51 protein-coding genes and 1 pseudogene (1 of these 52 running past the window's edge) are annotated in these 57671 nt (G+C 60.4%); 31 read left to right on the top strand and 21 right to left on the bottom strand.

The window, feature by feature from the left end; genetic code table 11:
* Positions 1–434: 434 nt before the first annotated feature.
* Complete coding sequence (locus tag AB4Z13_RS28500; protein ID WP_113324334.1) at positions 435–719, top strand: type II toxin-antitoxin system TacA family antitoxin; 285 nt, start codon at positions 435–437, stop codon at positions 717–719.
* Entirely contained in the window at positions 719–1195 is a 477-nt protein-coding gene (locus AB4Z13_RS28505; RefSeq protein ID WP_442207376.1) for a GNAT family N-acetyltransferase, read from the top strand. Before AB4Z13_RS28500 ends, AB4Z13_RS28505 begins: the two co-directional genes overlap by 1 nt.
* A 47-nt stretch (positions 1196–1242) precedes the next feature.
* On the opposite strand, the gene AB4Z13_RS28510 is transcribed toward AB4Z13_RS28505, so the two are convergent.
* The 7 genes from AB4Z13_RS28510 to AB4Z13_RS28540 all read right to left on the bottom strand — a co-directional run bounded on the left by AB4Z13_RS28510 (position 1243) and on the right by AB4Z13_RS28540 (position 7402).
* Positions 1243–1506: a hypothetical protein gene (locus AB4Z13_RS28510; RefSeq protein WP_162748087.1), complete on the bottom strand. Its 264-nt coding sequence runs from the start codon at positions 1504–1506 to the stop codon at positions 1243–1245.
* A 75-nt stretch (positions 1507–1581) separates the two neighbouring features.
* Positions 1582–2712 carry an N-methyl-L-tryptophan oxidase gene (gene solA, locus AB4Z13_RS28515; protein ID WP_442207377.1) on the bottom strand — a complete coding sequence of 377 codons (1131 nt, stop codon included), beginning with the start codon at positions 2710–2712 and terminating at the stop codon, positions 1582–1584.
* A 9-nt stretch (positions 2713–2721) separates the two neighbouring features.
* Positions 2722–4215, bottom strand: coding sequence for an HAL/PAL/TAL family ammonia-lyase (locus tag AB4Z13_RS28520; protein ID WP_113324338.1), 1494 nt, complete (start codon positions 4213–4215; stop codon positions 2722–2724).
* A complete protein-coding gene (locus AB4Z13_RS28525; RefSeq protein WP_037108536.1) occupies positions 4212–4988 on the bottom strand; it encodes an ATP-binding cassette domain-containing protein in 777 nt (258 codons plus the stop codon). Before AB4Z13_RS28525 ends, AB4Z13_RS28520 begins: the two co-directional genes overlap by 4 nt.
* Before the next feature lie 27 nt (positions 4989–5015).
* On the bottom strand, positions 5016–5720 hold the full coding sequence (locus tag AB4Z13_RS28530) for an ABC transporter permease subunit (RefSeq protein ID WP_113324339.1): 705 nt from the start codon (positions 5718–5720) through the stop codon (positions 5016–5018).
* Between the two features lie 10 nt (positions 5721–5730).
* Complete coding sequence (locus tag AB4Z13_RS28535; RefSeq protein ID WP_113324340.1) at positions 5731–6456, bottom strand: ABC transporter permease subunit; 726 nt, start codon at positions 6454–6456, stop codon at positions 5731–5733.
* Positions 6457–6559: 103 nt separating this feature from the next.
* Positions 6560–7402 carry a transporter substrate-binding domain-containing protein gene (locus AB4Z13_RS28540; RefSeq protein ID WP_007817211.1) on the bottom strand — a complete coding sequence of 281 codons (843 nt, stop codon included), beginning with the start codon at positions 7400–7402 and terminating at the stop codon, positions 6560–6562.
* Between the two features lie 191 nt (positions 7403–7593).
* Between AB4Z13_RS28540 and hutC (AB4Z13_RS28545) the strand changes: the two genes are divergently transcribed.
* Positions 7594–8349, top strand: coding sequence for a histidine utilization repressor (hutC, locus tag AB4Z13_RS28545; protein WP_113324342.1), 756 nt, complete (start codon positions 7594–7596; stop codon positions 8347–8349).
* Between the two features lie 58 nt (positions 8350–8407).
* Here hutC (AB4Z13_RS28545) and AB4Z13_RS28550 read toward each other — a convergent pair whose 3' ends face one another.
* From AB4Z13_RS28550 to hutI, 5 genes are read right to left on the bottom strand one after another with little or no spacing between them, the layout of a single operon-like run.
* A complete protein-coding gene (locus AB4Z13_RS28550; protein ID WP_442207378.1) occupies positions 8408–8983 on the bottom strand; it encodes a HutD/Ves family protein in 576 nt (191 codons plus the stop codon).
* A 3-nt stretch (positions 8984–8986) separates the two neighbouring features.
* Positions 8987–10675, bottom strand: a complete 1689-nt coding sequence (hutU, locus tag AB4Z13_RS28555; protein WP_113324344.1) for a urocanate hydratase — start codon at positions 10673–10675, stop codon at positions 8987–8989.
* A gap of 15 nt (positions 10676–10690) precedes the next feature.
* A complete protein-coding gene (hutG, locus tag AB4Z13_RS28560; protein WP_113324345.1) occupies positions 10691–11491 on the bottom strand; it encodes an N-formylglutamate deformylase in 801 nt (266 codons plus the stop codon).
* 1 nt (position 11492) lies between these two features.
* Positions 11493–13028 (bottom strand): histidine ammonia-lyase, encoded by a 1536-nt coding sequence (hutH, locus tag AB4Z13_RS28565; protein WP_442207379.1) that lies wholly within the window; start codon positions 13026–13028, stop codon positions 11493–11495.
* Positions 13025–14284, bottom strand: a complete 1260-nt coding sequence (gene hutI, locus AB4Z13_RS28570; RefSeq protein WP_442207380.1) for an imidazolonepropionase — start codon at positions 14282–14284, stop codon at positions 13025–13027. The genes hutH and hutI overlap by 4 nt, the downstream gene beginning before the upstream one ends.
* A gap of 123 nt (positions 14285–14407) precedes the next feature.
* Between hutI and AB4Z13_RS28575 the strand changes: the two genes are divergently transcribed.
* The 3 genes from AB4Z13_RS28575 (at position 14408) to AB4Z13_RS28585 (ending at position 18718) form a co-directional block, all read left to right on the top strand.
* Positions 14408–15754, top strand: a complete 1347-nt coding sequence (locus AB4Z13_RS28575) for a formimidoylglutamate deiminase (RefSeq protein WP_442207381.1) — start codon at positions 14408–14410, stop codon at positions 15752–15754.
* A 57-nt stretch (positions 15755–15811) separates the two neighbouring features.
* Complete coding sequence (gene hutC / locus AB4Z13_RS28580) at positions 15812–16537, top strand: histidine utilization repressor (protein ID WP_113324354.1); 726 nt, start codon at positions 15812–15814, stop codon at positions 16535–16537.
* A 561-nt stretch (positions 16538–17098) separates the two neighbouring features.
* A complete protein-coding gene (locus AB4Z13_RS28585) occupies positions 17099–18718 on the top strand; it encodes a SulP family inorganic anion transporter (protein WP_442207382.1) in 1620 nt (539 codons plus the stop codon).
* 398 nt (positions 18719–19116) lie between these two features.
* On the opposite strand, the gene AB4Z13_RS28590 is transcribed toward AB4Z13_RS28585, so the two are convergent.
* Both AB4Z13_RS28590 and AB4Z13_RS28595 read right to left on the bottom strand, forming a co-directional pair.
* The gene (locus AB4Z13_RS28590) at positions 19117–20226 is read right to left on the bottom strand and encodes an IS110 family transposase (protein ID WP_442207383.1); all 1110 of its coding nucleotides are present in this window, start codon (positions 20224–20226) and stop codon (positions 19117–19119) included.
* Positions 20227–20325: 99 nt separating this feature from the next.
* Entirely contained in the window at positions 20326–21351 is a 1026-nt protein-coding gene (locus AB4Z13_RS28595) for a LacI family DNA-binding transcriptional regulator (protein WP_310380597.1), read from the bottom strand.
* 273 nt (positions 21352–21624) lie between these two features.
* Between AB4Z13_RS28595 and AB4Z13_RS28600 the strand changes: the two genes are divergently transcribed.
* The 5 genes from AB4Z13_RS28600 (at position 21625) to AB4Z13_RS28620 (ending at position 27373) form a co-directional block, all read left to right on the top strand.
* Complete coding sequence (locus AB4Z13_RS28600) at positions 21625–22671, top strand: ABC transporter substrate-binding protein (RefSeq protein WP_113321118.1); 1047 nt, start codon at positions 21625–21627, stop codon at positions 22669–22671.
* Between the two features lie 68 nt (positions 22672–22739).
* Positions 22740–23561: an ATP-binding cassette domain-containing protein gene (locus AB4Z13_RS28605; protein ID WP_442207384.1), complete on the top strand. Its 822-nt coding sequence runs from the start codon at positions 22740–22742 to the stop codon at positions 23559–23561.
* Entirely contained in the window at positions 23558–24817 is a 1260-nt protein-coding gene (locus AB4Z13_RS28610) for a sugar ABC transporter permease (protein WP_442207385.1), read from the top strand. Before AB4Z13_RS28605 ends, AB4Z13_RS28610 begins: the two co-directional genes overlap by 4 nt.
* 25 nt (positions 24818–24842) lie before the next feature.
* Positions 24843–25571 (top strand): SDR family oxidoreductase, encoded by a 729-nt coding sequence (locus AB4Z13_RS28615; RefSeq protein WP_113321115.1) that lies wholly within the window; start codon positions 24843–24845, stop codon positions 25569–25571.
* A gap of 167 nt (positions 25572–25738) precedes the next feature.
* On the top strand, positions 25739–27373 hold the full coding sequence (locus tag AB4Z13_RS28620; protein ID WP_442207386.1) for an FGGY-family carbohydrate kinase: 1635 nt from the start codon (positions 25739–25741) through the stop codon (positions 27371–27373).
* A 27-nt stretch (positions 27374–27400) separates the two neighbouring features.
* Here AB4Z13_RS28620 and AB4Z13_RS28625 read toward each other — a convergent pair whose 3' ends face one another.
* Positions 27401–28300 (bottom strand): helix-turn-helix domain-containing protein, encoded by a 900-nt coding sequence (locus AB4Z13_RS28625; RefSeq protein ID WP_442207387.1) that lies wholly within the window; start codon positions 28298–28300, stop codon positions 27401–27403.
* Positions 28301–28600: 300 nt separating this feature from the next.
* On the opposite strand from AB4Z13_RS28625, the gene AB4Z13_RS28630 reads away from it, so the two are divergent.
* Complete coding sequence (locus AB4Z13_RS28630) at positions 28601–30052, top strand: aldehyde dehydrogenase (protein ID WP_442207388.1); 1452 nt, start codon at positions 28601–28603, stop codon at positions 30050–30052.
* A gap of 25 nt (positions 30053–30077) precedes the next feature.
* Here the strand turns inward: AB4Z13_RS28630 and AB4Z13_RS28635 are convergent, their stop codons facing one another.
* Both AB4Z13_RS28635 and AB4Z13_RS28640 read right to left on the bottom strand, forming a co-directional pair.
* Complete coding sequence (locus AB4Z13_RS28635; protein ID WP_113321112.1) at positions 30078–30314, bottom strand: hypothetical protein; 237 nt, start codon at positions 30312–30314, stop codon at positions 30078–30080.
* A 59-nt stretch (positions 30315–30373) separates the two neighbouring features.
* Complete coding sequence (locus tag AB4Z13_RS28640) at positions 30374–30616, bottom strand: DUF982 domain-containing protein (protein WP_113321111.1); 243 nt, start codon at positions 30614–30616, stop codon at positions 30374–30376.
* 260 nt (positions 30617–30876) lie between these two features.
* On the opposite strand from AB4Z13_RS28640, the gene arfA reads away from it, so the two are divergent.
* From arfA to AB4Z13_RS28680, 8 genes are all read left to right on the top strand, one after another.
* Positions 30877–32397 carry an arabinosylfuranosidase ArfA gene (gene arfA, locus AB4Z13_RS28645; RefSeq protein WP_113321110.1) on the top strand — a complete coding sequence of 507 codons (1521 nt, stop codon included), beginning with the start codon at positions 30877–30879 and terminating at the stop codon, positions 32395–32397.
* Between the two features lie 62 nt (positions 32398–32459).
* Positions 32460–33545 carry an ABC transporter ATP-binding protein gene (locus AB4Z13_RS28650; RefSeq protein WP_113321109.1) on the top strand — a complete coding sequence of 362 codons (1086 nt, stop codon included), beginning with the start codon at positions 32460–32462 and terminating at the stop codon, positions 33543–33545.
* Between the two features lie 142 nt (positions 33546–33687).
* Positions 33688–34956 (top strand): ABC transporter substrate-binding protein, encoded by a 1269-nt coding sequence (locus AB4Z13_RS28655; protein ID WP_113321108.1) that lies wholly within the window; start codon positions 33688–33690, stop codon positions 34954–34956.
* A gap of 100 nt (positions 34957–35056) precedes the next feature.
* A complete protein-coding gene (locus AB4Z13_RS28660) occupies positions 35057–35890 on the top strand; it encodes a carbohydrate ABC transporter permease (RefSeq protein ID WP_442207429.1) in 834 nt (277 codons plus the stop codon).
* A 1-nt stretch (position 35891) separates the two neighbouring features.
* On the top strand, positions 35892–36716 hold the full coding sequence (locus AB4Z13_RS28665) for a carbohydrate ABC transporter permease (protein ID WP_113321107.1): 825 nt from the start codon (positions 35892–35894) through the stop codon (positions 36714–36716).
* A gap of 165 nt (positions 36717–36881) precedes the next feature.
* On the top strand, positions 36882–37805 hold the full coding sequence (locus AB4Z13_RS28670; RefSeq protein ID WP_113321106.1) for an ArsR/SmtB family transcription factor: 924 nt from the start codon (positions 36882–36884) through the stop codon (positions 37803–37805).
* A 264-nt stretch (positions 37806–38069) separates the two neighbouring features.
* Positions 38070–38834, top strand: coding sequence for a GNAT family N-acetyltransferase (locus AB4Z13_RS28675; protein ID WP_442207389.1), 765 nt, complete (start codon positions 38070–38072; stop codon positions 38832–38834).
* A 96-nt stretch (positions 38835–38930) separates the two neighbouring features.
* Entirely contained in the window at positions 38931–39398 is a 468-nt protein-coding gene (locus AB4Z13_RS28680; protein ID WP_113321104.1) for an MEKHLA domain-containing protein, read from the top strand.
* 100 nt (positions 39399–39498) lie between these two features.
* Here AB4Z13_RS28680 and AB4Z13_RS28685 read toward each other — a convergent pair whose 3' ends face one another.
* On the bottom strand, positions 39499–40647 hold the full coding sequence (locus AB4Z13_RS28685; RefSeq protein ID WP_442207390.1) for a helix-turn-helix domain-containing protein: 1149 nt from the start codon (positions 40645–40647) through the stop codon (positions 39499–39501).
* Positions 40648–40998: 351 nt separating this feature from the next.
* On the opposite strand from AB4Z13_RS28685, the gene AB4Z13_RS28690 reads away from it, so the two are divergent.
* From AB4Z13_RS28690 to AB4Z13_RS28710, 5 genes and pseudogenes are all read left to right on the top strand, one after another.
* On the top strand, positions 40999–42045 hold the full coding sequence (locus AB4Z13_RS28690; RefSeq protein WP_439018578.1) for a UDP-glucuronic acid decarboxylase family protein: 1047 nt from the start codon (positions 40999–41001) through the stop codon (positions 42043–42045).
* Positions 42045–42986, top strand: a pseudogene (gene galE / locus AB4Z13_RS28695) (UDP-glucose 4-epimerase GalE); the annotation flags it as partial. The gene AB4Z13_RS28690 and the pseudogene galE, both read left to right, overlap by 1 nt.
* Positions 42987–43025: 39 nt before the next feature.
* A complete protein-coding gene (locus AB4Z13_RS28700; RefSeq protein ID WP_442207430.1) occupies positions 43026–44933 on the top strand; it encodes a glycosyltransferase family 2 protein in 1908 nt (635 codons plus the stop codon).
* A gap of 19 nt (positions 44934–44952) precedes the next feature.
* Complete coding sequence (locus AB4Z13_RS28705) at positions 44953–45891, top strand: glycoside hydrolase family 26 protein (protein WP_113321100.1); 939 nt, start codon at positions 44953–44955, stop codon at positions 45889–45891.
* An 18-nt stretch (positions 45892–45909) separates the two neighbouring features.
* Positions 45910–46419: a DUF995 domain-containing protein gene (locus AB4Z13_RS28710; protein WP_113321099.1), complete on the top strand. Its 510-nt coding sequence runs from the start codon at positions 45910–45912 to the stop codon at positions 46417–46419.
* Between the two features lie 541 nt (positions 46420–46960).
* Here AB4Z13_RS28710 and AB4Z13_RS28715 read toward each other — a convergent pair.
* Positions 46961–48733: an adenylate/guanylate cyclase domain-containing protein gene (locus tag AB4Z13_RS28715; RefSeq protein WP_442207391.1), complete on the bottom strand. Its 1773-nt coding sequence runs from the start codon at positions 48731–48733 to the stop codon at positions 46961–46963.
* A gap of 438 nt (positions 48734–49171) precedes the next feature.
* Here AB4Z13_RS28715 and AB4Z13_RS28720 point away from each other — a divergent pair, with 438 nt between their 5' ends.
* Positions 49172–49426 carry a type II toxin-antitoxin system Phd/YefM family antitoxin gene (locus tag AB4Z13_RS28720; RefSeq protein ID WP_442207392.1) on the top strand — a complete coding sequence of 85 codons (255 nt, stop codon included), beginning with the start codon at positions 49172–49174 and terminating at the stop codon, positions 49424–49426.
* Positions 49423–49845 carry a type II toxin-antitoxin system VapC family toxin gene (locus AB4Z13_RS28725; RefSeq protein WP_442207393.1) on the top strand — a complete coding sequence of 141 codons (423 nt, stop codon included), beginning with the start codon at positions 49423–49425 and terminating at the stop codon, positions 49843–49845. Before AB4Z13_RS28720 ends, AB4Z13_RS28725 begins: the two co-directional genes overlap by 4 nt.
* A gap of 229 nt (positions 49846–50074) precedes the next feature.
* On the opposite strand, the gene AB4Z13_RS28730 is transcribed toward AB4Z13_RS28725, so the two are convergent.
* Positions 50075–51868 carry a GMC oxidoreductase gene (locus AB4Z13_RS28730; RefSeq protein ID WP_442207394.1) on the bottom strand — a complete coding sequence of 598 codons (1794 nt, stop codon included), beginning with the start codon at positions 51866–51868 and terminating at the stop codon, positions 50075–50077.
* A gap of 288 nt (positions 51869–52156) precedes the next feature.
* Positions 52157–52969: a reprolysin-like metallopeptidase gene (locus AB4Z13_RS28735; RefSeq protein WP_113321094.1), complete on the bottom strand. Its 813-nt coding sequence runs from the start codon at positions 52967–52969 to the stop codon at positions 52157–52159.
* Positions 52970–53456: 487 nt separating this feature from the next.
* Between AB4Z13_RS28735 and AB4Z13_RS28740 the strand changes: the two genes are divergently transcribed.
* The 4 genes from AB4Z13_RS28740 to AB4Z13_RS28755 all read left to right on the top strand — a co-directional run.
* Complete coding sequence (locus AB4Z13_RS28740) at positions 53457–54953, top strand: S8 family serine peptidase (protein WP_442207395.1); 1497 nt, start codon at positions 53457–53459, stop codon at positions 54951–54953.
* 7 nt (positions 54954–54960) lie between these two features.
* The gene (locus AB4Z13_RS28745) at positions 54961–55206 is read left to right on the top strand and encodes a hypothetical protein (RefSeq protein ID WP_162747940.1); all 246 of its coding nucleotides are present in this window, start codon (positions 54961–54963) and stop codon (positions 55204–55206) included.
* A 199-nt stretch (positions 55207–55405) separates the two neighbouring features.
* Complete coding sequence (locus AB4Z13_RS28750; RefSeq protein ID WP_442207396.1) at positions 55406–57001, top strand: tyrosinase family protein; 1596 nt, start codon at positions 55406–55408, stop codon at positions 56999–57001.
* A 1-nt stretch (position 57002) separates the two neighbouring features.
* On the top strand, positions 57003–57671 hold the 5' portion of the coding sequence (locus tag AB4Z13_RS28755) for a copper chaperone (protein WP_442207397.1). 63 nt of this gene lie beyond the right edge of the window; the window shows 669 of its 732 coding nt (coding positions 1–669); its start codon is at positions 57003–57005; the stop codon falls past the right edge of the window.

Here is a 57671-nt window from a genome sequence, read left to right on the forward strand (position 1 = left end):
TATACGGATACCGAGACGATCCGCTTGAAATATACATCTTTCGATGAAATGCCGAAACTTGCTCTCCTTACCCAATGCAGCTTCTGTTCCCGAACATCGGTCAACCCAGTTTGCCTCAGTAGTCCGCTTCGGGCCGCCTGCTCATTGGCTTCCGCCCCTTTGCTCGAACATCCAACCGCAGTTTCATCATCGAGGTTCAGGACATGAGCGTGAACATCGAGATGGATGCAACGAACCGGCTATCGCAGCTTCCTAAGATTGAGGGCGAGCTTGCTACTGGGAGTGATGCCGGACCCGTTCGCCATGGAAGCCATCGACGCTCATGTCGGGAGAGCTGAAATGGCGGCTTAAGGCCATCGAACCGCGATGCCGCAAGAAATAGATACACATTGTGTATCCGTTTGTGCTATATTGACCTTGAAGGAAAAAATGCCATGACCAGCAAAAACGCAACCGGCAGCCATAAACGCCCCGTCAATTTGAAGGTTCGTGAGGACGTCCGCGTCCTGATCGACCGTGCCGCCAAGGCCCACGGGAAAACCCGCTCGGATTTCATGATCGATGCCGCGCGCCGCGCCGCCGAAGACGCGCTTCTCGACCAGACATTGGTGCAGGTCGATCCCGACAGCTATAAACACTATCTGGCCGTGCTCGACCAGCCGCCGGGCGGCGAAGGCTTCGAACGGCTGATGAACGCACCCAAACCCTGGCAGCCGTAATGTTGTCAGCACCGGTGCTTCTCGGCGAAGCGCACGATCTCCAGCTCTTTGACAGCGGGCACGACAGCCTCGATGAATGGCTGCGCCGCCGGGCGCGGGCCAATCAGGTCAGCGGCGCCTCGCGAACGTATGTGGTGTGCGAAGGCGAGCGCGTTGTAGGTTATTATTGCCTGTCATCGGGGGCGCTCGCGGTCGCAGATGCGCCGGGAACAATCCGGCGCAACATGCCCGATCCCGTTCCCATGGCGGTGCTTGGCCGTCTGGCCATTGACCGCAACTGGCAGGGAAAAGGTATCGGATCCGCACTGTTGCAGGACGCCGTGCTGCGCACCGGACAGGCAGCGCATATCATGGGTATTCGCGGTCTCGTCGTTCACGCAATCTCCAACGAAGCCAAGGCCTTCTATGAGCATTATGGGTTTATGGCCTCGCCGGCGAACCCCATGACCTTGGTATTGTCGTTGAAAGCTCGATAAGGCCTGAGTCATGGCGGGTTTATCGACGTTGGAGACTTCGGCTCCTTTCACCCATCAAGCGGAAATGGCTCGATAGCCACCCCTCGGCCGGTCTCCACGCCATCGTCGACGCTACCGTGCTGAGGTCTCTCGGCCACCCCACGGGGCAGTTCGGCAAGAACCATCTTGGCGATCTCAACGAGTTTCTGCCAACGGTTCATGAACGTTGCTTTTTCTCCTGCCCTTCCGATCTGCTTGGCGGTACTGTCCGCCCGAACAAGAGACAGATCAGTGAATTTGGCGTTCTGCGGTTCGATGAGATCGACGATCATGAGATCATCCACGAGTTCTTCCCGCATAGGCGACTTACTCAGCCGCCGATGCCCTCCGGGCTGCCGCCCGCGGTTCTAGACCTTGGTAAAGGAAAAGGCATTGATCGGCAGGGCGGTCTGCCCATCAATGGCAAGATCCGCCAGGATTTCGCCGACGACGCTCGTGAACTTGAAGCCGTGGCCGGAGCAGGGCGAAGCGACGACAATGTTCTTTTCGCCTGGCACATGGTCGAGAAGAAAGTCCTCGCTCGGCAGCATTGTATAGCGGCAGGTCGTTTCCTTCATGCGAGGACCGGCAGCAGCCGGAACACGCTTCCTGATGAAGCTGTCAAGCAAATCCCGGTCGGCATCGTTGACGGGCGGGTTTGGCTTGTTAGGATCGATCGGCTCGCGGAAATGTGCGTGCTTGCCGACCTTCACCCCGTCGACGCCGATGGCGGGAAAACCGAAATAGGTGCCTTGCGCACCTTCGTCCCGCAGGAAACAGGGCATGCGCTGCGGCTGCGTGGCGACATCATCCTGCGGCTGATACCAGGCAACCACCTGACGGATTGGCACCGCCGCCTGCTTCAGCTGGGGTATCAGTTCGGCAATCCACGATCCGGTCGCCACGACGATTTTCCCTGCCCGATACCGCCCGGTTTCAGAGATGATCGTCACACCGGCATCATCGGGCTCGATTGCGGTCACTTTCTCGCCGAAGTGGAGGATGGCGCCGTCTTCGACAGCGAGCCTCAGGTAGCCCAGCACAGCCGTCTCGGGACGAAGATAACCGCCCTGCGGGTCAAACAGCGCCATCTCATGATCGTCGAGCTGGAAGGCCGGAAAGCGGCGCGCCATCTCTTCCTTGTCCAGCGCCTCATAGGCCAGTCCGTGGAGTTCGGAGGACGCGCGTGTACCGGCAACGATCTTGCTGTCCGGTGCGCCGATCTGCAACACGCCGGTTATCGTCAGGATCTCAGTGCGCAGGCGTGCCTCCAGCGACCGCCAGTTCTGATAGGCGCGCTTGAGCAGCGGAACATAGGACGGGTCCTCGAAATAGCCAAGCCGGATCAGGCGGCTGTCGCCATGCGAGGAACCCAGCGCATGGGCCGGAAAATAGGCATCGAAGCCGATCGCCCTGACACCGCGGGCTGCCAGAAAGGCGAGTGCAGCGCTCCCTATGGCACCGAGGCCGATAACGGCGACGTCGAAGCTGGCGGTCATGAAGTCTCCTCAGGGAATTGCTGGTGCTGCGGCCTTACGGATCAGTCCGCGTAAGGCTTCGATGTCGCGCGAAAGCGGCCGGTCGTCGGCATAGGCAGGCACGATCGTGCGAACGGCTTTGTAGATAGCATCCGTACCCGTCGCCCTCGACGCGGTACCGACGAGGAATTCGTGGGCCTGCGCAGCCGCCATCAATTCGATTGCCAGGATGTATTCGGCATTATCGATCAGCGCGAGAAGCTTGTTGGCGGCGGCCGTCGGGTGCGCCAGAAAATCCTCCTGCAGGCCGGATGTGATACCGCCATCGGTGGAGGCCGGTGCGGCAAGTCGCCGGTTCTCGTTGGCAAGGGCTGCTGCCGTATATTGCGCGATCATGAGGCCGGAATTGCTGCCGGCATCGCTTGCCAGGAATGGCGGCAGGCCGCTCACGAGCGGATTGACGAGGCGGTCCATGCGCCGTTCGCTCATGGCGGAAATCTGAGCGAGGGCCGTCGCAAGACTATCGGCAGCCTGCGCAAGGGAAGGGGCTACGGCATGTGCTTCGGAGGATATGATCGGCTCCTCGGGCGTGCCTGACACGGCGGGATTGTCGGTGACGGAGGCAAGCTCCTGATCGACGACGAAGGCCGAAATATCAAAGACATCGCGCGCGGCGCCATGGGCATGCGGGATTGAACGCAGGCTGAGCGCGTCCTGCGTCCGTTTGCCTGTCGCAGCTGATATCAGCCCGCTGCCGGCAAGCGTGGCGCGCAGCGAGGCGCCGACGCTGGCGATGCCCTTGGAGGGACGCAGTGCCAGAACAGCCGCATCGAAGGCCGCCATCTGGCAGCCGGCCGCTTCAAGCGTGAGTGCCGCGATCGCATCGGCCCAGTCTAGAAGCCGCTCGGCGCGGGCCAGGGCAACACTTGCGAGCCCGGTCGCGCAGGCTGTGCCGTTGACGAGGCTGAGACCCTCCTTGGCACCGAGCACCAAGGGTTCGAGGCCGATGGCGGCAAGCGCGTCGCGGCCGCTCATATGGCCGCCCTTAACGCGGGCGCTGCCTTCGCCGATCAGCACCAGCGCATTATGGGCGTTATGGGTGAGGTAGCCCGCCGAACCCTTGGAGGGAACGTCGGGAATACAGCCCCTTTCGAGAAAAATGGCGAGATAGCGGACGATCTCGGGACGCACTCCGGAATGTCCGTGGGCAAAATTGGCGATCTGCGCGGCGATGATGGCGCGCACCTCGCGCGGTGCCAGCAATTCGCCGACGCCAACCGCATGGCTGAGAATGATGTTGCGTGACAGTCTGCTCTGCGAGGCCCTGTCGACGACGGTATCAGAAAGCGCACCAACACCGGTATTGATGCCATAGGCCCGCACGCCGGTCTCGACGATCCGCTCGACGATGCGGCTTGCATGCGTGACACGATCCCAAGCCGCTTGCGATAGGCCAAGCGCTTCCCCCTCGGCCACGCGCGCGATATCGCGCCAGCCGGCAACCCTGTCGATGGTGATGGTCATTGGCCGCTTCCGAAATGGCCGATGAACTGGCGGAAAGCCGGCGATGCGCCGCCGCCGAACATTTCGTTCGGCGTGCCGCTGCTTTCGACCAGCCCTTCGCGCATGAAGACGACGCGGTTCGACACATTGCGGGCAAAGCTCATTTCGTGGGTGACGACGAGCATGGTCATGCCCTCTTCGGCGAGCGCGCGCATGACGCGCAACACTTCGCCGACCAGTTCCGGATCGAGCGCGGAGGTCGGCTCATCGAAGAGCATGACCTTCGGCTTCATGGCGAGCGAACGGGCAATGGCCGCGCGCTGCTGCTGGCCGCCTGAAAGATGCGCCGGGTAGGCGTGGCGCTTGTCGGCAATACCGACCTTTTCGAGCAGCGCTTCGGCTTCTGCGATGCATTCGGCCCGCGGCCGCTTCAAGACATGGACCGGCCCTTCGATGACATTCTGCAGGATGGTCATGTGGGACCACAGATTAAAGGACTGGAAGACCATGCCAAGTTCCGAGCGGATATGGTCGACCTGCTTCTGGCTCGCCGGTTTCGTCTTGCCGTTCTTGTGGATCATCTGGATGTGTTCGCCGTCGACCCAGATTTCGCCATCGCTCGCCACTTCAAGAAGGTTGATACAGCGCAGGAAAGTAGATTTGCCGGAGCCCGACGCGCCGAGCAGCGAGATCACGTCGCCATCTTCGGCATCGAGCGATATGCCGCGCAGCACTTCATGGGTGCCGAAGCTCTTTCTGATATTGCGGACCGAAAGTCGGGTTACGCCGGGCATGGAAGCTCCAATCACGTTCAGTCGGGTTCAAGCCTTCAGCGCCGCCGGAATGGCGCGGCGATGTCGGGACAGCCAGTATTCCAGCAGGGACATGGCCTGCAGGATGATGAAGTTCAAAACGAGGTAGATGATGGCCGCACAGAGAAAGACTTCCATCGTGCGGTAGGTCTGCGAAATCAGCCGCTGTGCAACGCCCGTCACTTCCCAGACCGTCACGAGGCTTGCGAGTGCGGTCGATTTCATCATCAGCACGATTTCGGTCGAATAGGCCGGCAGCGCATGCCGGAAGGCGATCGGCGCCAGGATGCGGCGCACCATCAGGAGGCCGGACATGCCGATCGCGCGCGCGGCCTCGATTTCCTTCGGCGAGACGGCGCGAATGCCGCCGCGGAAGATCTCGGCCGAGTAGCCGGCAGTGCAGAGTGCGAGCGAGAGAACCGCGCAGACCATCGGCTCGCGCAGGAAGGGCCAGAGGAAAGAATAGCGGATGACGCCGAACTGGCCGAGCCCGTAAAAGACCAGGAACATCTGGATCAGCAGCGGCGAGCCGCGGAAGACGAAGATGTAGCCCTTGGCGAAGCCGGAGAGGATCGGATTGCCGCTGACACGCATGGCGACGATGACGAGCGCCAGCAATCCGCCAAAGAAGATCGACAGGAAGAACAGGATCAGCGTCGTCGGCACCGCCTTCAAGAGCGTGACCATGGTGCTGAAGAGGAAGGCAATGTCCATCTGTTTCCCCCTATGCTTGGCCCATGGCCGAAGCCGGCATGCTGCGATTGGCCTTACGCTCGGCGCCGTTGAAGACGCGGTCGGACAGGCTGGTGAGGATCAGATAGAGCGCACCGCCGACGATATAGAAGAGGAAATATTGCCGGGTCGAACCCGCGGCGACCTGGCTCGAACGCATCAATTCGGCAAGGCCGGTTACCGAAATCAGCGCCGAGTCCTTCAGGCTGAGTTGCCAGACATTGCCGAGGCCGGGAATGGCAAGGCGCAGGACCTGGGGAACGATGATGCGGCGAAACCGCAGGCCGCGATGCATGCCGATCGCCGAAGCCGCCTCAAGCTCGCCCTTGGAAATGGCGTTGTAGGCGCCACGATAGACCTCCGCCTGATAGGCGCCCGAGATGATACCGACGGCAAGCGCGCCGGCGGCAAAGGATGGCAGGCCGAGAAAGCCTTCATATCCCATGGACTGGCCGATCGCGGTAATGGCCGAAGAACCGCCGAAATAGATCAGATAGATGATCAGCAGTTCCGGAACACCGCGGAAGACGGTGGTGTAGATATGGCCGATCGTGATGAGCACGAAATTGCTGGAGAGCTTCGCGGCTGCGATGATCGCGCCGAGCACGGCGCCGATCGCAAGTGCGGTGGCGGTCACGCAGAGCGTCAGCAATGTGCCGAGGAGGAGGAACGCTCCCCACCCGGTTGAGCCGAATCCAATCAGTTCGAGTATCGCCATGGGCCTTCCCAGCGCTGTCTTCGTCGTGATGACGGGCGGTCAGAATAGCACGTGGTCTCCGATCGCAAAGCGGAGACCACGGAACGCGGATTCCCTCGAACGCTTAGTTCTGCGGGCTGACGTCGACCTTGAACCACTTCATGGAAAGCGTCTTGACCGTGCCGTCGGCGAGCGCCGACTTGATCGCCTCGCTGAACTTGTCGCGCAGGTCCGTATCGGCCTTGCGGATGCCAAGCCCTTCGCCCTCGCCCCAGATCGAGCCGACGATTTCCGGACCGGTAAAGGCAAGCGCGCCATTGGCAGCTTCAAACGCATTGTTGAAGTAGACGGCATCGTCGAAGCCGAGGTCGATGCGACCGTTCTGCAGGTCGAGGTCGCGGTCGGCACCCGTCTTGTATTCGCGGATCTCGGCGATGCTGCCGAAATTGTCATAGACGAACTTGGCATAGACGGTTGCTGCCTGAATGCCGATCGTCTTGCCCTTGAAGGCTTCCTTCAAGGCTTCGATTTCCTTCACGCCAGTCTGGCCGGGCGTCATCTTGATGGTTGCGCCGGTGCCGGAAGCGTTGGCAAGCGGGCTGTCCTTGGCGGTGGCGAAGGCTGCCGGCGTTGCAGCATAGGGAATGGTGAAGTCGATGACCTGCTTGCGCTCGTCGGTGATCGACAGCGCGTCCATGATGACGTCGAACTTGCCGGCATTCAGCGCCGGGATCATGCCATCCCAGTCGGATGCGACCAGGGTGCATTCGATCTTGGCGCGTTCGCACAGGACCTTGGCAAGCTCCGGTTCGAAGCCGCCGAGCGACCCGTCGGCATTGGTGAGGTTCCAGGGAGCGTAGGCGCCTTCGAGCGTGATGGTCGCCTTCGTCCAGTCCTTGGCAGATGCAGGAGCCGCAAAGGCTGCTGCCGTCATCGCGCAGGAAAGAAGAATCGTGCTGAGCTTCATTGATGTGATCTCCTCTGAGATTGGACAGACCTTGCGGTATGAATGCCGATCTTCGCCGGCTTGCCCGTCCTGATCCTTTGTTTCATTTTTGGATCGGCAGGTTGTATAGGGTACCATATGAGATATTTTGTGATATGCAAGTGGAAAGTCGATTTAAAAGGCAGATTCCATTCATGCAAAGGGAATAGGCAATGAAGCGTTCCGGCGAGATGAAGCGCGAACTGGCGGAAAATGACGGCGGCCCGCTTTATGCTGGCGTCAAGCAGGTCATTCTCGACCGGATCCGCAGCGGCGAATGGCCGCCGCGACATCGCGTGCCCTCCGAAAACGAGCTGGTGGTGGAGCTCGGCGTCAGCAAGATGACCGCCAACCGGGCGCTTCGGGAACTGGCGAACGAGGGCGAACTCCTCCGCATTCAGGGCGTCGGTTCCTTTGTTGCGGAACGCAAGGGCTATTCGGCGCTCTTCGAGGTGCGCAATATCGCCGACGAGATCGCCGAGCGTGGCCATATCCATGAGGCGACAGTCATCGTTCTGGCCGAGGAGCCGGCCTCTCCGGAGGTTGCCGATGCGCTGGAGCTTGAGATCGGCGCGCCGGTTTTCCACTCGCTGATCGTCCACAACGAGAACGGCGTGCCTGTGCAGATCGAGGACCGCTTCGTCAATCCGGGGGCGGTGCCCGACTATCTGGCGCAGGACTTTTCGACGCTGACGCCGAATGCCTATCTGACGGCGGCCGCACCCCTCAGCGCATCGGAGCATATCGTCGAGGCGGTGGTGCCACGCGCCTGGGAATGCAAGCTGCTGACAATCCTGCAGAATGAGCCATGCCTTGCCATCCGCCGCCGCACCTGGTCGGCCCGCCATGTGGTCTCGACGGCGCGTCTTGTCTATCCCGGACATCGCTACAGGCTGGAAACGCGAAGCGGCAAGATCTTCGAGGAATAGGCTAGTTGTATATGGAACTTTCCTCGAAAAAGCGATTTCCCTAGCCCATTCCATGATTTTACGCCTTGTCGATCGAGATGGCGTAGCAGAGCGCCTGGCCGGAAAGATCGGGCCTGCCGCCATCGCTTTCTTCAAGCAGCATTGCATCGCCGGCGTCGAGTTCGATGCTCTGCGCACCTGTTCGCGCCGCCAGAGTCCCATTGGCGCAAAAGAGCAGGAAAATCCCTTTCGCAAACGCCAGGCTCTTCTTTCCATCGATGAAATGCCGCGCGACTGCGTGCCTCACGGTACCCCGCCTGCTCATCACGTTCAGGTCGGTGATTGTGCCATCCGGCAGCGTTGCCGAGACGGCGATATCGGCGGCAAAGGCGAGGGGTTTACTCTCCTGCGTCAGGAGCACCGGCTCACGCCCCTCAATGAACAGCCGCATACCCTCGCCTTCCAGGATCGACAGCGTGCGGTCGATCCCGGGAAAGACGGAGAAAGGCCCGTCGGAAGCAACGGTAGCGGTGCTCACCCGCCAATCGAAATCGGCAAGTCCTGCGCCCTCAGGCGAAATGGCGATCTCCACCGTTTCGCCGCCACCGTTCTTCCACGGCATGCGCTTGTGACCGGCAGCGCGCAGGACCTTCATGGCTCAGTTTCCAAGAATGCCGGGCAGGCGCAGGCCCTTTTCCTTGGCGCAATCGATGGCGATGTCGTAGCCGGCATCGGCATGGCGCATGACACCGGTCGCCGGATCGTTCCAGAGAACATTTCCGAGGCGGCGGGCCGCATCGTCGGTGCCGTCGGCGCAAATGACCATGCCCGAATGCTGCGAGAAGCCCATGCCGACGCCGCCGCCATGATGCAGCGAGACCCAGGTGGCGCCGGAGGCGGTGTTGAGCAGAGCGTTCAGGAGCGGCCAGTCGGAGACGGCATCCGAGCCGTCTTTCATGGCTTCCGTCTCGCGGTTCGGCGAGGCGACGGAACCGGAATCGAGGTGGTCACGGCCAATGACGACGGGCGCCTTAAGCTCGCCATTCTTGACCATCTCGTTGAAGGCAAGACCCAGACGGTGGCGGTCGCCGAGGCCGACCCAGCAAATGCGTGCCGGCAGGCCCTGGAAAGCAATGCGCTCGCGCGCCATGTCGAGCCAGTTGTGCAGGTGCTTGTTGTCGGGCAGCAGCTCCTTCACCTTGGCGTCGGTCCTGTAGATATCTTCGGGATCTCCGGACAGGGCGGCCCAGCGGAACGGACCGATGCCGCGGCAGAAGAGCGGGCGGATATAGGCCGGCACGAAGCCCGGGAAGGCGAAGGCGTTTTCCAGTCCCTCGTCCTTGGCGACCTGGCGAATGTTGTTGCCGTAATCGAGTGTCGGAACACCGGCATCCCAGAAGGCGACCATCGCCTCCACATGCGCCTTCATCGAGGCGCGCGCGGCAGTCTCGACGGCCTTCGGATCGCTCTCGCGCTTGGCCTTGGCTTCGGCAACGGTCCAGCCGACCGGCAGGTAGCCGTTGCGCGGGTCATGCGCCGAGGTCTGGTCGGTGACGATATCGGGGCGTGGGCCGCCGGCCTTCATGCGACGAACGAGTTCCGGGAAGATTTCGGCGGCATTGCCGACAAGGCCGACCGACTTTGCTTCGCCCGCCTTGGTCCAGCGCTCGATCTTTTCCAACGCCTCATCGAGCGTATGGGCCTTTTCGTCGACATATCGCGTGCGCAGGCGGAAATCGATGCGGGTCTCGTCGCATTCGACGGCCAGGCAGCAGGCGCCGGCCATGACGGCAGCGAGCGGCTGGGCGCCGCCCATGCCGCCGAGGCCGCCGGTCAGGATCCACTTGCCCGTGAGATTGCCGTCATAGTGCTGGCGGCCGGCTTCCACGAAGGTCTCGTAGGTGCCCTGCACGATGCCCTGCGTGCCGATATAGATCCACGAGCCGGCCGTCATCTGGCCGTACATGGCAAGGCCCTTCTTGTCGAGCTCGTTGAAATGATCCCAGGTCGCCCAGTGCGGTACGAGGTTGGAATTGGCAATCAGCACGCGCGGCGCATCCTTGTGGGTGCGGAAGACGCCGACCGGCTTGCCGGACTGAACCAGCAGCGTCTCGTCTTCGTTGAGCGTCTTCAGCGTCGCAGCGATACGGTCGAAATCGTCCCAGGTGCGGGCGGCACGGCCGATGCCGCCATAGACGACGAGCTCATGCGGATTTTCTGCGACGTCAGGATCGAGATTGTTCATGAGCATGCGCAGCGGCGCTTCGGTCATCCAGCTCTTGGCGTTCAGCTGATCGCCGCGCGGCGCACGGATTTCGCGGATATTGTGGCGCGGGTTTACGGTCATGATGATGGTCCCTTTCTAGCGTTTCAGACCAAGCGCGATCTCTTCGATCCGCGTCAGAATGGATTTGAGATGGATGCGCAGATTGTCGGCCTCCTCGCCGTCATAGGCAAAGGGCGGCGCTTCGGTTGCAAGATGCGTGGATTGTGCGAGCTCCATCTGGATGGCGTGCACGCCGGTTTCCGGCTTGCCGTAATGGCGCGTCGTCCAGCCGCCCTTGAAGCGGCCGTTGAGGATGCTGTCATAACCCGTCGCAGCCGAGGCGATGGCGACTGTCGCCTCTTCAATTGCCGGATCGCAGGTCTTGCCCATATCCGTGCCGATGTTGAAATCCGGCAGCTTGCCCTCGAAGAGGAAGGGAATGTGCGAGCGGATGGAGTGGCAGTCGTAGAGAACGGCGACGCCATGAATGGATTTGACCCGTTCGATCTCGGCCGCAAGGGCGCCGTGGTAGGGCGCATGAAAATCGCGCAGCCTGACGGCGATATCGGCCTCGGTCGGCGCGGCCCCATCCTTCCAGATTGCCTTGCCGTCGAAATCCGTCTGCGGGATCAGCCCGGTCGTGTTCTGGCCGGGATAGAGGCTGGTGCCTGAGGGATCGCGGTTGGCATCGATCACGTAGCGATGGAAAGTCGCGCGCACCGTGGTCGGATTGTCGAGCAAGCCGTCGTAGAGCTGGTGAATGTGCCAGTCGGTATCGGCAAGCAGCCGGCCATTCTCATCAAGGCGTTCCCATATATCGGCCGGAACCTCTGTGCCCGTATGGGGAAAGCCGAGGATGACGGGGGAGGTGCCTTGCTTGACCTCAAAAACAGACATGTCAAACCTCCAGAGCGGGCAGGATGCCGCTTGAAACGGATGCGTTGAGACCGCCGCTCGCAATGAGCATCGTCGCCGCCTTCAGATCGTTCGCCATGTAGCGATCTTCCTCCAGCGACGGCACAACAGCGCGGATAGCCGCGATCGCTTTCTTGAGCTCGGGGCTGGTCGCAAGCGGTGCGCGAAGCTCCACCCCTTGTGCGGCGGTGAGCGCCTCGATGCCGATGATTGCAAAGAGATTTTCGGTCATCGGCAGTAGCCGGCGCGCGCCGTGGCAGGCCATGGACACATGGTCTTCCTGGTTGGCCGAGGTCGGCGTCGAATCGACGGAGGCTGGGTGCGACATCTGCTTGTTTTCGCTCATCAGCGCGGCGGATGTGACTTCGGCGATCATCAGGCCGGAATTGAGCCCCGGCTTCTTGGCGAGGAAGGCCGGCAGACCGTAGGAAAGGGCGGGATCGACAAGCAGCGCGATGCGGCGCTGGGCGATCGCCCCGATCTCGCAGACGGCAAGCGCGATCTGGTCGGCGGCAAAGGCAACGGGTTCGGCATGGAAATTGCCGCCGGAGACGACGGAATTATCCGACAGAACCAGCGGATTGTCGGTCACCGCATTGGCTTCGATCGCGAGCGTGCCGGCCACCGAGCGCAGGAGATCGAGGCAGGCGCCGTCGACCTGCGGCTGGCAGCGGATGCAATAGGGATCCTGAACACGCTCATCGCCCTCGATATGGCTCTGGCGGATCGGCGAGTTTTCGAGCAGGGCGCGTAGGCCCGCTGCCGTGTCGATCTGACCGCGGTGGCCGCGCAGCGTATGGATATCGGGATGGAAGGGTGCGGACGAGCCCATGGCCGCATCCGTCGACATGGCGCCGGTAATCAGCGCCGATTGCGCCGCCCTGTGCGCACGGAAAAGGCCGGCAAGCGCAAGGGCCGTCGAGGTCTGCGTGCCGTTGATGAGCGCCAGGCCTTCCTTGGCTGCCAGCACGACGGGTTGCAGCCCGGCTTTGACAAGCGCCGTTGCACCATGCAGCCTCTCGCCGCCGAAGAACGCCTCGCCGTGGCCCATCATCACGGCGCTCATATGGGCAAGCGGTGCAAGATCGCCGGAGGCGCCGACCGAGCCCTTTTCCGGGATGACCGGAATGACGCCGCGCGCCATCATCGCTTCGATCAGCCGCACAATGTCGAGCCGCACGCCGGAGGCACCACGGCCGAGCGAAACGAGCTTCAGCGCCATGATGAGACGCACGACATTTTCCGGCAGCGGCTCGCCGACGCCGCAGCAATGGGAAAGGATGAGATTGCGCTGGAGTGTGGCGACATCGGCGCTGTCGATCTTGATCGAGGCAAGTTTGCCGAAGCCGGTATTGATGCCGTAAACCGGCGCATTGCCGGCAGCGATCTCGGCAATACGTTTCGCCGCCTTGAGGATCCCCGCATCAAAGGAGGGATCGAGTTTTGCCGGAACGCCGGTCCAGTAGATGGTGGCGAGATCCTGAAGTGAAACGGAACCCGGATGGAGAGTGATGGTCATCGGTCGATCCTCTCGCCCTTGAAGATGTGCGCATAAAGCGGGTTGAAGCCGATGCGATAGACGAGCTCGGCCGGGCTCTCGATATTCCAGACCGCCAGATCGGCGGACTTGCCGGCTTCGAGCGTCCCTGTTTCGGCAAGCAGGCCGAGCGCGCGTGCGCCCTCGCGGGTTGCCCCGGCAATGCATTCTTCCACGGTCAACCCGAACAGCGTCGCCGACATGTTCATGGTGAGCAGCATGGACGTCAGCGGCGAGGTGCCGGGATTACAGTCCGTGGCAATTGCGATATGCACGCCGGTCTGGCGCAAGGCCTGAACCGGTGGCTTCTGCTTTTCGTTGATCGCGTAGAAAGCGCCCGGAAGCAGCACGGCGACCGTGCCGGCCGCAGCCATTGCCCGCGCGCCATCCTCATCCAGATATTCCAGATGATCGGCCGAAAGCGCGCCGTAGGAGGCTGCGAGTTTTGCGCCGCCGAGATTGGAAAGCTGCTCGGCATGGAGCTTGGCGGGAATACCAAGCGAACGGGCCTTGTCGAAGACTCGGCCAATCTCGTCGACCGAGAAGGCGATGCCTTCGCAGAAGCCGTCGACGGCATCGACGAGGCCTTCCGCATACGCCCGTTCCAGTCCAGGCAGGACCACTTCAGTAATATAATCCTGATTGCGTCCCCTGTATTCGACAGGTGTTGCATGAGCACCGAGATAGGAGGTGACGACCCGCACGGGTCGGACATTTGCGAGCGCGCGAGCAGCGCGCAGCATCTTCAGCTCCGCCTCGATGTTGAGGCCATAGCCGGATTTGATCTCGATGGTGGTGACACCTTCGGAAAGCAGCGTATCGAGCCGCGGCAGCGCGGCCTCGACCAGGCCCTCCACGGACAGTGCATTGGTTGCTTTCACCGAGGAGACGATGCCGCCGCCGGTGCGCGCAATCTCTTCATAGGTGGCACCCTCAAGGCGCATCTCGAATTCCCGCGCCCGATTGCCGCCATAGACGATATGCGTGTGGCAGTCGACGAGGCCCGGCGTGACCCAGCGGCCTTCAAGATCCGTGATCTCGGCCGTCTCGATCAAGGCGGACGGCAATTCGCCTTCTGGCCCGGCAAAAAGGATACGACCGCCTTCGCAAACGATGGCGCCTTTGTCGACAATGCCGAGGCCCGTCAGATCCTCCCGCAGCGTCGCAAGGCGCCCATTGCGCCAAAGCGAACGGGCGGCGGAGCCGCGACCCGATCCGGAAAATTTGTTCCCACTCATCAGCTTTACGCCTTTCTTTATGGGTTAATATGTATATACATAATAGTAGTGGTGACAAGTGGAAATTTATGGCCCTGTGCACAAAGGCAAGCGGTGGGCCAATAAGAAAGAAGGGGAGCAATCATGACGAAACTTCATGGAACGACTGCCTTGCTGGCCGAGGGCTGGCGCAAGAATGTGCGCCTGACGCTCGAAAACGGCCGCATTTCCGCAATCGAGACGGATGTCGCGCCTAATGCCGATGACGAGCGCCATGCCACCCTTTTGCCGGCTATGCCAAACCACCACAGCCATGCCTTTCAGCGGGCGATGGCGGGGCTTGCCGAAGTGCGCGGTCCGGCCAATGACAGCTTCTGGAGTTGGCGCACTGTCATGTATAAGTTCGCCCTGTCGATGACGCCTGACCATGTCGAGGCGGTGGCAGCCAAGCTCTATATGGAAATGCTGGAATCCGGCTTTAGCCGCGTCGGTGAGTTCCATTATCTGCATCACGACAAGGACGGCAGCCCCTATGCCAATATCGCCGAAATGGCCGAACGGATCGGTGCTGCGAGTGCGGAGACCGGCATCGGATTGACACTGCTGCCGGTTCTCTACGCCCATTCCGGCTTCGGCGGCGCCGCACCCATTGAAGGACAGCGCCGCTTCATCAACTCCGCAGACAGTTTTGCGCAGCTGATGGACGGCTGCCGAAAAGTCACGGACCGGCTCCCCGGCGCTGAGATCGGTGTTGCGCCGCACAGCCTGCGCGCCGTCACGCCGGACGAGCTGTCTGTCGCGATCGGGCTTGCCGGCGACGGCCCCATCCACATTCACGTCGCCGAACAGGTCAAGGAAGTCGAGGATTGCCTGGCGTGGTCCGGCGCAAGGCCTGTCCAATGGCTGCTTGAGAATGCACCGGTCGATCAGCGCTGGTGCCTCATCCACGCGACCCACATGACCGATGACGAAACACGCCAGATGGCAAGGAGCGGCGCCATTGCCGGCCTCTGCCCGATTACCGAAGCCAATCTCGGCGATGGGACATTTTCGGCGCCCCTGTTCCTGTCGGAAGGCGGGCGCTTCGGCATCGGTTCCGATTCCAACATTCTGATTTCCATCGCCGAGGAACTTCGTCAGCTCGAATATTCCGAGCGTCTCGCGCTGCGTGCCCGCAATGTTATCGCATCGACGGGCGGTTCCACGGGCCAGGCGCTCTTCGAACAGGCACTTGCTGGCGGTGGCGCGGCATTGAAGGCGCCGGCGGGTCTTGTCGCCGGCAACCATGCCGACATCATATCGCTCGAGACCAATGCCGTTTCCTACCTCTCCGAGGACCGGCTTCTCGATCACTGGATTTTTGCCGGTGGTGTGTCGGTCGACTGCGTCTGGTCGCTCGGCCGCAAGCAGGTCGAAAAGGGCCGGCATCTGCGCCGCGACCTGATTGACCGCCGCTTCATCGCCGCGATGAACGAGCTGTTGGCAGCATGACGACCTTTCCTCGGCGCTTCCCAGGCGTTACAGCGGAGGAAGAGCCGGAGCGTGATGATGAATGAACCAAAGGAAACGACCTTACACCAGCGTATCCTCACGGATATCGAAGGTCGCATCGTCTCGGGCGAATGGCCGCCGGGTTACCGCATTCCGTTCGAAATAGAGCTGACGAAGCAATATGACTGCTCGCGTATGACGGTGAACAAGGCTCTGAGCCAGCTGGTGAAATCCGGTCTCATCGAGCGCCGCAAGAAATCCGGCAGCTTCGTCATCCAGCCACAGGCGCAGTCCGCAGTGCTCGAGATTCACGATATCAAGGCGGAGGTCCAGTCCCTCAATCTCGCCTATTCCTACAAGGTCGCAAAGCGTATCCGCAGGAAGGCACAGGCGCAGGACCGGCAGATGCTGGACCTGCAGCAAAATTCCAGTCTCGTCGAAATCATCTGCACCCACTACGCTGGGACGCAACCGTTTTGCCTGGAAAAGCGATTGATCAACCTGCAAACAGTGCCGGAAGCCGCAGATGAGGAATTCGGGGAAACCGCACCTGGTCCCTGGCTTCTGAGCCAGGTTCCGTGGAGTGCGGCTGAACACAAGATCTTTGCGATCGGCGTGGAAGAGGAAGAGGGCGCCATGCTTTCGATCCCGCCGGCCACCGCATGCCTCGTCGTCGAACGCCGCACCTGGAACAAGTCTGGACCGGTCACGCATGTGCGCTTTGTTTATCCCGGCAATCGCCATGCGCTTTATGCGCGCTTCACACCGGAAGCGGTGAAGTAGGCCGGATTTCCGAATGAAAAGCGTCCGGTCACCTCGTATGACCGGACGCCCGTTATTGCCGCCGCACTGGGCCGACAGCTTCTCATAGAAAGCGGTTTCAGCGCCGTCAACATCCCGAAATTCAGGGTATTGCGTAAGTTCACGCTTACCTTAAATCATTGGACGCTCACGGATTATTGCCCGCATTTCCTGGAAGCAGGCGAGCAATGATTTTGCCTTTGCAGTGGAAACCGGCCCGCTTTCATCGACGATATCGAGGACGCCAATTGCGGCGATGTGGACGGCTGGCGGAGCCGAGCGCGCAGCCTCCTTGACGTTGCGCGCCATAGATCCGTTGGAAGCATCGGAACCCGTGCCCGCCCATGGAGCACGCGAGACAGCTCAGTCGATGTTTAGTTATGGCGCGATCAGCGTTGAAAATGGGCGCGATGTCCAGGAAAGCGCAAATGGGCCGCGGCGCAGCTGATAATTTTTTAGTCGTGAAACCAGATGCTTGTGGACCATTCGATAATGCAGGAGGATAGCGGCTCGCCTGAGTAAGAAGGATATTATCCCACAGCCATGAAATGGAACTGGCGTGATGCTGTCGCCGGCCTTTCGGTCGCCGGTCTTCTGCTCCCGGAAGCGATTGCCTACTCCTCAATCGCGGGGTTGACGCCTCGCCATGCGGTTACCGCAACAATCGCTGGATGTACGGCCTATTTCTTCATTGGCCGTTGCCGTTTCGCGGTTGTTTCACCGACATCGTCCTCTGCCGCGATCCTCGCGGCAATGCTCATGTCTATGGACGTGCCCGCGTCACAGAAGGCGCTATTTGCAGCTGTTGTCGTCGCGCTTGCAGGTCTTGTCTTCCTGATTGCCTCGGCGATGGGGCTTGGATACTTGGCTGGCGTAATATCCAGACCTGTCCTGCGGGGCTTCGCCTTCGGTACCGCCCTTCTGATCACGATCAAGCAGTTGCCGACCATTTTTGGCTTGAGCAATGCTGATATCCAACCTTGGGAAATCCTCCGTTCCGCTCTGGCGCGGTTTCACGAATGGAACCTCATCAGCCTCGGGCTCGCGCTATTCGCATTCGTCTGCCTTCTCGCCATGCGCCGTTACCGCGAGATTCCGGGCAGTCTGTTTGTGACTCTGGGGGCTGCGGCGATTTCTTTCCAGTTCAATCTCGAGGGTCTGGGCGTGCCGGTCGTCGGGCCTGTCAGCCTCGCGATCGGTTGGGACGCGTTCGCCGCGCCCGATTTGCATGGTGTCGAGCATATTGCTCGCTACATCCTGCCTCTCGTGCTGATTGTCTTTGCCGAGTCCTGGGGCACTCTACGAAGCCTATCGCTGCTTCATGGTGAAGTCGTGGACGCAAACCGCGAATTGCGCGCAATCGGGGTGGCCAATATTGCAAGCGCTCTTGTCCAGGGCATGCCGGTCGGGGCCGGCTTCTCGGCAGGGTCCGCCAGCGAAGCGGCGGGATCGCAGAGCAGGCTCTCGTCTTTGCTCGCCGCAGCTTTCCTCGCTGCTTTCTGCCTTTTCGGTGTGAAACTCCTCGCTTATATTCCCCAAACGGTACTCGCCGCCGTGATCGTGAGCGTACTCCTACACTCGCTCGATCCATCTCCGGTCATGCATATTCTGCGTGTCGGTCGCGACCGGTTTCTTCTCATCTTTGCTGCCTGTGGCGTGCTTCTGTTCGGTGTCCTGAATGGCATGCTAATCGCGGTTGCGCTTTCATTCGTCCTGTTTTTGAAGCGACTTACGGTCGCGAGGGTGATTACACTCGGCAGACTTCGCCAGACACGCGATTTTGTCGACGTGGAACGCCATGCCGACGCCACCGAGATCGCCGGCATTGGCATATTCAGGCCAGCTCAGCCCCTCTTTTTCGCCAACGCCGAATTGGTATTATCGGAAATCGCGACACATGCGCTTTCCAATAGAAGCACGCTTTCCGTCATCGTCAGTCTGGAAGAAAGCGTCGATCTCGACAGTACCGGCTTCGATGCTCTCGTCGAATTCGACACGTTGCTGCACAAGGCCGGCAAGCGCGTCTATTATGCCCGCGTGCATGACTGGATCAGGGATCTGATGGAATCGGCCGGCGAAGCGGAGTTGGCAAGCCGGTGCAATTTCAGTGTCGACGATGCCGTCACACAGGCTGCGGCAGACGCCGCGAGTCCGACGGAATGAAGCCGGCATTGCCGGGCAGAACAGCGAGCGCCGCAGACGTCATGCGCATCCGGCCACGAAGTTCTCCGATCCGACCTCGCCAAGATCAACTGGGTCCGCACCGGACGCTCTGATGTCCGTTGTCAAGACTCTGGACGCACGAGACTAATCGCTCGGCGGAGCGGTGGTCAAGGATGCACGCTCATAGGTGGAGACGGGACCTGAAGGACGTCGGTGATCAAGCTCTGATGCGCGGATTGGATACCGCATTCCCGAATTTGCGTCCGGGGCTCTTCCCGATCTTACAACGGGCGTCGGCACGTGCCGGCCACAAAGCATCCGTCGGGAATTCCCCTGCCGTAGTCCCGCCCCCGCCTATGAGCGGGAGGGTGCTTCCTGCCAACAAGGCAGTCGCAAGTTCAAGCGGCTTTAATCTCTCGAGCGACTGACCACATGAAGCCCGCAAGTTCGCGCGCGATCGCGGTGCAGACCACCGTCGTCTTCTTTCCTCTGGCGCTCAGGGCTCTGTAGCGGGCCGTCAGGCGCGTTTGTGCCTTCCAGGCGATCTCGCGCACTTTCGGCGGAGCGGCTTCCAACCGGTAGAGTTTCGTCTTTCCAATCTTGGGCGGGTGTCGATACGTCCAGGCGCTCTCGACGAGGAGGCTGCGAACGCGGCTATTTCCGGCCTTGGTGATACCTCCTTTCCGTATGGTATCTCCGGTCGAACGTTCGCCGGGCACAAGGCCGAGGTATCCCATGAGCTGGCGAGGGTTGTCGAACCGAGAGACATCGCCGATCTCTGCCACAAAAGTGACGGCGACAATCAGATTGACCCCGCGCAGAGTTTGTAAGGCAACCACAAGGGGACCGAGCGACCAGGAAGCAACGAATTCGGCGATAGCCTCCTCCAGTCGCATCATTCGCCCCTTGGCAACACGCACCGCATCAACCATCTCCTGCAGTGCTATCTGATGCGCCGGATGATCAAACCTCTGCTCTTGAAGCCAGCGCAAATAGCGCATCGTCCAACCTGTCTTTTGAGGATAGATCCTGCCATGCTTCAGCATGAAGGCGCTGACCTGCTGGCGATGCACGCGCAAGCATTCTACGGCAGCCGTTCGTGCACGAACCAGGTCGCGCATTGCCTCGTGTCCAGCGTCAGGCACCCAGACAGCCGTCAGTTCGTCAGCACGAAGTAGCTTTGCCAGCGAAACTGCATCGCGCCGATTTGTCTTAACCCGGTCTCCCGGCTTCTTTGGGATGAGCGAAGGCGCAACGACGATGCAGTCGTAGCCCATCTCGGTGATGAGGCGATGAAGGCCATAGCCTGTAGGGCCGGCCTCGTAACAAAAGTACAGCCTTTCATGTTTTGCGGCCAAGCGCTTCACAAAACGCCGCATATTCTCCACGGACGCATCGATCTCACCGAGATAGCGAACTTCACCACCCCGCTCGCCGTCTGCCAGCGCAATAGCGTTGCGTGCCTTCGATACATCGATACCAACGAAAACTTCTGTACAATGCTTCACGGCTTGTCCTCCTGCCAGGGAGGATCGGCTCGGCCTATCCGAGCAACCCTCGCAAAGGGAGTGTAGGGCAAGCCACCCCCGCCAGAAGGACATACGGTCTTACGCTTCCTGCGCTTCCGGAATGAGGGGCGGCACCTGGATGACGACAGGTTTGTTCGCTCCGGATTCGATGAGCTCGAACACCTTGTTCAGCATACCCGGCACGTCCTGGCGCACCATTTCGATGCCGTTTCCAAGCAGGGTGACGAAGGGGTCCCAGTCGAAACAACCGAGCACCAGACTGCGATCGTCGAGATGGCCGGAGCGGCGGATCCAGCGCATGACGCCTTCGAGCGAGATTGTCGAGTTGACGAACATGCCCTTGGGCAGTGCATTGCCGCCAAGGGCTCGCTCGTCCAACGCCTTTTCAGCCTTTTCCGGCGCATAGCCGCAGGCAAGGATATTTTCCTCATGCACGGCAACGCCGAGGTCCGCATGTGCCTCGCGAAAGCCGCGGATACGCTCGGCGGTGTTGTGGTCGCTGCCGCGGCCACCGATGAAGAGCAGCGGCTCCATCTTGCCGAGGCGTTGCTCGCTGTTTTTCAGGATGCGACGTGTCAGCTCGCGTGCGCCGGCGAAATTGTCCGAGATGACGGAGGGGGCAAGCGCGCCCGGCAGGTCGAGATTGAGGCTGCGCACGCCGGCAGCCGCGCACATTTCGGTAATACGGTCGGGGTCCGTGGCCCCCGTCGCGATCAGGCATTCGACCTGATAGGAGAGCATGGTGCGCGCTGCCTCGACCTCCAACTGAGGGTCGCGGCGCGTGCAGGTGATGATCGGGAAAAGGCCGCGCGCACGCGCCATGTCCTCGAAGAGTTCGACGATCGAGCCGAAGTAGCGGTTGTCGTATTTCGGCACGATCATGCCGATGATGTGGGACTTTTCACGCCTCAGCAGGCTTGCCTGCATGTTTAGCGCATAACCCTGTTCCTCGGCGATCCGCATGATCTTTTCGGCAAGCTGGCTGCTGATCCTGCGCTTCTTCCAATTGCCATTGAGCACGGCGCTGACGGCGCTGGCGGATGTGCCGGCAAGCTCCGCCAGATCGTAAATCGTCGTCCTCTTCGTCTGCTTCACCTGATTCAAAATGTCGTCTCCGTTTGACTGTAACTTGACATCAATCGGAGGAAGTGGCAATTCTTGCTTCATCGATTGAGCAAGGTTGCGCAATCGATGATACAAACCGGCCAGCAGGCCGGTGCAGGGAGGTATTTCTAAGAAGCTGCGGAGAGGTTGTCCTTTTGCGGGGGGCGCTTTGCTCGTCGTTTTCATGCCGGCGAAGGCTGCGGCGAGCGGGCGAACCGTGGTGACTTCCAGCAATGCCTGGGCCTGTCTTTCGATCACACCAAGGAGGAGAAAATGAATTATCGCAATTTGCTTATGGCCTCGGCGACCGTTTTCATCGGTTTTGCCGGCATGGCCTCGGCTCAGGAAGCGGCGACCGTCGCGTTTCTGATGCCCGACCAGGCATCCACGCGCTATGAGCAGCACGACTTCCCGGGCTTCAAGGCCGAGATGGAGAAGCTGTGCCCGAAGTGCACGGTGATCTATCAGAACGCCAATGCCGATGCCTCGCTGCAGCAGCAGCAGTTCAACTCGGTCATCGCCCAGGGCGCCAAGGTGGTCGTTCTTGACCCTGTCGATTCCGCCGCTGCAGCCGGCCTCGTCGAAATCGCCCAGTCCCAGGACGTCAAGGTCATCGCCTATGACCGCCCGATCCCGGACAAGCCGGCCGATTATTACGTCTCCTTCGACAACGAAGGCATCGGCTATGCGATCGCCAAGTCGCTCGTCGAGCATCTCAAGGCTTCAGGCGTTGCCGACGGCGCAGGCGTGCTCGAGATCAACGGCTCGCCGACCGATGCGGCCGCAGGCCTCATCCGCGACGGCATCCACCGCGGCCTGAAGGAATCCACCTACAAGACGCTTGCCGAATATGACACGCCGGAATGGGCGCCGCCAAAGGCGCAGGAATGGGCTGCCGGCCAGATCACCCGCTTCGGGGCCGATATCAAGGGCGTGGTTGCCGCCAATGACGGCACGGCCGGCGGCGCGATTGCCGCCTTCAAGGCCGCAGGCGTGAAGCCGGTTCCGCCGGTCACCGGCAATGACGCGACGATTGCAGCCCTTCAGCTGATCATTTCCGGCGACCAGTACAACACGATTTCGAAGCCATCCGAAATCGTCGCAGCAGCCGCTGCCAATGTGGCGGTGCAGATGATCAAGGGTGAAAAGCCTGAGGCCAAGACGGCGCTCTACAATACGCCGTCTCAGCTGTTCATCCCCGCCGTCGTGACGGCAGAAAACATCAAGGCCGAAATCTTCGACAAGAAGATCCAGACGCCCGAGCAGATCTGCACCGGCGAATATGCCGAAGGCTGCAAGAAGCTTGGCATTACCAACTAAACGCACTTGAGTGAGCTCCGGCCGCGCTTGTCGCGGCCGGATGCCCCTATTGCAAGAAGGGCTGCCCCATGACTAGGGATGTGAAGGATATGCCGGAGAAGGGACAGACGATCCTCCGGTTGAGCAATATTTCCAAGAATTTCGGCGCGGTGTCGGCGCTGACCGACATCGATCTCGAAGTGAAGGCCGGCGAGGTCGTGGCGCTGGTCGGCGATAACGGCGCCGGCAAGTCGACGCTGATCAAGGTTCTTGCCGGCGTGCATCAACCGTCCTCGGGAACGATCGAATTCTGCGGCCGCAATGTCACGCTCGATAGTCCCGGCAAGGCGCTGGAGCTCGGCATTGCCACCGTCTTTCAGGACTTGGCGCTCTGCGAGAACCTTGACGTCGTCGCCAATCTCTTTCTCGGACATGAAATGTCCCCCTGGAGCCTCGATGAGGTTGCCATGGAGGTGCGCGCCTGGACGTTGCTCAGAGAACTTGCCGCCCGTATTCCCTCGGTGCGCGAGCCGATCGCCTCGCTTTCCGGCGGCCAGCGCCAGACGGTTGCCATCGCCCGCTCGCTGCTGCTCGATCCGAAGATCATCATGCTCGACGAGCCGACGGCCGCTCTCGGTGTCGCCCAGACCGCGGAAGTGCTGAACCTGACCGAACGCGTGCGCGAGCGCGGCCTCGGCGTCATCATCATCAGCCACAATATGGAAGACGTGCGCGCTGTGGCAGACCGCATCGTCGTGCTGCGCCTCGGTCGCAACAATGGCGTCTTCACGCCCGATTCGTCCAACCAGGAACTCGTCGCCGCAATCACCGGTGCCACCGAAAACGCCGTCTCCCGACGGATCGAGCGCAAGACTGGTGCTGCACACGAAACCAGCGGGGGGTCCGCATGAGCCAGAAGATGTCCGATACAGTCAGCCAGCCCGCTGCCCTTGATCGCAGCGACGAACGCGTCCGCCACGACGACAACATCATGGGCATGTTCAAGGCCTTCTTCGACCGCGTACGCTCGGGCGATCTCGGCATGCTGCCGGTCTTCGTCGGCCTGATCGTCATCTCCACGGTCTTCTCGCTGCTCAATCCGGTGTTTCTGGCGCCAAACAACCTCGTCAACCTGCTGTTTGACTGTGCCACCGTCGGCGTCATCTCGCTCGGCATCGTCTGCGTGCTGATGCTCGGCGAAATCGACCTTTCGGTCGGCTCTATGAGCGGACTTTCCTCCGCCATCCTTGGCGTGCTCTGGGTCAATATGGGCTGGCCGATCCCGCTCGCAATCCTGGTTGCGATCCTCGCCGGCATCGTCGTTGGTGCGCTGTATGCGGTGCTCTACAACAGGCTTGGCATGCCGAGCTTCGTTGCGACCCTTGCCGGTCTGCTGGCCCTCCTCGGCATGCAGCTCTACATCCTGGGACCGACCGGCAGCATCAACCTTCCCTATGCCTCGCCGCTCGTGCGCTTCGGCCAGATTCTCGTCATGCCCGACTGGCTGTCCTACGTGCTGGCGCTCTTGCCGGGCGTGGTCCTCGTCGTCAACGAGATGCGCAAGCGCCGCCAGCGGCAGGCTTCGAACCTCTCCTCGCCACCGGTCGGGGCGCTTGCGGTCAAGGCCGTCATTCTTACCGCCGCGTTGGAATTTGCCGTCTATTATCTCAATCTCGGCCGTGGCGTGCCGTGGATGTTCGGCCTTTTCGTCGCAATCGCTGTCATCCTGAACTATGCGCTGACGCGCACCAAATGGGGACGCTCCATGTTTGCCGTCGGCGGCAATCGCGAGGCGGCTCGCCGTGCCGGCATCAATGTGCGCCGCATCTATCTCAGCGCCTTCGTGCTTTGCTCGACGCTTGCCACCATCGGCGGCATTCTCTCGGCCTCGCGGCTTGCCTCCTCCAGCCAGCAGGCCGGCACGGGCGACGTGAACCTCAATGCCATTGCGGCAGCAGTCATCGGCGGCACCAGCCTGTTCGGTGGCCGCGGCAGCGCCTATTCGGCTCTTCTCGGCATCATCGTCATCCAGGCGATTTCCAACGGGCTTACGCTGCTCAATCTCAGTTCGTCGCTGCGCTACATGATCACTGGTGCCGTTCTCGCCATCGCCGTCATCGTCGATTCGCTAGCTCGCCGGTCCCGTGTCAGCCATGGCCGCGCCTGATTACGCATTCTCAAGGAGTATTTGCATGACTGATCTCATGAAGGGCAAGGTTGCCGCCATCACCGGTGCGGCATCGGGCATCGGGCTGGAATGCGCCCGCACCCTGCGTGCCGAAGGCGCAATCGTTGTTCTTATCGATCGTGCCAAGGACAGGCTCGAGGCCCTCTGCAAGGAGATCGGTGAGGGCGCCCTGCCGCTTGTCGTCGATCTTCTCGATGGCCCGCAGGTCTCCGGTATGCTGCCGCGTATTCTGGAATTGGCCGGCAGGCTCGATATCTTCCACGCCAATGCCGGCGCCTATATTGGCGGCCCGGTCGCCGACGGCGATCCGGATGCCTGGGACCGGGTGCTCAACCTCAACATCAATGCGGCCTTCCGCTCGGTCCATGCGGTGCTGCCGCATATGATCGCTCAGAAGTCCGGGGATATCCTGTTTACGAGTTCGATCGCCGGCGTCGTGCCCGTCGTCTGGGAGCCGATCTACACCGCCTCGAAATTTGCCGTTCAGGCCTTCGTCCACTCGACCCGCCGCCAGGTCGCCCAGCATGGCGTGCGTGTCGGCGCGGTGCTGCCCGGACCGGTCGTTACCGCGCTCCTGGATGACTGGCCGAAAGCCAAGATGGAAGAGGCGCTGGCCAATGGCAGCCTGATGCAGCCAAAGGAAGTGGCCGACGCCGTGCTCTTCATGCTGTCACGGCCACGTAACGTCACTGTGCGCGATCTGGTGATCCTGCCGAACAGCGTCGACCTCTGAGAGGTTGACAGGTCCCGTTGCCGGTTGCTCTAGAGCAATTCCAGCAAGAATGCGTAGCGGTCTTGCGTCCGCAATTGCATGAAAACAAAGAGATAGAGCGTTTCCGCGATTCGAGGAAAGATGGAAATGCTCTGGAACCCTGATACTGCCGATTTGAACGAGAGATCATGAGCGACACTTCACACACGTCATCAGCGGGTGCCAAACATGTCATCGGCGTCGATGTCGGTACAGGCAGCGCCCGCGCCGGCCTCTTCGACCTCGATGGCCTGATGCTCGCATCCGCCAAGCGGGATATCACGCTGTTTCATGAAGCCGGCTCCATCGTCGAGCAGTCGAGTACGGAAATCTGGACGGCCGTCTGCGCTTGCGTCCGCGAGGTCGTCGCCGCAAGCGGTATCGATCCGGCTTCGGTTGCAGGCCTGGGGTTTGACGCCACCTGTTCGCTCGTCGTGCTCGGCGAGGCTGGCCGGCCGCTGCCCGTCGGTCCCTCGGAAGACTCGAACCGGGATATCATCGTCTGGATGGACCATCGCGCCGTCCCGCAGGCGGAGCGTATCAACGCGCTCGGCCATGAAGTGCTGCGCTATGTCGGTGGTCGTATCTCCCCCGAGATGGAAACGCCGAAGCTGCTCTGGCTGAGGGAAAGGCGGCCGCAGGTCTTCGATGCGGCCTGGCAATTCTTCGATCTGGCGGATTTCCTGACATGGCGGGCGACCGGCGATCTCGCGCGTTCCACCTGTACCGTCACCTGCAAATGGACCTATCTCGCCCATGAGAAGCGCTGGGATGCGACCTACTTTCATGAGATCGGCCTCGGCGCATTGGCCGACGAAGGTTTTGCCCGCATCGGCCAGTCGATCGTCGAGCCCGGCTCGCCGCTCGGTCAGGGCCTGACCGCGGCGGCCGCCGGTGAACTCGGCCTCGTTCCGGGAACGGCTGTCGCCGCGGGGCTGATCGATGCCCATGCTGGCGGCATCGGAACCGTTGGTATCGGCGCCGGTCCGCGGGCCAATCTCGGCTACGTCTTCGGCACGTCGTCCTGCACCATGACATCAACCGTCGAACCGGCCTTCGTTCCGGGCGTCTGGGGTCCCTACTATTCTGCCATGGTGCCAGGCATGTGGTTGAACGAGGGTGGTCAGAGTGCTGCGGGTGCGGCGATCGAACAGCTCTTGTCCCTCCATCCCGCCGCCAGCGAGGCAAAGGAATTGTCGAAGCGCAGCGGCGTTCCGCTGCCGGTCCTTCTGGCTGACATGGCCGCGCAAAAGGCAGGGTATTCTTCCGATGCCGTCAGACTCGTCGCAGGCCTGCATGTCGTTCCCGAATTCCTTGGCAATCGCGCGCCCTTCGCCGATCCGCACGCCCGCGCCGTGATTGCCGGTCTCGACATGGAGAGGGGTCTCGACAGTCTGGTCTCGCTCTATGTCGCAGGCCTCTGCGGCATCGGCTATGGCCTGAGACAGATCATCGACACGCAGGCTGATGCCGGCGTCACCATCGACAACATCGTCATCAGCGGGGGTGCTGGCCAGCATGATTTCGTCCGTCAGATGCTTGCCGATGCGAGCGGCAAACCGGTGATCGCGACGAAGGCGGAGGAACCCGTCCTGCTGGGTGCTGCGATCCTTGGCGCCGTCGCTGGCGGGCTGTTTAGCGATATGCGTGAAGCAATGACGAAACTCTCGGCCGCCGAAGAGACCTACAAGCCGGCGCAAGGTGCGATCGCTGATCGTCACGCAAAGCGCTACGAGGGCTTCAAGCAGCTCCAGGCGCTGACGCGTGAGTTGCGGACGTTCTGAACGGCCGTCGCCTCAATCGCGAGTGCCTCACGGCCAGGCGGCAAAGGATGGGGCGAGGCCTTTCTGTGACTGCTCGGCGATCTTGCGCCGGTAGGCGCCGGGCGGTTCGCCGACGCGGCTCTTGAAGAAGCGGCTGAAATAGCCCGGATCGCGAAAGCCGAGCCCGAAGCCGATCTGCTCGACGGATTGCTCCGATTGCCCAAGCCGCAGCTTTGCTTCGGCGATCAGCCTTTCATGGATCAGTTCCATCGGGCTTCGTCCGGTGCCGGAAATGCAGGCCCGATGCAGGTGGTCATAGGTGATGCCCATGGCGCGGGCGACATCGGTGATCGCCGGCTGTTCGCGGAAACGCAATTCGACGATCTGCCTGAACCGCTGCAAGGTGGTCGCCCCTGTGCCTGACGTCCTCGTCGGGGCCGATGCCCCTGAGGCCCGCCATATCAGCAGCAGCAGCGCGGAAAAATAGGCGCCGACAAGCGCTGTCCCGCCGGGTCGTTGGTCCCGTGCCTCCTGCGTCATGACCTCGAAGGCACGACCGATATCGCCTGCACGCCCCGCTAGATTTTCGTTCTGAGCCAAGACTACGCGTTCGATCATATCGTGCAACTGCACGGCGGCCGGGCTGTCGCCGACCGTTCTGCCGACAAAGCCTTCGGCCGCCGAGAGCATCGCCCCCTCGCTGCCGGCGGCAAGAACGAAAGCCCCCGAAATCCGCCGCGGCAGCCAAACTGCTGCAGGTGCCGAAAGCGTAAGCCCCGCCTCTCCATCGATGGAAAGGCTCGCTCTGCCCCGCGAGACAAAAAAGGCCTGATAGAAGGGACGGCTGCCGTGGGCGTCAAGGCTCCAGGTCTGGCTGCCGAGGCCGGCGGAAATCATCGATGCAGTGACCGACAGGGCCGGCATATCGAGCAATTTTTCCGCCATCATGAACTCCGGGCGCACAACCGGCCGGGCGATCGCATGCCAAGCGGGAATCTGAAAAATTTGCGAAAAAGTACAATAAACTGCCAGGAAAATCCATTCATTTCGCCGATGGATTGGTTCCTACTGGATCCTGGGGAGCGCCTGAATTCAGGCGATATGGGCGAGGATCTTCCAATGAAAGACGTCGATCTCCCGGCGTGACCGCGGGATTTGCATGACCCCCGGCGGATGCCGGAAACCAGCAGACATCATCGCGCCAACCCTTTGGGAGGGAAATCAGGCGCATATCTGAAAGGGATCGAGATGGTTGACCTGATGCTTCTCATTGGCGGCCGTGCCATGCCGGCTTCGGACGGCGCGACTTTCGAACGGCTGAACCCGATTACCGGTCAGCTTGCGACGAAGGCGGCCGCCGCAACGCTGGAAGATGCGCATGCAGCGGTTGCCGCTGCGGCCGCGGCCTTTCCGGGCTGGTCGGCGCTTGCACCGACAGAGCGGCGCAAGCGCCTTTCGAAGGCAGCCGACCTCTTGGATTTCCGCACCGGCGAATTCATCGCCGCCATGGCCGAGGAAACGGGAGCGACAGCCGCCTGGGCGGGCTTCAACGTCTATCTCGCCGCCAATATGCTGCGTGAAGCCGCCGCCATGTGTACCCAGATCACCGGCGAAGTGATCCCCTCGGACAAGCCCGGCCTGTTGGCGATGGCCGTGCGCCAGCCGGCCGGTGTCGTCCTTGGTATTGCACCCTGGAACGCGCCCGTCATTCTCGGCGTACGCGCCGTCGCCCTGCCGCTTGCCTGCGGCAACACTGTCGTCCTCAAGGCGTCAGAGCTTTGCCCGAAGACGCATCATCTGATCGGCGAGACATTGCGCGAAGCGGGCCTCGGCGACGGTGTCGTCAATGTGCTCACCAATGCGCCCGCCGATGCTGCATCTATCGTCGAAAAGCTGATCGCCCACCCGGCGGTGCGCCGTGTCAATTTCACCGGCTCGACCCGCGTCGGCCGGATCATCGCCGAGGTCTCCGCCCGCCATTTGAAACCCGTGCTGCTGGAGCTTGGCGGCAAGGCGCCCTTCGTCGTGCTCGATGATGCCGATATCGGCGAATCCGTGAAAGCCGCTGCCTTCGGTGCCTTCATGAACCAGGGGCAGATCTGCATGTCGACCGAGAGGATCGTCGTCGACGAGGCGGTGGCCGACGAGTTTGCCGATCAGTTCGCCCGCAAGGCCTCGACGCTGGTTGCCGGCGATCCGCGCCAGAGCAATTCGCCGCTCGGCTCGATGATCGGCCTCGATGCGGTTGAACGCGTCAACGGCCTGATCGAGGATGCAGTATCCAAAGGCGCCCGCCTGCTTGCGGGGGGCCGTGCGATCGGGACATTGATGGACGCCACGGTGCTTGACCACGTGACACCGTCGATGCGGATCTATGGAGAGGAAAGCTTCGGTCCGGTGGCCTGCATGGTACGCGTGCGCGGTATCGATGAGGCGGTCCGTGTTGCCAATGATACGGAATATGGCCTGTCCGCCGCCGTCTTCGGAAGGGATGCCGCCCGCGCCATGGAGGTCGCAAGACGGATTGAAAGCGGCATCTGCCATGTGAACGGTCCGACCGTGCATGACGAGGCGCAGATGCCTTTCGGCGGCGTGAAGGCCTCCGGTTATGGCCGCTTCGGTGGCAAGGCCGGCATCAACGAATTCACCGACCTCAGGTGGATGACGGTGGCATCGCAGCCCGGGCACTATCCGATCTGACACCGGCCGGCCGGTCTGGCAGGCCTCAGATGCGATGGCACACCGTCACCAAATTCGTGCGCGGAATGTAGCGGTATTCGACGATCATATCCGTGCAATCGAGATGCCGTCGCTGCACATAACGTGCACGAATGACCGGCTTCGGTCGATGCTTGACGACATGGGGGCGTTCATACCCTTGGATCATGTCGGCAGATAGGGCCGGGCCTGTCGAAATGGCGGTCACGGCCAAGGTCAGCAACGATACCAGCAAGGCGCGCATGCAGTCTCCTTCCTCAGAAATAGGGGTGGACGCGGCATGTGCGCGTCCACCCCTCGGGGTCAATGTGTGGTTAGTCTCGCTTCTGCTGCGGCCGCGAGAAAATCTTCCCGTGCCGCTTCCAGGCTAACGCGTCCTTCAACGGCGCCCTTGCAGGCGTTGCTTGCCCTGACGAATTTCGCTCCCGTGCGCCGCGGCCACATGTCGTGGAGATAGATGAGTGCGTCGAAGGGGCCTCTGACGGTCCGGGATCCGGCATTGTCGAACTCGATTTCGACCGGTTCGCTCCATTTTGCATTTGGCATCTGTTTTTCCTCCTCCTGTCGCGAGCGCCAAAACGTTGCGGAGCAGAATTTGTTCCCGCGCCAGAGGCTGGTTGGTTAATCGCGGCCTTAACGACCCAGCGGAGACCGACGGTTGGGCCTGAAACGCCTGGTTTCTCACGGATTCCTTTGATCTTTTGCCATACTAAAACTGATTTTTGGATATTAAACAAAATACTTGATTAAAAAAATCTCTCAGAATAGTTTGCTCAAAAATCAAATTCAATAAACGAGGAACATCAATGCGGGCTAAAGCGACCCTGAACAGGGAATTTACCATCTCGACCGTCGATAAGCGCGTCTATGGCTCCTTCTTGGAGCATATGGGCCGGGCCGTTTACACCGGTATTTATGAGCCTGGTCACGAAAAAGCTGATAAGGACGGTTTCCGTACCGACGTTCTTGATATGGTGCGCGATCTCGATATGCCGATCGTCCGCTATCCGGGCGGCAATTTCGTTTCGGCTTATCATTGGGAAGACGGCATCGGCCCGCGCGACCAGCGTCCGACGCGTCTCGATCTTGCCTGGCGGACCCGCGAGACCAACCAGATGGGCGTCAACGAATTCGCCGACTGGTCCAAGCTCGCCAAGACCGAGATGATGCTCGCCATGAACCTCGGTTCGCGCGGCCTGAATGACGCTCGCAATTTCCTGGAATATTGCAACCATCCGGGCGGCACCTACTGGAGCGACCTGCGCGCCAAGCACGGATACAAGGACCCGCACAATGTCCGCATCTGGTGCCTCGGCAATGAGATGGACGGCCCCTGGCAGGTCGGTCACAAGACCGCAACGGAATATGGTCTGCTTGCCAACGAAGTCAGCAAGGCCTTCAAATATTTCGACAAGACGCTCGAAACCGTGGTCTGCGGCTCGTCGAACGACAAGATGAAGACCTATCCCGAATGGGAGGCACAGGTTCTCGATGCGAGCTATGACAGCGTCGATTACATCTCGCTGCACAAATATTTCGGCAACGAGGAAAACGACACGCTGAACTACTATGCCAAGGCGATCGAACTCGACCGCTACATCGTCACGATCGGCGGCGTCATCGATTACATCAAGGCGAAGAAGCGCTCCAAGCGCGACGTGAAGATCTGCTTCGACGAATGGAACGTCTGGTATCACGACCGCAAGGAAGACGATCAGCGCTACAAGAACTGGGACTGGCCGGAAGCGCCGCCGCTGCTCGAAGAGCTCTATAATCTCGAGGATGCGATCTTCGTCGCCTCGCTGATCAACGTCTTCATCCGCCGCTCCGACCGCGTCAAGATCGCCTGCATGGCGCAGCTCGTCAACGTCATCGCCCCGATCCTGACCAAGGCCGGAGGCCCGGCCTGGCGCCAGTCGATCTACTATCCGCTGCAGTTCGCGTCGAAGTATGGCCGCGGCACGGCGCTGACGGTTTCGGCCTCCGGCCCGACCTATGATTGCGATGTCGCGCAGGACGTTCCCTATCTCGATCTTTCGGCCGTGCTGCAGGAGGATGGCAAGAGCATCGCGCTCTTTGCGATCAACCGCAGCCTCGATGAGGCGATCGATCTCGATGTCGCCCTGCAGGGCTTCAAGGGCGCCAAGATCGTCCAGCATCACACGATGGCGGGCGAGGACCTGAAGGCACGCAACTCCGTCGAGGATCAGAACCGTATCGTGCCGACGGCAGGATCCGGCCTCCAGGTCACCGACGAGGGCAGGCTCACCGGATCGCTGCCGGCGAAATCCTATCATTTCATCCTGCTCTCCGTCGCTTCGGCGTGAGTTGATCGCCATCGGGGCAGCGGAGGAGGCTGCCCCGTCTGGAGTGTCCATCGGGAGGATATATGTCTGGGATAAAACTGACTGACGTCAGGAAGTCGTTCGGGGCCTTCGCGGTCATCCACGGCGTCGATATCGAGATCGAGCAGGGTGAGTTTGCCGTTTTCGTCGGCCCATCCGGCTGCGGGAAATCGACGCTGTTGAGGATGATTGCGGGGCTCGAGGAAACGAGCGGCGGGCAGATCAGCATCGAGAATGAAGACGTCACGCACAGGGAAGCATCGAAGCGCGGCGTTGCCATGGTCTTCCAGTCCTACGCGCTCTATCCGCATCTTTCCGTCTTCGAAAACATGGCGTTTAGCCTGTCGATCGCCAAGCGTCCGAAGGCGGAGATTCAAGAGAAGGTGAAGGCGGCCGCCGATATCCTTCGCCTTGGCGACTATCTCCAGCACAAGCCGAGTCAGCTTTCCGGTGGCCAGCGCCAGCGCGTGGCGATCGGCCGCGCCATCGTGCGTGAACCGCGTGTCTTCCTGTTCGACGAGCCGCTGTCCAATCTTGATGCCGAATTGCGCGTGAAAATGCGCATGGAAATCGCCCGCCTGCACCGGCAGATCGGAGCGACCATGGTCTACGTCACCCATGACCAGGTCGAGGCGATGACGCTTGCCGACAAGATCGTCGTCTTGAAGGAGGGCATCGTCCAGCAGGTCGGCGCGCCCCTGGAGCTCTATCGCGATCCGCAGAACATGTTCGTCGCCGGCTTTATCGGATCGCCGGGCATGAACTTTCTGAAGGGCAAGGTCATCGGCGCCGGACAGGGCTCTGCCCGCGTCGAGCTCGATGACGCACCAGGCCAGGCTTTCGAGCTGCCGACACGCACGCCGGTCGCCGAAGGCGCTGCCATCAATATCGGCGTCCGGCCCGAGCATATCGGGCTCAACAACGGGGAAGCCGGCCTGACGCTGCCCGTCACGGCGGAGTTCACCGAAGAGCTTGGTGGCACTGGATATCTTCACGTGCTGACCGCAACCGATGCGGAGATGACGGTCGAGTGCCGCGAAAGCAGGCCTCAGCCGAAGGAGAAGATCAGCCTCTCTCTGAGAGTGCCTGAGATGCTGGCTTTCGATGCCGAAGGCAGAAGGCTCAGCTGATTGAACGGGTCCGGAGCTTGAGATCCGGAGACCGGAAAGGAATGCAGGAGATCTTGATCGCGCGCCTTTGGAGGAGGCTCGCGGCAAAAGTCAGCCCGAGACGCGGGATGATCCCAACCCATGCTTTAGAGGAGGAACAAACGTGAGAAAACTCTTAAAACTTGCCGTTTCGGCGGCCATCGCATTGCTGCCCTCGGCAGCCGCATTCGCCCAGACCGACATTACCTGGTGGGATTTCTTAAGCGGCGGCGACGGCGTGCGCATGAAAGCGCTCATCAAGGAATTCAACGACACCCATCCCGACATCAAGATCAATGCCACGACCCTGGAATGGGGCGTGCCGTTCTACACCAAGGTGCAAACGTCAGCTGCCGTCGGCCAGCAGCCCGACATCATGACCTATCATATGTCGCGTTATCCGCTTGCCGTACCGACCGGCATCCTGCGTCCCTTCACGGATGAGGAACTGGCTTCCGCCGGCATCAAGAAGGAAAACTATGTCGATGCGGCCTGGAAGCAGGCGACCTTCGACAACAAGGTCTACGGCATTCCCTTCGACGTCCATTCGATCGTTCTCTATTATAACAAGAATATCCTGAAGGAAGCCGGCCTGCTCGGCGACGACGGTCTGCCGAAGGGTCTCGACGGTCTCGACAATTTCAATGCTGCGCTCGACAAGATCAAGGCGACGGGCAAGGTGGAATATCCTCTGTCGCTGCACACGGATGAAGGCGGTTCCATGTGGCGCGTCTTCTATACGCTTCTCTCTCAGCAGGGCGCCAAGTTTATCGACGGTGACCAGATCCTGCCGGGCGATGCCGGCGTAAAGGCGCTGAAGACCATGGCGAACTGGGTCTCCTCAGGCTATTCGCCGAAGCTGATTTCCTATGAAGCGTCGATCGCGCTCTTCACCTCAGGCAAGGCTGCGATGCACGTCAACGGCGTCTGGGAAGTGCCGACGATGGCCGACCTCGCAAAGAAGGGTGAGCTCGGCTTTGAATGGGGGGCTATCGAAATCCCGAACCTGTTGGGCACGCAGGCCACCTGGGCGGACTCGCATTCCTTCGCCGTTCCAAACAGCGAGAGCAAGCCGATCACGCCTGAAAAGCTGAAGGCCGTGCTGCAGATCATCGCCTGGATGAACGAGCACAGCATCTCCTGGGCAAGTGCTGGCCATATCCCCGCCTACAAGCCGGTGACTGACAGCAAGGAATTCAAGGAAATGCAGCCGAACGCCACCTATGCGAAGCTTGCCGATACCGCTGTCTTCGACCCGGTCTCCAAGCTCGCAGGCGTTGCCGGCCCGATCTACGAGGCAACGCAGAACTTCGTGGTTCCCGCACTCAACGGTCAGCTCGATCCGGAAGATGCGATCGAACAGATGCGCGAAGAGCTGCAGAGCCAGCAGTGAGAAGATGCTGGCCGGAGCCTGTCTCCGGCCAGCCCTTCGTCCAGGGAGATGATCTGTGGTCAATACTGAAAAGCGACGCAAGACGCTGACGGCGATCGTCATGATCGCGCCGTTCCTGATCGCCTATGCGATCGTCTTTGCCTATCCGGTCTCCAAGATGTTCGCCTTGAGCTTTACCGACGCCCCGCTCGTCGGCGAGGGGCAATGGGTGGGCTTCGCCAATTATGTGAGGCTCTTCCACCAGAAGCTCTTCTATACTTCGGTCTGGAACACCGGCTATTTCGTCGTGCTGACGGTCATCCCGAACACGTTGATCGGCCTCGGGCTGGCGCTGATGGTCGTGCGCCTGAAAGGCTGGGTGCAGAGCTTGGTGCTGGTGCTCTTCTTCATCCCTTATATTCTTCCGGTTTCCGTTGTCACCCAGATCTGGAAATGGGTCCTCGACCAGCAATTCGGGATCGCGCAATTCCTCATCGAGGCCTTCACAGGCGGGCGGGTCAGTGTGTTCCGTGATCCGATCTGGGCGATGCCGATGGTGGCGCTCGTGACAGTGTGGTGGACCAACGGCTTCAACCTGCTGCTTTTCATTGCCGGCCTGCGCAACATTCCCCACGACTATTATGAGGCGGCGATGCTCGATGGCGCGACGCGCTGGCAATGCTTCAAGCGCATCACTTGGCCGTTGATCTGGCCGGTGACCGCGCTGGTGTTGACATTGCAGCTCATCCTGCAGCTCAAGATCTTTGACCAGGTCTATCTCTTGACCGAGGGCGGGCCGTTCAATTCCACCTATGTGCTCTTGCAGCTCGTCTATCGCGAGGCCTTCCGATCGAACCATGGCGGTCTCGGCTCTGCTGTCGCGGTGATCCTGTTCATCATCATCGTCGTCGTCTCGGTGCTGCAATATCAGCTCCTGCGTGTGCGGGAGCGCTGAGATGCCCGGCAAGACAATCGGCAACGCGCTGCTTCTGATCCTCACGCTGGTGATCGCCTGCACCTGGGCTTTCCCGATCTATTGGGCGATCGTGACATCCATCAAGCCGGAACAGGATGTGGTCAACAAGACAACCCTTTTCCCTGACGTCTTCAATTTCTCGGCCTATTACTACGCACTCTTCGAGACGAAGCTTTCGACATGGTATTTGAACTCCATCGTCACCTCGGTGAGCGTGACCGTCGTCGTCATCTTCATCAGCGTCATGTGCGCCTATGCGCTGTCGCAGATCGTCTTTCCCGGCCGCAAGCTTCTCTACGGCATCATCCTGGCAAGTTTCATGGTGCCCTCGCAGGCGCTCGTCATTTCGCAGTTCGTGCTGATGCACAAGCTGAACCTGATCAATACCTGGGGCGGCATCATCCTGCCGCAGCTGATCGTTCCCGTGGTCGTCATCGTCTACAAACAGTTCTTCGATTCCGTGCCGAAGGAACTGCGCGAGGCGGCCAAACTCGATGGCTGCGGCGAATTCCAGATCCTGTTCAAGCTCTATCTGCCGCTGAACTGGGGGATTACCACGGCACTTGCCATCATCACCTACATCATGGCGTGGAACGCTTTCCTGTGGCCGTTCCTCGTGACCAACTCCGACGACATGATGACGATCACGGTTGGCATTACCCAGACGAGAGATGCCTTCGGCGTCAAATATGCGCGCGATATGGCGGTGGCGATCCTTGCCGCCATGCCGGTCGCCGTCGCCTACCTCCTGTTCCAGAAACGCGTAACGCAGGCCCTGATGCTGTCATCGGGCATCAAGGGATAGGTGCATGAGAGATTTGCTTCCGGGCCGAGGTGAGAAGGCCCAGCCGGTCCGCGAGAGCTCTCCCGAGGCGCGGACCGGCGTCACGAAAAAGAGCGGCGACATCGGACATGACGCCGTGATATCAGCTGAAACCAGCAAGAAAGACTGGAGAACCAGTATTAAAGTATGGAGACGAAACTTCTAACCGTCGATCCGATGAGGGACGTTGACGTCGTCCAGGCTCTCGGCTCTCCGACGCGTATCGAAATCCTCAACCTGCTGCGCCAGAAGGGGCCGCTGAATGTCAACGACATTGCGGCGCAGATGCGCTTGCCGCAATCGACGACGGCAACCAATCTGAAGTCGCTCGAGCAGGCCGGCCTCATCCAGACCCAGACGATGAAGGCGACGAAGGGAAATCAGAAGGTCTGCTCCAGCATCTACGATGAAATCCTGATCCGCTTCGATACCAACGGCACCAAGGCGAGCGAGGATGTGGTCACCGTCAGCATGCCGATCGGCCTCTTCACCGAATTCGACGTGGGCGCCCCCTGCGGCCTCTGTTCGGTCAATAACGTCATCGGCATGCTCGACGTGCAGGAGGTTTTCCTCGATCCGCAGCGCATGCAGGCGGCATTGCTCTGGTTTACCCGGGGTTACGTCGAATACAAGTTTCCCAACAACGCCAAGGTCTCCGGCAAGAAGATCCGCAAGGTGGAATTCTCGGCCGAACTGAGCTCCGAGACGCCGGCCACGAATGCCAACTGGCCCTCCGACATTTCGATCTGGGTCAACGGCATCAAGGCCGGGCACTGGACCTCACCCGGCGATTTCGGCGACCGCCGCGGCATGTATTCGCCCTCCTGGTGGAAGCTGTCCGGCTCGCAATACGGCAAGCTCAAGACGTGGACGATCGACGAGACCGGAACCTGGATCGATGGCGCCATGGTTTCGACCCAGACCATCGCCTCTCTGCGCATACCCGATCACCACTCAATCCGCTTTCGCATCGGCATCGACGAAAAGGCAGACAATCCAGGTGGGATGAACCTCTTCGGCAAGGGGTTTGGTGATTTCGACCAGGATCTGGTCATGTCGATCTATTTCTGACGTACGATAAACGCACGACGATTGCCGCAACGGTTGCGGCGCAGTGGAACAGCCTGTCTACGTTCTCGATGGCTGCTTTTAACCTCTTTTTTAACCGACCTACACTTTATTCGTGAATGCGATGCAGGTTATCTCGACGCCCGCGAGACCACTCCCGAAAGGGACGAGGAAATCCGCCGGAGCTTGCGCAGCCGATCTCAGTGGCCCGTGATTTAAAGAGGAAATAAATTGAGTATTTCAAGCGATAGAATTTCCTGGGAAGAGATGATTGAGGCCAAGGCTTTCATTGATCTGGCCAGGATCACACCCCAGCCCTTTAAAGACAGCGTCGAGTTTGCCTGCATGCCGGTGGGTACCGGCTGCGCCATTTCGCTGCCCACGGCTCCTGCCGTTGGGCTCAACCGCATTTTTGCTTTAAATGACAGGGACGAACTCAATCTCGCATTCGAATGGATGAAGACCAAAACAGGCAGGCGGCATGTCCAGATCCGCGAAACCTTTGCCGCCAATGCGCTGCGTGGCTGGATACTGGATCACGGACTGGTCGAGAACGGTGCCTGGATGAAACTCACGCGGCCTGCCCCATCCGCTCCGCTTGCAATCGAAGGACCTGTGCACACGCGCTTGGCCGGTATCGATGACGCGCCGATTTTCGGCAGGCTGATGTGCACAGGCTTTGGTTTTCCGACGGAGCTTGAGCCATTGTGGTCATGCCTGGTCGGCAAGAAAGGCTGGGCCTGCTTCATTGCGGAATTGGAGGGAACGGCGATCGGAACCGGGGCGATGTTCGTGGAGGACGGATGCGCATGGCTGGGAGGCGGAACGACACTTGGTGAGTACCGGAACCGCGGCGCGCAAAAGGCGTTGATCAACGCTCGATTGAACGAGGGTCTCGCGCAGGGCGTTTCTCTCTTTGCCGTGGAGACGGCCGAACCTCAGGAAGATCAGCCGAACATCTCCTTCGCCAACCTGAAGAAGGCAGGCTTCAAGCCATCCTATATCCGCAAAAACTATCTCCTGCCGAACTAAGCTCTTCCCATCGGTGCGGATTGCCGCACCGATGCCATATGCCGTGACTAGATCGGAACAGGCTCGTGAAGCGGCCGCACCGGAGAAGGAAACGAGATGCAGTTGAACGGCGAATTGAACCCGAACGATCCCGAATTCTTTGAACTTCTCACTGGGAGCTTCCGGCGCCTTGTCGGCCGAGATCTTCTCCCGAGGGATCGGGGACCCGAGTGGCTCTACGGCGATGCCCCGTTTGTGGTCCTTGCCCACAATTCCGCGCCCGATCCCGTCTTTGTCTATGCCAATGGTGCAGCACAGAGGCGGTTCGGGTACAGCTGGAGCGAGTTCGTAAAGCTGCAATCCCGGTTGTCCGCTGGCCCAAGCGAGCGGTCAGAGCGTCAGGCGTTGCTCGATGCAGTGGCACGAAACGGGTTTATGGCGGGTTATCGTGGCTTGCGGGTGACGAAGTCGGGGAGCCGGTTCTGGATGGAAGACGGAATAGTCTGGCAGCTGCGGAACGCAGAAGGACAGGATTTCGGTCAGGCGGCGACATTCTCGCAGTGGGTTGAGATAACGCCCTCCTAAATCATCAATGGCGTTTGGCAATCATGCCGCGCTTCCCCGAACGAGTTGCGTTGATCTCCCGCTCAGCTGAGAAACGGCCCTAAGCAAGCGGCATGCCGGATCAACCCGTCAGCGCCAGCCAATCGCCGATCGTTTTTCCGTAACTCCGCGTGGAGCGGACGGCCGGCGCCGGCCGCTGTTGGGTTGCCACCGCCCTTCGGATTTCACGCGGGCTCAGCCCGAATTCATGGATGAAGGCGCGCGTAAAATTGGCGGCGACCTCGAAACCTGCGGCTTCTGCGATTTCTGAAATCGGCCTGTGGTCGGCCGGAATGCTGAGATCCGCATAGGCCTGCAGCAATCGCCGCCGGCGAATATAATTGAGCACGCCTCCGTTCGCCTCGAACAGCTGGTAAAGCCGCGTACGAGAAATCCCCAACGCGCGGCACATCATGTCCGGTGTCAAGTTTTCCGAATGGAGATTGACGTGAATGTAGCGGTGCGCCCGCTCCATCAGTCCCAGGTTGGTCTGGTTTTGACCGGTATCCGTCCTTGTCGACGATGCCGCGCCCGCAACGACCATATCGCCGATGGTTTGGATGATCCGGGGCACTTCCTCTGTCGTCAGATTGCCGAGGTTCGTTTCGAGGCCCGTGAGATAGCCCGTGAGCAACTCGGCGAGGCTGCCCGAGAGAACCGTGTTGCCGGCGCTCTGGAGAAGGCTCGCATCGCGAGCCAGCAGCTCATAGGGCAGGAACACGAGCAAAGCTTCGGTGTCGGTCATCCGTCCGCGATAGGGGCTGCCGAGAGACATGAAAAATATCTCGCCGGCGCCGGTCTCGGTGACACGACGGTTGACCTCGGTCCAGGCCTGGCCGCTGCGCAGCAGGCCGACGTTCCAATGGTCGATGGGGCTTGATCGAAGCACGGCCTGATCGCGGATATATCTGTGGGCCTGCGCGCGCTGCTGGACGATGAGGATATCGCCGAGATGCCAGCCGATCTGCTCCGCGAGGAACCCGTCTTCCGGTGATTTTCCCTGCGGCAGATGAACATCCACGAGCGGCGCCATATGTGCCCGCCAGGCCGGGAATTGTTCTGCCGGTGGCAGGTCCTGCGTCGAGAACCGCAGCGGCACGAGGGCAGGGGAGGCATGGGGCGGGCGTTCCCGGCGCATGGCCGGTTCACGCGGCCAGCGCCGCCGCTCCATATGCGCCGGCCGTTCCTGTTCTGGAGGAGGATCATCGTCGGATTCAGCCCCTGTAGCCATCCAATTCCTCCAGCGTATGACCCGACGCGAGCCATGGAAACCGAGAAAAGCAATTGTTTTGCGGCTGAAATCTCCGCAGAACCCGCCTTAAAAAGCGGAGGTGCCCGAAGCCACCTCCATAAGTTGTTTATCATACTCCTTTTCGCTCAGAAATGTACGGAGCGATAATTTCCAGGATGTGAGGATAACGACAATTGCCTCCCTTGGCTGTATCTAAATAAACGACGGTTCGTTCCAGAGGAAAAGCCGGGCTAATAGAATATTCTCCTGATCGAACGACGTAGTTGTTCGGAATGGAGAAGTAAAAAACAAAAATTCTACAGAACAAATCTGAAAACACGGGAGGTAGTCGTGAACTATCTTGGTAAAATTCGTGCGCGCTCTGCGCAAGCGTCGGCTCGTGACGCAAATTATTCATCGAGAAAATCTTGTGCGCCTAAGAGAGTTCTTGTCACCGGCGGTGCAGGTTTCCTCGGATCACATCTGTGCGAGACCCTTTTGGCCGCCGGACACAAGGTGATCTGCCTCGACAATTTTTCCACCGGCATGAGGCGCAATATCGCCCATCTGAAGCGCGTTGATCGCTTCAATGTCGTCGCCCACGATATCGTCCACCCGCTCGATCTGGAAGTCGACGAGATCTATAACCTCGCCTGCCCGGCATCGCCCCCGCATTATCAGGCTGATCCGGTCCATACGACAAAGACCTGCGTGCTGGGCTCCCTCAACCTTCTGGAGCTGGCCGCGCGCACCGGCGCACGCATCCTCCAGGCATCCACCTCCGAAGTCTACGGCGACCCGAGCGTCCACCCGCAAGTCGAAAGCTACTGGGGCAACGTCAATTCGTTCGGGCCGCGCGCCTGCTATGACGAGGGCAAGCGGTGCGCGGAGACGCTGTTCTTCGACTTCCACAACACGCACGGCGTCGAGATCAAGATCATCCGCATCTTCAACACCTACGGCCCGCGGATGCGTCCGGACGACGGCCGCGTCGTCTCGAATTTCATCGTTCAGGCCCTGACGGGGCAAGACATCACCATATATGGCGACGGTTCGCAGACCCGCTCGTTCTGTTTCGTCGATGATCTCATTGGCGGCATCGTGCGCATGATGGCCTCGCCGGCGTCGCTGACGGGGCCGGTCAATCTCGGCAATCCCGGCGAATTCACGATCCGGGAGTTGGCCGAGCAGGTGATCGGATTGACCGGCTCCCGGTCGCAAATCATCCATCTCCCTCTGCCGGTTGACGATCCCCGTCAGCGTCGCCCCGATATTTCGCTTGCCATGCAGGAACTCGACTGGCGGCCGAAGATGGCCTTGTCGAGCGGCCTGCGTCAGACGATAGACTATTTCGATGGCCTTCTCACCCGTTCGGCACGAGAACTGGAGGCGGTCTGATGGATGCGCCCCGGGTCCTTGTTACGGGCGGTGCCGGCTATATCGGCAGCCACACCGCCAAGCTCCTCCGCTCGGAAGGGATTGAGCCTGTCGTCTACGACAATCTCACGACCGGAAACCGTTCGTCCGTGCGCTGGGGCCCTTTCGTCGAAGGTGACGTCCTCGACTCGCCAAGCCTGATCGAGGTCATCGAGAAATATGCTCCCCATGCCGTCATCCACTTTGCCGCCTCGGCCTACGTGGGCGAGTCCGTGCAAAACCCGGCAAAATATTACAACAACAATGTCTGCGGTACATTGTCGCTTATCGATGCCTGCCGGCAGACGGGGCTTCAGAACGTCATCTTCTCATCGAGTTGTGCCGTCTATGGCGTCCCCTCTGTGCTGCCGATCGACGAGACGATGCCAAAGGCGCCGATCAATCCCTACGGCATGACGAAGCTGATCGGCGAGCATATGCTCGCCGATTATGCGGCGGCCTTCGGCCTGCGTTATGTTGCCCTGCGTTACTTCAATGCCTGTGGAGCCGATCCGGACGGCGAGCTTGGCGAGTGGCACGTTCCGGAAACCCATCTCATTCCGCGGGCGCTGCTGGCCGCGGCCGGCCGGATTCCGCACCTGGAGATATTTGGCGACGACTACGACACCCCTGACGGGACCTGCATAAGGGACTATATTCACGTCGCAGATCTCGCGCGTGCCCATGTTCAGGCCTTCACCCATCTCGCCAATGGCGGATCAAACCTCGCTGTCAACCTAGGCACCGGGCGAGGGTTTTCCATTGGGGAAGTGCTGCGCGTGATCGAGGAAACGACCGGGTGCGAAGTCCCGGTCGTCATCCATCCGCGCCGGCCTGGCGATCCGCCCAGCCTTTACGCCGACGCCAGCCTGGCCCGCGAGACGCTCTGCTTCCAGCCTCGATATTCCGACCTGGAAACCATCGTGAGGACGGCGGCTCCGTTCTTCGGACTGGAGGCGCGCGTGACCGAACCCGCGATCACCCAAGCGACGCATGCTCCGGAACCCTGCCCGGAGCTGCTTCTTGTCCCGGTTCTGACCGGATATCGGCGGGCCGAATATCTGTTCTTGGCGGCCGTATGGGCCTGCGCCTTCGCCTATTTCTGGATCTGGTGGCTGGAGCCGCGCCATCACGTCGATGCTTTCGGCACAATTACGGTGAGCCTCGTTCTTGCCTGGGTTACCGCTCTGCCGGCCTATTTCATCGTCGTCTTCTATCGGGCGGCAAGACCGAACGGTCCCTTGCGCTTACCGGCCGGCAGCCGAGTGGCCATGGTCGTGACCAAGGCGCCGTCGGAACCCTTCTCGGTCGTCAGTGAAACCCTGCTGGCAATGCTTGCCCAGGATGTGGAACACGACACCTGGCTTGCCGACGAAGACCCTTCCCCCGAGACCCTCGACTGGTGCTCCAGGCACGGGGTCTTCGTCTCGACCCGCAAGGGGCGATCCGATTACCATCGGACGTCGTGGCCCAGACGCACGCGGTGCAAGGAAGGCAACCTCGCCTTCTTCTACGACCACTACGGCTACAGCCGCTACGATTTCGTGGCGCAACTCGATGCGGATCATGTTCCCGCGCCCGACTATCTCTTCCACATGCTGCGTCCGTTCGCCGATCCAAAGGTCGGCTATGTCTCGGCCCCCAGCATTTGCGACAAGAACGCTTCCGAAAGCTGGTCGGCACGGGGAAGGCTCTATGCCGAAGCCAGCATGCATGGCTCGCTCCAAGCCGGTTACAGTGACGGCCTGGCGCCGCTGTGCATAGGGTCGCACTACGCGGTGCGTACCGTCGCCCTCAAACAGATCGGCGGCCTTGGCCCGGAGTTGGCTGAAGACCATTCGACGACATTGATGATGAATGCCGGCGGCTGGCGGGGTGTGCATGCGCTGGATGCCATCGCCCATGGTGACGGCCCCAGAACCTTCAGCGATCTCGTGACGCAGGAATTCCAGTGGTCGCGCAGCCTGGTCATGCTGCTGTTGCGGTACTCGCCGAGCCTCGTCGGCCGGCTGCCGCCCCGGCTCAGGTTCCAGTTCCTCTTTTCGCAACTCTGGTATCCCCTGTTTGCGTTTTTCATGTTGCTCATGTTTGCGATGCCGATCATCGCGCTCGTGCGCGGCCAGAACTTCGTGACGGTGACCTATCTCGATTTCCTCGCGCATTTCGCGCCGCTTTCTATCGCGCTCGTGGTGATGGCTTATCGCTGGCGCGCCAGCAGCTCGTTTCGTCCCCACGATGCCAAGATCCTGAGCTGGGAATGCATGCTCTTTCTCTTCGCGCGCTGGCCCTGGGCGCTCGCCGGCACCCTGGCTGCGGTGCACGATTTTCTGACGGGCTCCTTCGTCGATTTCCGCGTCACGCCAAAAGGGCGGTCCGAAGTCGATCCGCTGCCGGTGCGAGTCCTGGCGCCCTACGCTGCGCTGGCGCTCATGGCGGTATTGCCCGCCTTGGCGATCGGCGATGCCGGCGCCTCCAAGGGGAGCTACTTCTTTACCGTCCTGAACGCGGCAATCTACTGCGCGCTGCTGCTGGTCATCGTCGGGCGCCATTCGAAGGAAAATAAGATTGCGGCGGCCCCGCGTTTCTACCGTCCGGCAATGGCGACCTTGCTTCTTGCGCTCGTCGCGCTGCCGGGGGCTGCAACCATCATGCGCGGAAAGGATGCGACCGAGGCACTCGCCTGGGGCAGCGGCCGTCTTCAGCTGTTCGAAGAACGCTACGCCGTCTCCGGTGCAGGCCGGGGCGGAACCGCCCTGCGCACGATCTTCTTCAAACCACGATGGATCTCCGATCCGGAGGAAATCCAACTGAGAACGGATGCCGCTCACCCGGATTTGCGGCCGAGCCTAGAGGAAGTACACAATGTATAGCCCATCCAAAATAGCCCTGTTGTCATTCACCGGCCTGTTGCTGTCGGGAGTTGCGGTCCTACCGACCGCTCCGGGCAGCTTTGCCGAAGGGCACCCGCTTGCCATGACGACATCGTCCATCGCGCCGCCGACCAAGATGCCGGTCGTCACGAAGGAGTCGATCACGTTCGGCGCCTATGATCCGCACGGAGATTTCGGCGCCTCGCCCGATTCGAAGATCGAACACCTCTTCCTGCCCTGGGAAGACGTCGATCTGCGCACGCTCGCCCTCGCCGATGATTATGCGCGAGCGCATGGCCGCACCCTGCTGATCTCGGTCGAGCCCTGGACCTGGTCACCCGATTGGCGCCAGACCTCGCAAGAACTGCTGCACAGCATCCTGGACGGTTCGCGCGATGCGAACATGGCCGCCGTCTGCTCGACTGCTGCCAAGTTGAAAAGTCCAGTCATCATTCGCTGGGGACAGGAAATGGACGAAACCGACAACCAGTTCTCCTGGTCGCATTGGCATGGCGCCGATTATGCCAAGGCCTATCGTCGAATGGTGGAGGTCTGCAAAGTTCACCTGAAGACGGCCAAATACATGTGGTCACCGAAGGGCAATGAGGGGCTTCAAGCCTTTTATCCCGGCAACGATGTCGTCGATCTCATCGGGCTCTCGGTCTTTGGCCTGCAGCAATACGACAGGGACAAGACCGGCCATGACCAGACGTTTGCAGAGCACCTTGCGCCCGGATACGCCCGTGTCGCTGGTTACGGCAAGCCCATCATGGTTGCGGAACTCGGCTACGAAGGCGACGATTCATACGTGCGAAACTGGGCTGAGAGCGTAGCGAAACGCCATCCCCAGTTCCCGGCCCTGAGCGCCGTTATCTACTTCAACGACCGTGAAGTCTATCCGTGGCCGGACGGCTATGGCCGCCCCGACTGGCGGGTCGTCCGCGAAAGCATCAATTGAACAAGAAGGAACCTGAACATGTCCATGCTTCAAAAAACGCTCCTGGCCGTGGCCCTGACCGGCGGTATCGCCACGGCCGCGTCCGCTGCGGGAACCAATGAGCCTGCGGGGATCGAGACCGCAAAGCCGATGAGCAGCGCGGAAATCTATCAGCTCTACAACCAGAATTCCTGGATGTGGAAAGCCGGCGCCGGCTACTTCTCCACAAAGGCGCGCCGCTTTACCGCCTGGTCGCGGGAAAACGGCTCGCCGTCCTTCGGCGTGGGCCGCTGGTTCATCACGGAGCGGGGTAAACTCTGCTTCAACGCCGACTGGCACGCCAAGACCGGAACGGCGACGGCAATCACCTGCTTCAGCCACCGCAAGAAGGGCGGCCTGATCTATCAAAAACGCGAACCGGACGGTCAATGGTACGTTTTCAAGAGCGCACCGGCACAAGCAACCGACGAATTCGCAAAGCTTCGCTACGGCGACTACGTGAGCTCTCAATTGGGGAGAATTGAGACGAGCGCCAGTAGGACCAAATAAAGGCGAAGCAAGGGGTTGCGCGCGGCCGAGGCGCCATCTGTGTCCTTGCCTGGGAGCCGATGCCTGCGCGCAACCCTTTTCATAAAGGATCGCGAAGCGCCTTCAAAATCAAAGAGGCGGCGAACGGACGCCCGGCGCCTCTTTTGTCGTGGCCGGACCATCGGGTGTCCCGTCGACTGTTCCGATTAATGTCGCGACAGTGTTCAATTGAGAAAGAGCCATGGCACCGCAGGCAGAGTCTGGAAGGGCGCAACAGGTGCTCTGGAGCCTACATCTCTATTTATCCAATCCACTGGACGGCGTCGCGACGAGTTCGAATCCTTTCAGGAGTTGGAGTGTATAGAGCGCACCCAGGCCGAGCGGGCATCTGTCGGCGTCGAAAGTTTCGGCAACTATGCGCTTTCATGCCTGGCATAGAGGGCGGCTTAGCAGCTTCCTGAAAGCAGATCTTGTTGGAGGTCGTCGTTGCGCCGGCACTGGCTATTGCTCATACTCTGTGCAAATGGCGCCAACAGCTTCAGGATCGGACATTAATCACCCGTCATTGTACGACACCGGCCTTGCGTAGCCCCTGCATGACAAGCTCGAAATCGGCGGGGTTCTTGAAGGGCAAGACTTTGCGCCGGTATTCCAAGGAGTAGTCGGGATTGACGCGCAGCACCTCTTGCCACATCGCGCAAGCCTCTTCGAAACGGCCGAGGTGCCCGTAACAGGCAGCCAGAAGCGCGCGCGAGACATCGGTGACGGGGTTTCGGCTCACGCGCTGCAGCAATAGTTCGACGGCCTCTTCGTACCTTCCCAGTTGAAACAAGGCCCAGGCCTGAAAGTGAAGAACGATATCCGGAAAGTACGGGTTCAGGACCCTCGCCCGATCGAAATAGCCGAGTGCCTCCTCGGATCTGCCTGAATAGACAAGTGCCTCGCCGAGGCTGACATGCCCTTCGGCGAAGTTCGGATTGAGGACTATCGCACGCTCGGCCTCGCTGATGGCTCCATCGTGCTGTCGCAAGTAAAGATTGACCAGACTTAGCGACCAGTGCGCCACGGGATCGCTATTATCCCGCGCTACCGCCAGCGTCGCAGCCTCTTCGGCTTGCTCAATCGAGCGCTGCGGCAACGCGCTCCACCGGTTCAGGTAGTCGAGCCCGTGGGTAAGGGCGAGGAAGGCGTGCGCCGAGGCGAAGTTCGGGTCCAGTTCGACGGCACGTTGCAAAAGGTCGCGGGCGTCGCTGTTCGTTTGCTTCGTCAGCCGGTGCCACAGCTCCCGGCCACGCAAGAAGCAGTCATACGCCTCGGGGTGCCGGGTCTGCCCCGGTGCAAGCCTTTGCCGATCGCCCTCTGTCAGGTTGACCGCCAGCGCGCCGACGATCTGCTGCGTGACATCGTCCTGAACCGCGAATATGTCGGTGAGGTCGCGATCGAACCGCTCCGCCCACAAATGCCCGCCGGTGGTCGCGTCGATGAGCTGCGCGGTGATGCGTACCCTGTTCCCCGATTTGCGTACGCTGCCTTCAAGTACATGCCGCACGCCGAGCTTTGTGCCCACCTCCTGCACATGGACGTTCTTGCCCTTGAAAGTGAACGACGAATTGCGAGCGATGACGAAGAGCTGCGACAGCTTCGATAGCGCCGTGATGATGTCTTCCGAAATGCCGTCGGCGAAGTAGTCCTGTTCGGCGTCACCGCTCATGTTGGCGAAGGGCAGGACGGCGATCGACAACTTCGGCGACGCTGCCGTCGCCGGTTGGCTCGTCGCGGTTTCCGGGGTCGCGGCTAACTTGGTCCCTGCGCTGCCGACTTGCAGCGAATAGACCCGGATGGGCTCGGCAATGTTCTTGAGCTGTGTGCTGCCGAGATCGCTGACCGAGAGGTCGAGCCTTGCCTTGACTTGGCGATAGGCATCCTCGGACAGGCAGATCGCGCCCGCTGCGGCGACGCCCTCTAATCGCGAGGCGATGTTGACGCCGTCGCCCATCAGATCGCCGTCGCTTTCCTCGACGACATCGCCCAAATGGATACCGATCCGGAACTCGATGCGACGGTCCTGCGGGACGCCGTCATTGCGCTCCACCATACCGTTCTGCACCTCGATGGCGCAGCGCACGGCGTCCACCACGCTGCGGAACTCGACCAGCGCACCATCGCCGGTGCGCTTCACCACCCGGCCATGGTGCACGGCGATCGTCGGATCGATGAGATCGCTGCGCAGTGTCCGCAACCTCGCCAGGGTGAGGTCCTCGTCGGCGCCGGCAAGACGGCTGTAACCCACCACGTCCGCGGCAAGGATTGCAACCAGCTTTCGGTTCTCGCTCATGGCGCTGTCTCCTAACTCCCACGATAGCAGGGAGACAGGGGGCAAGAAAGAAGTTTAGCCGCTGCTCAGAGCGATCTTGGTTGAGATCGAGTAGGCCATGGCTCATGTGGACGCAGCCGAGGTTGTAGCCCACGCAATGACAGTTCTGTCGGGCTCCCGGCCGTCCGAAGCCCACTGAGGGTCAGGTCACGACGATGTCCGCGTCCACCCGTATGTCCGCTCTTTGAAGATCCGCACCTGAAGTTGCCAGTGCGCTTCCGGCCCCCAATCAGTCATTCCAGGCAGGCCAAGTTCTTGGCTCGCCTAAGGAATCTGTTACAGAGGAAATTTGAAATGACAGGGTCATTGGTTCCAATCCCTTCAAGGCGTCCCGTTAGATATTGCTTCATTGCAAATGATACCTTATATGTAGGTACGTTCCTACAATGGAGGCGTCCTATGAGCATCACGAGTTTATCTAGCCGGGAGTTGAACCACGATGTCAGCAGGGCAAAGAAGGCTGCCAAAAACGGACCTGTCGTTATCACAGATCGCGGGAAGCCGTCCCATGTATTGATGACCTACAGCGAGTTCGAGCGCCTGACTGGCAAGCGCCGCAATCTGGTCGATGCTCTTTCAATGCCTGGTTTGTCGTCCATTGATTTCGCTCTACCTCGAGCCGAAGTCGCGCCTCGCCGGGTCGATCTGTCTTGAAGTATCTGCTGGATACAAATGTCGTCTCAGAGTTGCGCAAAGTTGGCGACGGTAAAGCCGATCCGAATGTGACGAAGTGGGTCGGTGCGCAAGACTCCAACGACCTGTTCATTTCCGCGATTACGATCCTAGAACTTGAGCGCGGGATATTAGGCATCCAGCGTCGCGACGCTGACCAGGGTTCTCGCTTGCGGCGATGGATGGATAGCCGGGTTCGCCCTGAATTCGCTGAGCGAGTTCTGCCAATCGATGACGCGATAGCTACGCGTTGTGCCCACCTACATATTCCAGACCGCCGCAACGAGGCTGATGCTTTGATAGCGGCTACCGCGCTGGTTCATGGCTTAACTGTGGTCACACGGAATGTTCAGGATTTCGACGGTACAAACTTGATCATAATCGACCCATGGCTAGACTGAAATCGGCGCGGGCGCATACGAGGGGACGCGCCTTTCGCAAAATTCTAAGATTTCTTCAGACTTGTGCTGGATTTAACGGGTGGCGGTTCGTATCCGTCCAATAGTGCCTGGGTGGACTGGCGTCGCCGATCAGTCACCCGGTGACGCGCCGCAGATATGTCGGCCGCCGGCTGCTTGGACGCATGGATGACGCCAAAATACGCAGGCTCCGCTGGCGTGCGCATCGCCGTCAGCCAGCTGTCGTCAATTGCGCAGCCAAGCGCATTGCCAATGCCGCCAGCGTCAAGCTCGGATTCGCCGCAGGAGAAGCGGGGAACACGGAATTGTCGCAGGCGTAGAGATTGTCGTAGCCCTCGAATTTCAGGTCGGCATCGACGACGCCGGTCCCGTTGCCGGACATCCTCAATGTCCCAACCTCGTGAGCGACCCCGCCGAGGTCTGCAAACTGCAAAGCCAGGCTGTTTTCGCCGAGAATAGGTTGCGCCCCGATGGTCGCGAATAGCTGGGCGGCGAGGGCATCTTGCTCGGCGAGATCTGCAGCACTCGGCATGCTTCGTGCGAATGCGAGGCCCACGGGATCCGCCGGATTGCCCGTTATCGCCACAGCATTGCCTTCGTTCAAGGCCGAATAGTTCATGAAAACAAGTTCGCAGAGCATCCAGTCGGCGCGTGCTGCGCGTTCGCGGGCCAGGTTTTCAGGGTCGATATATCGACCTTGGTTGAAGTCGCTTCCGAGTTCAACCACGATGTCGAATGCGTGAGAACCGTCCGCCGCAGTCGGGTGCCGCAATATCACCTTGGCGGAATCGATCGCATTGGACTGCGGGGCGCCGGGAGGAAGCGTGAAATGGCGATAGCGGATCGTGTGATCCGTGATGCCCTTTCCAATCTTACCAGATGGGTCGACGAGGCCGCTCTGGAGCGCAATCTTGGCAGACTCAATTGTGCCTGCCGCCAGAACCACTTTCTTGGCTTTGAACGTGCGCGCCTTTTGGCCGAGCAGATCCCAGCCTTCGACACCGACGGCGCGTCGCTGAGCAGCTGTATCCTTCACGACCCTCCACACTGCGAAATTGAGATTGACGGTTGGCTTGGCTTGGGCCGCGGCAAGCCCGTCCAAAAGGCGGTCCTCCATCAGCAGGTCGGCCGTGGAGAAGAAGCCTGCCGGAATGGACCAGCGGGTGGCGCCTCGATACTGCACGGCCATGGGAGCGTCTTCTGCAGCATAGCCTGGTAGCGTGTTCTGCAGAAACGCTCTAGTGGCGGCCTGATAGTTCGAGGGGGCGGGCGGCACGACATTCATCACCCTCTCTGCGGCCGGATATCCAGGCCCGAGCAGATAGTCTCTGACCGCCGCCGGCCACGCCGCCAGCTCATAGCCTACCTGGCGCGGAATTAATCCGCCCCAAAAAACGGAGCGACCTCCGAGATTAAACGCTTGCGCGCCGGCAAACTCCGATCCTGGTCCGTTGACAAAGTTCTTGACCTTGAAGTCCGGCCAAAGCGACCAGACATGCTTGTCGAATTGCCCGATCCTCAGTCGCCGCGGCAGGTTTCCGATATGGGTCGGAAACAGAAATGAACCTGCTTCCAGGACCAATACGTCCGCGCCTCCTTCGGCCAATCGTGAAGCGAGCAGCCCGCCGCCCATTCCCGACCCCACGACGATCACGTCGTATTCGTGATTGGGATCAAGGTTGCGGACGAAGAAACGTTGCGCGACGAGCCCGTTTTCCGTGACCAGGGCTTCAACGGGCTGAAAGGCGATTTGCGGTGCCACGTAGTCATGCACACCAGCCAGATCAGCTCGTGCGAGAAAAAGATTCTGCCCGAGCATCCAGCGCGCCGGCGTCAGCACGAATTTGAATTCGATCCCGTTCGGGAACGCAGCCTCGTCAAGGTCGAAGGTCCATGCGCCGCCCTTGAAAACGCCACCTCGTTCCAAGTCCCAGTTTGGCGCCCAGCGGAGGGTAACGGTTTGTCCAGGAGCGTACTGCTCGGTCATGAACCGGATCGTGAACATGGACTGCTCCTGTGGTTATGCGTGCATGTCAGATCCTGAATTCTGAAGATGAGCAGGGCTGCGCTTATATCAGCCCAGCTGCTTTTTCGCTTTCTCGATCTGTTTCGGAGCGATCTTTTGCATGACCGGGCCGCAATAAGGGGGCTTGTCGGTAAAACAGATCCTCTCGATGCAGATATGGTCGATAGCGACGCCGTTGGGCTGACCTTTCGCGTCGTAGGTTAGCGCCGAGGTGCGTGGACATGCAAATCACCGGCACCTCGACGATGGTCTGACTCTGATAGTCGCTTAGATGATTGTCCGAGCCGCCAGTGAGAACTGAGGCGGCATCTGCGCTTTCTGTCGAAAATGACTGAACGGCTGCATTAAGCGGATCGGCGTACCGTTTATCTCGGTCAGGGAGCCGCTCCAGGCTTGTTGATAAAGGCGTGCGAGATCATCGATATCGGTGGTTGTCAGGACACTCTGAGGCCCATAATTCATAATGGAGAGAGGATCATGAGTACCGAAGATTTCGCTCGCGGAGCCCGTTTCTGACACTTTCGCAAAGAAATGGCGCAGTCCGAACACGTGACCGAGCTCGTGCGCGAGGGTCTCGGTTTGCTCTTTGCGCACTTGCTCGAACATTTTCGGAAAGAGTACGAGCTCGTGTTGTCCGGCATCCGGGAAGAAGGCGCGCGCCAGGGTGCAGCCTAAGGAGCTACAATTATCCTGTGACTTGACGACGAACTCGAAATCCCAAGGTTCGGAAGTTTCTGAGAATTTGATCGGAACGGCCTTTCCCCATTTGATCAGCGTCTCACCAAACAGCGTCCGTAGATAAGATTTGACTGCGTCGGGATCAGCGAACTGTCTTAGAGACGCCTCCTGAAACCTCCAATTCAAGGTCACATTGATGTCCCACAGCGGGATGAATCCGTTGGTGGCGTCGACAACGATTTCGGTGATCGACCGGTTGTTGGGCAAGGCAAATCCCACGCCATCAGTCTCGCAGCACGCGCCACCGTGATAGACGTGCGTGACTTCTTTCAAAACGGACTTAAGTTGCGTGTCTGACTTCAGTATGAATATGTCAGCGCTGCCCTTTTTTTTGACTACCATTTTGGCCTCCCCCTGCCAGTGCTCGTATTCCTTCGAGCCACTTTTCTCACGCTATGGCGCGGTTTTATCCTGCTGTGAAATGCAAGTTAAGCGCGCATTATAGCAAATCAGTATCAAAATTAAAGTATAAAGTTGAACCGTTGCCGAACAGGTTTTGAATGCTCGTGAAATATAGTAGAAACGCCTTTGAAGTTTTCAGCCTCAATCGATTTTATGCGGTTGGAGTTCTTGCATCATTCGTAAAAGGTCTCGGGGCGGGAACGCGTCATTGAGAGCGACCTAGAACGTGCAATGCGAACAACGCCATCGGCGACTAACAGGACCTGGTCGCCAATGTCGAGGAATTGTCCGCTGGATCAGGCCCCAGCATACGTGATTTCACTGGACGGCGGCGGCACTCATCGGTTACTCTACCTATAGGGGAATTCAATATAATCATTCGCGTGTGTGCACTGTACGCTGCGTTGACAAGGTGGGGTATTCGTCGATGCAAAAGCAATATGTCGTGCTCCCGGCCCACGGTTTTCGGTCCCCGGCTCTGGCGCAAGCGGCCGCCTTGCGAGCAACAATTCCGCTGGTCGCCCGGGGCGCCGGTGGGCTCGCCACGGCACGGGCCGTTGCGGCTGACGTCAATGTAATCGACTCGGTCAGCGTCGATGGCCCGAAACTGGTCGAAATGTCGCCCGAGGCCGAACTCAACCTGCGTCTTCAGGAACCGTCACTGAAGTTCGTCCCGCTCGTCAGATACGAAAAGATGCGCGTGGTCTTCGACATCGAGCGGCAGCCCAGCGACGCGGTTTCGGCTGCCGGTGTACAGGCAGCCGTGCTGAGGGTCGAGGACGACGGGGGCAATCCGGTTGAAAACGCCCGGGTTGTGGCCTTCACCAATTTCCGCAACAGGGCAGGCGACGAAGGCCGCAGCGGTGCCGACGGCAAGGTGGCGCTGCGGATTGCAACCGGCACAACGCTGGAACGGGTCTATGTCTACGGTCCCGCCGGATGGTGGGGATATTTCGAGAAAAGCTTTAGCTTGTCGCAAAATGCGGTGATCCGCCTGCAGGCGATCGATTTGGCCGGGCAATCCCTGGCTTTGCGGCGCTTCCGTACCAACCTTCCCCTGACCGCCGGCGACCAGATCGTCGTTGGCATCGTCGACAGCGGCATCGACCCGCAACAGCCGCTGCTGCCCAACGTATCCGGCGGTGCCAACATGGTGCTCGACGAGACGAGAGACGATCCCGGCCAGATGGCCGACTGGGGGCCGGCCGCTACCGACGGCGAGCATGGAACGCATATAGCGGGCATCGTGGGCGCGCGCCCGACCGCAGCCCTTGATCTCGCCGGCGTCGCCCCGGGCGTGACACTGAGGAGTTACCGGGTCTTTCCCCATACCGGGGGCGGGGCAACCAATTACGACATCATGAACGCCATCGACCGGGCGGTGCAGGACGGCTGCCATATCATCAATCTTAGCCTCGGTGGCGCAAGTGAGGATGAAGCCGTTCGCGCGGCAATCGGCTCGGCGCTCGACAACGGCGTGCTGGTGATTGCCGCCGCCGGCAATGATGGCCGCAAACCTGTCAGCTTTCCGGGAGCCCTGCCGTTTTGTGTGGCCGTCTCGGCAATGGGCTGGTCTGACAGCTTTCCCACGACCTCCTCGGAAGTCGGAGACATCGCCAAACCCTATGGCTCGAACAGTACCTTCCTCGGCGCCTTCTCCAATTTCGGGCCGCAGATCGATCTGACAGGGCCGGGTGTCGGTATCGTCTCCACGTTGCCGGGAGGGCGGTTCGGGCCGATGAACGGAACATCCATGGCAAGCCCCGCTGTGGCCGGATACGCAGCCTTTCTTTTGTCCTCGGAAGCCAGTATATTGGCATTACATGGTGCAGAGCGCAGTACGGCGCTCAGGGACCGCTTGTTTGGCGCTGCGACCCCCTTGGGCTTCGGGCGCGATTACGAAGGCTTTGGACTTCCGAGTTAGGATGATCATGAGCGACATGATGATGCAACAGGTCATATTGCGCAAGGAAAGCGCTTCTGCGCCGTCCTCCAAGGAAGCGGCCGAAAAGCTTGGCCGGGCCGGTGCGACTGTCGTGGACGAACAGGCCTCGTCGCTTCTCGTCGAAGGCGAGGAGGAAACTCTTCGCAATGCCACGGCAGCCCTCAAGGGCTGGAAGACCATTCCGATGAAACGCTATTCCGTGCCGGACACCCGCGAGAAAATCGCTTTATAGCCGGCCGCGACGTCAGCATAGTTTTATGCGCGGATGACGGGCCGTCACGGCCCGACATTCGGCTTTTTGCGCGCTCCAATGCGCGTTATTATAGAATATCTGAGTGGATTGCGATTTAACATTGTAATGCCGCATCCCGCATGTATAATCTAAGCACATCCTAAAACTCTACCAGAATAATGCCTAATCGGGGGAGGACATGATGTTTGTTCGCAAAGATGTTTGGAAGCTACCAAGTGGCGATCAAACGTTACTTTGGTATGGCCGTGCCGTCGAGCGTCTTCAGGGACTGCCATTTTCCGATGTCACGAGCTGGTGGTCGCTTGCCGCCATGCACGGCATCGACGAACCGATCTGGCGCGGTTTCAACATCATCCCGGCTGGCGCAACTTTGCCGGCCGGCCCGGCGCAGACAGCGCTTTGGCGGCAGTGCCAGCATCTGACCTGGTATTTCCTTCCCTGGCACAGAGGTTATCTGCTTGCCTTCGAGCGTATCATCCGCAACGCCATTATCGACCTGGGTGGCCCGAAGGATTGGGCGCTCCCCTACTGGAATTATTCGGCCGATGCGCGCAGTCGCGAATTGCCGCCCGCCTTCGCGACGGACAAGCTTGTCGGCGGTCAGCGCAACTTCCTCTTTGTGGCGCAGCGTTACGGTACGGGGCAAGTACCCCAGGTGCAATCGCCAATCGTGCTAGACCCCCGCGCCGTTACCATCACCGACCCGCTCGCCGAACGGTTTTTCGAAGGCTCGGCCGGTGGCGGTTCGCCAGGCTTCGGGGGCGTCAAGACGCCATTCTGGCATGGCGACGAAAGCAATGACGGCACCTTCGGCGTGCTCGAAACCCAACCCCACGGCCCCGTCCATGTTCTCGTCGGCGGCGGCTTCAAGGGCAACGGCCTCAGTCAGGATCCCCTGGAAATCGGCTGGATGACCAACCCCGACACCGCCGCCCTCGATCCCATCTTCTGGCTGCATCATGCCAATATCGACCGCCTTTGGAATGTCTGGTTGCGCCAGAAGCGCCGTCCGAACGACAGTGCGGATGTGTTTGCCAATCCGATTGACCCGGACTGGCTCGATGGGCCACAGGATCGAGAATTTGCGATGCCTGCCGTCGATGGCACGATCTATAATTTCAAGGCGCAGGACGTCCTCGATACACAATCGCCGTCGCTCAACTATATCTATGATGACGAGCCGGCCGGCGAGGACCTGACGAGCGTGGTGGCCGCTCGCCTCCAGCGGCTCGGAGCAACGCCGCAGGTCGCATTCCAGGTTGCAGGAGCTGTGTCAATGGCGCCACCGAAACAGGCAGAGCTCCTCGGAGCCAATAGCGGGACGATCAAACTTGGCGATGACGTCGTCGAGACAAAAGTGCGGCTGGACAAGGACCAGCAGCAGCGGCTGTCCACCACCTTGTCGATCTCGCCCAGCGTCCAGAAGGAACCGGACAAGGTCTATCTCAACCTTGAGAACGTCAAAAGTCCGACCGACGCCGCGGTGTTTTACGTCTATGTCAACTTGCCCGGCGATGCCGATCCATCCGACGATACCGAGCATCTCGCCGGCACCCTGTCGATGTTCGGTGTCAGCAAGGCAAGCAAGCGGGAAGGGCCGACCGGCGGCAGCGGCATCAATGCCTCCTTCGACATCACCAGGATCATCGATGCCGCTTTTGCCCAAGAGGGACTGGCAGAGGAGATTTCGGTCAAACTCGTCTCGGCCGTGCCGGGGGTGACAAGCGAAGGAATTTCCATCGGGCGTATCAGCGTCTACCGACAGGAGCAGTAAGGTGCGGCCCGTCGTCGTCGTTTGGTGTCTCATCACACGACTTCCCAAGCCGCTTCTCCTCGCCACGCTGTTCGGCTGGATGGTGATGACGGGCAAAGAGGTTTTGCCGGCCATGCCTGACCTCTGCTTTTCCTCGTCCTCGGTGGCAGGCCGCCTGACGACCCAGGTCGATGTCGCCCTCGCAGACAAGGGTTTGTTTTTGACGGCGTTGGCCTGGGTCGCGATGATCCTGGCAATGATGCCGCCTCTGCTCGCCGGGCCATTGCTGCATGTCTGGCGACGCAGTTTCAGCCGCCGCAGGCCAAGAGCTGTCGGTGCGTTTGTGTTGGCCTATCTCCTCGTCTGGATTGCGGCCGGGACCATACTCGTTCCTGCCGCCATCGTGCTGAATGCCTGGAGCCAGACCGTCGCATTGGCACCAATCCTGCCCGCGCTGCTGATTGCCTTCGTCTGGCAGGTGACGCCGAGCAAGCAATGGTTCCTGAACGCCTGCCATGGTAGGCCGCCTCTTGCGGCCTACGGCAATCGGGCCGACCTCGACGTGTTTCGGTTTGGTGTGGCCCGCGGACTGTCATGCGCGGCGACCTGCTGGGCCTTCATGCTGGTGGTCCTCGTCTCCAGCGGCATCGTTCACTGGGCTGTCATGGCCGCCACGATGATCCTTGCTCTT

Origin of the sequence: Rhizobium sp. YAF28 (assembly GCF_052113285.1) — a bacterium.
Classification (GTDB): Bacteria; Pseudomonadota; Alphaproteobacteria; order Rhizobiales; family Rhizobiaceae; genus Rhizobium.

Coding starts and splice junctions, on each gene's coding strand:
- AB4Z13_RS28500 (WP_113324334.1), top strand. CDS start 435: ATGACCAGCAAAAACGCAACCGGCAGCCATAAACGCCCCGTCAATTTG.
- AB4Z13_RS28505 (WP_442207376.1), top strand. CDS start 719: ATGTTGTCAGCACCGGTGCTTCTCGGCGAAGCGCACGATCTCCAGCTC.
- AB4Z13_RS28510 (WP_162748087.1), bottom strand. CDS start 1,506: ATGATCGTCGATCTCATCGAACCGCAGAACGCCAAATTCACTGATCTG.
- solA (WP_442207377.1), bottom strand. CDS start 2,712: ATGACCGCCAGCTTCGACGTCGCCGTTATCGGCCTCGGTGCCATAGGG.
- AB4Z13_RS28520 (WP_113324338.1), bottom strand. CDS start 4,215: ATGACCATCACCATCGACAGGGTTGCCGGCTGGCGCGATATCGCGCGC.
- AB4Z13_RS28525 (WP_037108536.1), bottom strand. CDS start 4,988: ATGCCCGGCGTAACCCGACTTTCGGTCCGCAATATCAGAAAGAGCTTC.
- AB4Z13_RS28530 (WP_113324339.1), bottom strand. CDS start 5,720: ATGGACATTGCCTTCCTCTTCAGCACCATGGTCACGCTCTTGAAGGCG.
- AB4Z13_RS28535 (WP_113324340.1), bottom strand. CDS start 6,456: ATGGCGATACTCGAACTGATTGGATTCGGCTCAACCGGGTGGGGAGCG.
- AB4Z13_RS28540 (WP_007817211.1), bottom strand. CDS start 7,402: ATGAAGCTCAGCACGATTCTTCTTTCCTGCGCGATGACGGCAGCAGCC.
- hutC (WP_113324342.1), top strand. CDS start 7,594: ATGAAGCGTTCCGGCGAGATGAAGCGCGAACTGGCGGAAAATGACGGC.
- AB4Z13_RS28550 (WP_442207378.1), bottom strand. CDS start 8,983: ATGAAGGTCCTGCGCGCTGCCGGTCACAAGCGCATGCCGTGGAAGAAC.
- hutU (WP_113324344.1), bottom strand. CDS start 10,675: ATGACCGTAAACCCGCGCCACAATATCCGCGAAATCCGTGCGCCGCGC.
- hutG (WP_113324345.1), bottom strand. CDS start 11,491: ATGTCTGTTTTTGAGGTCAAGCAAGGCACCTCCCCCGTCATCCTCGGC.
- hutH (WP_442207379.1), bottom strand. CDS start 13,028: ATGACCATCACTCTCCATCCGGGTTCCGTTTCACTTCAGGATCTCGCC.
- hutI (WP_442207380.1), bottom strand. CDS start 14,284: ATGAGTGGGAACAAATTTTCCGGATCGGGTCGCGGCTCCGCCGCCCGT.
- AB4Z13_RS28575 (WP_442207381.1), top strand. CDS start 14,408: ATGACGAAACTTCATGGAACGACTGCCTTGCTGGCCGAGGGCTGGCGC.
- hutC (WP_113324354.1), top strand. CDS start 15,812: ATGAATGAACCAAAGGAAACGACCTTACACCAGCGTATCCTCACGGAT.
- AB4Z13_RS28585 (WP_442207382.1), top strand. CDS start 17,099: ATGAAATGGAACTGGCGTGATGCTGTCGCCGGCCTTTCGGTCGCCGGT.
- AB4Z13_RS28600 (WP_113321118.1), top strand. CDS start 21,625: ATGAATTATCGCAATTTGCTTATGGCCTCGGCGACCGTTTTCATCGGT.
- AB4Z13_RS28605 (WP_442207384.1), top strand. CDS start 22,740: ATGACTAGGGATGTGAAGGATATGCCGGAGAAGGGACAGACGATCCTC.
- AB4Z13_RS28610 (WP_442207385.1), top strand. CDS start 23,558: ATGAGCCAGAAGATGTCCGATACAGTCAGCCAGCCCGCTGCCCTTGAT.
- AB4Z13_RS28615 (WP_113321115.1), top strand. CDS start 24,843: ATGACTGATCTCATGAAGGGCAAGGTTGCCGCCATCACCGGTGCGGCA.
- AB4Z13_RS28620 (WP_442207386.1), top strand. CDS start 25,739: ATGAGCGACACTTCACACACGTCATCAGCGGGTGCCAAACATGTCATC.
- AB4Z13_RS28625 (WP_442207387.1), bottom strand. CDS start 28,300: ATGATGGCGGAAAAATTGCTCGATATGCCGGCCCTGTCGGTCACTGCA.
- AB4Z13_RS28630 (WP_442207388.1), top strand. CDS start 28,601: ATGGTTGACCTGATGCTTCTCATTGGCGGCCGTGCCATGCCGGCTTCG.
- AB4Z13_RS28635 (WP_113321112.1), bottom strand. CDS start 30,314: ATGCGCGCCTTGCTGGTATCGTTGCTGACCTTGGCCGTGACCGCCATT.
- AB4Z13_RS28640 (WP_113321111.1), bottom strand. CDS start 30,616: ATGCCAAATGCAAAATGGAGCGAACCGGTCGAAATCGAGTTCGACAAT.
- arfA (WP_113321110.1), top strand. CDS start 30,877: ATGCGGGCTAAAGCGACCCTGAACAGGGAATTTACCATCTCGACCGTC.
- AB4Z13_RS28650 (WP_113321109.1), top strand. CDS start 32,460: ATGTCTGGGATAAAACTGACTGACGTCAGGAAGTCGTTCGGGGCCTTC.
- AB4Z13_RS28660 (WP_442207429.1), top strand. CDS start 35,057: ATGATCGCGCCGTTCCTGATCGCCTATGCGATCGTCTTTGCCTATCCG.
- AB4Z13_RS28665 (WP_113321107.1), top strand. CDS start 35,892: ATGCCCGGCAAGACAATCGGCAACGCGCTGCTTCTGATCCTCACGCTG.
- AB4Z13_RS28670 (WP_113321106.1), top strand. CDS start 36,882: ATGGAGACGAAACTTCTAACCGTCGATCCGATGAGGGACGTTGACGTC.
- AB4Z13_RS28675 (WP_442207389.1), top strand. CDS start 38,070: ATGATTGAGGCCAAGGCTTTCATTGATCTGGCCAGGATCACACCCCAG.
- AB4Z13_RS28680 (WP_113321104.1), top strand. CDS start 38,931: ATGCAGTTGAACGGCGAATTGAACCCGAACGATCCCGAATTCTTTGAA.
- AB4Z13_RS28685 (WP_442207390.1), bottom strand. CDS start 40,647: ATGGCTACAGGGGCTGAATCCGACGATGATCCTCCTCCAGAACAGGAA.
- AB4Z13_RS28710 (WP_113321099.1), top strand. CDS start 45,910: ATGTCCATGCTTCAAAAAACGCTCCTGGCCGTGGCCCTGACCGGCGGT.
- AB4Z13_RS28715 (WP_442207391.1), bottom strand. CDS start 48,733: ATGAGCGAGAACCGAAAGCTGGTTGCAATCCTTGCCGCGGACGTGGTG.
- AB4Z13_RS28720 (WP_442207392.1), top strand. CDS start 49,172: ATGAGCATCACGAGTTTATCTAGCCGGGAGTTGAACCACGATGTCAGC.
- AB4Z13_RS28730 (WP_442207394.1), bottom strand. CDS start 51,868: ATGTTCACGATCCGGTTCATGACCGAGCAGTACGCTCCTGGACAAACC.
- AB4Z13_RS28735 (WP_113321094.1), bottom strand. CDS start 52,969: ATGGTAGTCAAAAAAAAGGGCAGCGCTGACATATTCATACTGAAGTCA.
- AB4Z13_RS28740 (WP_442207395.1), top strand. CDS start 53,457: ATGCAAAAGCAATATGTCGTGCTCCCGGCCCACGGTTTTCGGTCCCCG.
- AB4Z13_RS28745 (WP_162747940.1), top strand. CDS start 54,961: ATGAGCGACATGATGATGCAACAGGTCATATTGCGCAAGGAAAGCGCT.
- AB4Z13_RS28750 (WP_442207396.1), top strand. CDS start 55,406: ATGATGTTTGTTCGCAAAGATGTTTGGAAGCTACCAAGTGGCGATCAA.